Source organism: Rothia sp. HMSC075F09 (assembly GCF_001810515.1).
In the GTDB taxonomy this organism is placed as follows: domain Bacteria; phylum Actinomycetota; class Actinomycetes; order Actinomycetales; family Micrococcaceae; genus Rothia.
In genome coordinates, this window is the sequence record NZ_KV801776.1 from 63044 (window position 1) to 119439 (window position 56396).

Sequence of the window (56396 nt, forward strand, 5' to 3'; positions counted from 1 at the left end):
CCTCAAGGAGCAGACCGGGGGTCTTCTATGCTTATCAGCTGCCTCTCTAGCACCCGCTCTTGTAGCCCTTTGACCTCATCAGCACTTTCGCGGAGCGCTACTTTTCCAAAGTCTCACTAAACGGTACCAATACAAAACATCACGAGAACCTGAACATTGGCAGGTTCTCGTGATGCTAGGTGTTTTAGAACTCCAAGGATGCTTATTTCGGCTGTTGCTTATAGAAAACAAAAGCGTACTGGATACTCATAAGTAGAACTACAACCTGAGCCAAAGGGTCAAGCCAATACACTTGTAAAATTACCACAGCCAACATAAAAAATACGGATTTTATGAAGGATGCCGCAGGTTGTACGTAGTTCTTATTTGCACGATATGCAGAGTACCCAACAAATCCACAAAGAATTAAAATACCGGCAACATTATAAAACATTGAATCATGCGAAGATGTAAAATAATAGAAAGAATAACCTGCGAAACATAATTCAGGTACCGGTATGTATCTAGTGTCGACCACTTTAATCACCTATCGCTACAGTTACAGAAATACAACTTGCAATTGACTTACTAACATTTTTCATTGACTGTCCCTCTCTAGCTGTTGATAATATCTCTAGTTTGATGTGAAACAGAACACTTTTATGATATCAATCAGCAAAATGGGAGTCAAAATTATTTTAGTAATGATTCAATAACAATTTGCGCCACTGCACACTATAGTATTTAGCTGCTAAAGCTCCCAGCCCGTTCTCTCTCCTCAGCAAACTTACATCCTAAGTCGTCTTATTGCGCTTCGGATGCTCCTCTGCCTTACACATTTCTAGGTTCTTATCGCAGATACAGCGGTAAACAGTCTTCACTTCCCCTGCTGCTTTCACCCACCTCTCTTCTTCTTTCCTACGTGCGTATGCTTTTCTTCTCTTACGAGCAGGAGATAACTCTGGTCTTGTCCTCACAACTCTCTCACTTCAGTTCTACGGTCTAGGAACTTTTATTTTACGTCCGCTTAAGCGGACTTCGCTAACGCTCAGGCTCTTTTTCTCTCTGGCTTCTCTCCTTCTGTTCCAAGACTCAACCTCACAGCTCAGGTTGAGAGAGGTGAGGGGAGAGAGAAGCGAATGCCCTTGTACTTTCCAAACAAAATACACAAAGGTATTTGAATGAAAAGCACAAGGGGCATCACAACAAACAACACAGGCCAGTCGGTCGGCTCGGTCGGTCGATTGGCGAAGCATAAGAAGCACAAACGGCTCGCTCTTCGCATAGATGGCGGAAGGCTCTAATCTTCCGCGCGGAGGGCATTCGCCCTGTGATCTGGCGGTGTTGTTGATGTGTAGGTCATAGACATGCCGGTTGCGGTGGCGTCGAACTCCACCGCGAACATTCTGACCCTGAAAATGGAAAGCTACGGTTACGCCCCGCTGGTGCGCACCTGGGTCAGCAGCAACGACGTTCCCACCGGTAAGCCCGCCCCGGATATGTACCTGGAGGCGGCGCAGGGCTAAGCTGCACCCGCCGCCCTCGTAGCAGCATCAAGAAAGACCCGGTACGAGGAAAGACCCCCGGCCCGCTCCTCAAGGAGCAGACCGGGGGTCTTCTATGCTGTATCAGCCGTACCTACAGTACCTACAAGGCCTACAAGGGGCACGAGCTTATCGGCGCATAACCTTCTTCGCCAGGAAGTTACCGAGGAACTGAACCAGCTGAACCAGGACGATAATAATCGCCACAACAGCCCAGGTGATCTCATCGTTGAAGCGCTGGTAGCCGTCCACGATCGCAATCTTACCCAGGCCACCGGCGCCCACATAACCGGCCATTGCAGACATATCCACCACGCCGATGACGAGGAAGGTGTAACCGAGGATCAGCGGGCCAAGCGCCTCCGGAATCATCACGGTGAACAGGATGGTCAGCTTTGAAGCGCCCATCGCACGCGCCGCCTCAATCACGCCCGGGTCAATGGAGACCATGTTCTGCTCCACGATACGGGCAATAGCGAATGCAGCACCGAAGCTCATCGCGAAGACCGCCGCATTCACGCCCAGGCGGGTACCCACCACGGCGCTCGTCAGCGGGCCCAAAGCCGCAATCAAAATAATGAACGGAATCGGGCGAATCACGTTCACCAGAATATTCAGGATCGTGTACACGAAACGGTTCTGGAAGATGTTGCCCTCACGGGTGGTGTACAGCAGAGCACCCACAATCAGACCAACCAGACCGGCGCACACCATGGTGATAGTCACCATGTAGAACGTATCGCCGATAGCCGGGAGCAGCTTCTCGGGCAGGAACTCGGACCAGTCCGTCTTAGACGCAGCCAGCGGAAGAGTAGTAGCAAACATTTAGCGCACCTCCTGCACGCGGGCAACGGTCTTCAGTTCGGCAACGGCGGCATCAATGCTGGTGATTTCGCCGAGAAGTTCCAGGGTGAGGGTACCGTACGCCTTGCCCTGCAGAGTCTCAATACCGCCGCCCACAATGTTGAAGCGGACGTTACGGGCACCCAGGTAGGACAGCACCTTACCGAGCTCCTGGTTACCCTCCACGATTTCAACGTTGATGAGGTAACCCTTGTGGTTTGCGCGCAGTTCAGCCGCTTCCTTACCGGTGGGGGCAAGCTTCACGGTGGTAGCCACGAACAGCTTTGCCACGTCGGTCTGCGGGTTGGAGAAGACGTCGTAGACGTTGCCCTGCTCCACCACGCGGCCGGACTCCATGACTGCCACACGGTCAGCGATGCTGGAGACCACGTCCATCTCGTGGGTAATCACCACGACGGTCACACCCAGTTCACGGTTCACACGCTTAAGGAGCGCAAGAACTTCATGAGTGGTTTCCGGGTCCAGTGCGCTGGTGGACTCATCAGCCAGTAGCAGGGCAGGGTTGGTCGCAAGCGCACGAGCAATACCCACGCGCTGCTTCTGACCACCCGAAAGCTGGTTCGGGTAATGACCTGCACGGTCGGCAAGACCCACGAACTCAAGCATTTCCAGGGCGCGTTCGCGGCGGTCCTTCTTAGACCAGCCGGCAATCTTCAGCGGGAACTCGACGTTACCGAGCACGGTGCGGGAGTTCATCAGGTTGAACTGCTGGAAGATCATACCGATGTTGGTGCGTGCTTCACGCAGTTCAGAGTCGCGCTTACCGGAAATCTGGAAGCCACCGACGGTCAGGGTGCCGCTGGTGGTGGTTTCCAGGCCGTTGATGAGGCGGACCAGGGTAGACTTACCGGCACCGGAGTAGCCGATGATTGCAAAGATTTCACCGCGGTTAATGGTGAGGGAGACGTTGTCGACAGCAACTACTGCCTTGGGGCCGTTGCCGAAGACCTTGGAGACTCCGTCCAGAACCACCATGGGCGAGGTGCTGTCGCCGAAGCTCTGTGCCAGTTCACTCATAAATATGTATCCGTAAATGTCGTGGTTGGGGCGCTAAAGGGCCTTAACGCCGTTACGCAAAGGACGGTAAGCCTTCACCCGCATCGGGTTCTTAGACTTACCGCCTTTGCGTATGCCTAGAAGAGGCGTGTATTCAGAAGATTACTTCTTGGCGCGCAGCTTGGCTTCTTCGTTAGCCAGGGACTGACGCAGCTCGTCGGTGCTCACGTTGACCTCAACAGCGGTGCCGCGGGTCTCTTCCTGAACAACATCCATGACGGGCTTGGTGTGGAAGATTTCAACAATCTTCTTGTAGGTCTCGTCGTCAGCCTTGTCCTTCTGAGCAACGAAGAGGTTCACATACTTGACAGCCGAGGGGTCGGTCTTGGGGTCGTCCTGAGCCAGGGCGTCTGCGGGCTTCAGGCCTGCATCCTTGAGGAAGTCGTTGTTGACGACTGCGCCGTCAGCGGACTCCATGCCAACCACGGTCTGGGTTGCGTCGACGGGGGTGACCTTCACCTTGGAATTAGCGGTGTCCACGTCGTCGATGGTGGGTGCGTCAACATCAGCGTTCTTGAAGGTAACCAGACCGTTGGTCTTCAGCAGCTTCAGAGCGCGGGCTTCGTTCACGGTGTCGTTCGGGATAACGATCTCGCCGCCCTGGGGGATGTCAGCCAACTTGGAGTGCTTCTTGGAGAACAGAGCCATCGGGTAGATGACGGTCGGGCCGACAATCTGCAGGTCCTTCTTAGCGCTCACGTTGTAGTTGGACAGGTACGCGATGTGCTGGAAGCGGTTCATATCGATGTCACCGGCGTCCAGTGCGGGGTTCGGCTCGGTGTAAGCGCTGAACTCCTTGAACTCAATGTCGATACCCTGCTTCTTAGCTTCTTCCTTCAGGGTCTTGTTGAACTTCTCAGAGCCAACCACACCGATGGTGACCTTCTTGGATGCGGAAGAGGAGGAAGAGGAGGAGTTGGTGGAACCGCAGGCTGCCAGGCCAAAGACCATGGGGACAACTGCGAGTGCAGCAGCAAACTTCTTCACGGCTATGAATCTTTCTGTTGAATGATGATGCGTTCCACCGGGTGCTGACGTTGGTATTAGCACGTCCGATGGGAATGATGATGGGACAATTACAGCACGGGCGGGGGCGGGTGTGGAAGTTAAGAGCTATTCATGAGACACAGAACGTCAAGGTCGTCATATTTTGTCATATTTCGTCATGCGGTGATTATTTCCAGGTTATAAAGCGTCATTACCGGTGTATTCAGGCGCACACAAAACGCCGGCAAGGGCACAAAAACCCAAGCCAGCGTCCATCTAACCCACTCATTACGAGCAGGCGGCGAATCAACCAGTACTACTGATCGAACTCGCCCGAAGCAATCAGCTGCTCACGCACCTTACGGCGTAGAACCTTACCCAGCATCGAACGGGGCAGATCATCCACCACCACGATGCGGCGCGGAACCTTATAACGAGTCACCTTCGAGTAGCAGTGCTCGCGCAGAGTATGCTCCTGGACCACTCGGCCCGGGGCGGCAACCACAGCGGCAACGACCATCTCGCCACCGGCGGGCAGCGGAATACCGACGACCGCCGCATCCGCGACCATGTCGTGCTGCTTGAGGGCGACCTCAACCTCCGTCGGGGAGACGTTGAAACCGCCGGTAATAATGACTTCCTTAATACGGTCGACAATCTGAATGAAGTAGTCCTCATCCAGGCGCACAATATCGCCGGTACGCAGCCAACCCTCGGGAGTGATGGTCTTCGCCGTCTCGTCCTCACGCTTCCAGTAACCGGCAAAACGCTGAGGGCCCTTCACCCACAGCTCGCCCTCTTCACCATCGGGCACATCCTCGCCAGTTTCCGGGTCCACCACACGAATATCGGTGGAGGGGAACGGAACACCAATAAAACCGGCACGGCGAGTGTCATTAAGCGGGTTGCAGGACACCAGCGGCGCGCACTCGGTCAGGCCGTAGCCTTCCACCATGAAACCGCCGGACGCTTCCTCCCACTCGGCAACCAGCTCAGGCGGCAGGTTCATCGCGCCAGAGACCGCGTAACGGATACCCTCCAGGGACACACCATGCTTCTTCGCCTCATCCATGAGGCGGCGATACACCGGCGGAACCGCAGGAAGAATGGTCGGGCGGGTCTTCTTCATCGCCTTCAAAATCAGGTCCATGTCCACGGTCGGGAACAGCACCAGGCGGGCACGGCACAGCGACGCAATCGTCACGCCCAGGGTCATACCGTAGGCGTGGAACAGCGGCAGAACCGAGTAAATCACCTCGTCATCGCCCGGGTTAATCCATGCCTCACCCATGCGGCCGTTAGACTCCAGGTTGCGGTGCGTGAGCATCACGCCCTTCGGCAGGCCGGTCGTACCCGAGGTGTACTGCAGCAGCGCAATATCGTGCGCGGTCGGGCGGCGATGCGACGGGTCAATACGCTCGCTCTTCACCAGCTGAGCCCACGACACCGTACCCGGCGCAGGACCGGTCAGCTTCTCACGCGAAGCACGCGCGCTCTTCAACGGCAGCTTCAGCGCGGTACGCATCAGCGCGGGCATCGCCGAAATCATGTTCACCGAATAAATATGGTTCGGGCGGATATCCGCCGGAAGACCCGTAATATGCGAGGCGATCTTATCCCACACAATCGCGACCTTCGCGCCGTGGTCCTCAAACATGTGGCGCAACTCGGCACCCGTGTACAGAGGGTTATGCTCCACCACAATCGCGCCCAGGCGCAAAATCGCGTAGAACGCCGCAATATGCTGAGGACAGTTCGGCAAAATCAGCGCCACACGGTCACCCGGCTGCACACCCGCTACGCGCAGACCCTCCGCAGCACGCTCAATCTGATCCCCCAACTCGGCGTAGGTTGTGGTCGCGCCAAAGAACTCCAGCGCCACCTTGTGGGGTACGGTGCGGACCGCCTCGTCAATGAGGTGGCTCAGCGAGGTTTCGGGCAGCTCAATATCGCGGGCAGTCCACGAAGAATAATTCTTCAACCAGGGTCGATGCGCCAACGGATGCGCACCAGCCGATACGCCAGCGGGGGATGCAGGTGCCGCCGCATCCTGCAGGTTCGTGTTCTTCTGAGCCTCAGTCATGCATTGATTGTGCCTTCCCACACCCTCACGCTTCAACTCAGCAGCGCTTCTTTCCACGCTGAAAATCACACGGTACACCCGCCCCAGATACCGCAATAAACGCCGAAACACTAAGGCAGAACCCAGCAACTCTGGGATACTTAAAGCATGAGTAAACGACAGCAAGACATCACTGACGAGCAGTTCAAGAAGCTCCTCCGCGAAATTTCCAAACGATTCGCTATCGCCGGAGGAGTCGTCATCCTGTTCGGAATGGCCATCATCGCACTTGCTTACCTTCTGGGAGGAGCCCACTAATGCACACCCCGCAGCGCCCCAACGGCGACATCTTCAACCGCATGGTCTCCGGCGCCGCCTACATGCCCGACGCCGAATGCGCCGCGCAGACTAAGCGCATCCACGCTGCAACCGTCCTCGCCGAAGAACACTACGCACGCGGCGAGCAGGCACAGGCAATGCACGTCTACCGTGAACACCTCGGCCACCTGGGCGAGCACTCGCACATCCGCCCCGGTGCACGCTTCGACTACGGCGTGAACACTTATATTGGTGACGGCTCCTTCTTCAACTTTGGCTGCGTCTTCCTGGACGTCTGCCCGATCCGCATCGGCTCCACCGTGCTCGTCGGCAACAACGTACAGTTCCTCACCCCCACCCACCCGCTCAACCCGGTCGACCGCGCCGCATACTGGGAAGGTGGCGAGCCCATCACCGTTGAAGACAACGTCTGGATCGGTGGCGGCGCCATCATCCTGGGCGGTGTGACCATCGGCAAGAACTCCGTGATTGGCGCGGGCACCGTCGTCACCAAGGACGTCCCGGCTAACTCCCTCGTGGTGGGCAACCCCGGCCGCGTCATCCGCACCCTGGACGAGAACGAACGCCCGGCATACCCGCACACCTACTCCGCAGAAGCCCTGGAAGAAGCACGCGCCTTCTACGCTGACCGCAACCGCTAAATCAGCACCCAGGACTAGAATCCAAAGGATTTAATGAACGCACAGAACAACACCCCGCAGCAGCGCCCGGCCGCCGCGGCGTCCTCCCCCACCGAAAGTGACCTGTGGGAGGCGGCATTCTCCTCCGACGACCCCACCGTGATTCTGACCGATGAGGAGCTGAACGCGGCACGCCGCGCCCACGAAAAGGCGCGTGAGGCGGCCTCTTCGGCTCAGTCCTCCGCGCAGTCCTCGCAGGATGCGACCCGCCCCCTCACCGAGGCGGCTACCGCAACCCAGCCGCTCCTCTCCGCAAACAGCGCCGCTCAAAGTGCAGACTCCGGTGCTGACTTGGGCGAACCCGCTACCGACAACCTCAGCTGGCTCGACAAGCCCGCAGCCCCCAGCACGGACAACGTACGCGGCGGCGCAACCCCTGCCCCCGCTACCGCGCCTACCGCTGCGGCAAGCTACGAGGTGCCCGCACCCGGTAACGCCCATGCGGCATCGAACGCCCCGCAGGCTAATCCGGCGGATGATGACCACTTCGTCATCCCCACCCCCGCAGGTGATGCCGCTGGCTCGGAACCCATCCTCACCGCCGCAACCGCACTGTCCATGCAGAAGAGCCGCTACTCCCGCATGCACCTACTGCCCGGCCTGCTCGGCTGGCTAATCACCATCTCCCTCATGGACGGTGGCCTGTGGGCTATCCAGTCGTGGCTGACCCTGACCGGTCAGAGCGAGTCCATCGAATACGCCTCGGTGGTCTCCCGACTCTTCAGCGGCGCGTCGAACGCCGTGCCGGTCGCGGTGGCGTTGAGTGTGCTCATTTTCTTCGCCTACCTGGTGGGCGGTTACGCGGCGGGACGCATGGCACGATTCGCCGGCGCGAAGCAGGGCATTGCCGTGTGGCTCTGGCAGATTATGGCGCTCATCCTCGGATCCCTGGCGACCTTCCTCATGCCTCAGCTGTTCCAGAATAGTGTCGCGTCCCTGTCGTTGCAGAAGCTGATTGCGGGCGATTTCGCGAACGGCCTGCTCGCGGTTCTGCTGGTTCTGGCGTTGAGCTTCCTCGGCGCTATCCTCGGCGGTCTATTGGGACGCCTGTACCACCGCCGCGTGGACAAGTACCCGAGCGACCAGGTGGCACGCGAGGACGCCTAGTCTTCTAAGCACCCGCGCCTCGTTGCGATAGGGATAAAACGTGCAGAAAACCTCCGGTACCTTACGAAAGGTACCGGAGGTTTTCTGTATCTAAGTATCTGTATCCTAAACGGCCTTAGCTACCCAGCAATACGGCGCTGACTAGCCAAAATGTTCCGCTTAGTGGTCCAGCAGCAGTGCAGGCTCCTCAAGAATCGCAGCCACATCAGCCATGAAACGAGCTGACAGGTCGCCGTCCACCACACGGTGATCGAAGGAGCCACCCAGGGTCGTCACCCAGCGAGGAATAACCTCACCATCAACCACCCACGGCTTCTGCTTGATCGTACCGAAGGCAACAATCGCCACCTCACCGGGGTTAATAATCGGGGTACCCGTATCAATACCCAGCGAACCGATGTTCGTAATGGTCAGGGTGCCGTTCGCCATCTCAGCGGGCTGAGTCTTACCCTCACGGGCGCGAGTAGTCAGGTTGTTCAGCGCAATAGCCAGCTCACGCAGGGACAGCTCCTGAGCGTCCTTAATGTTCGGAACCATCAGGCCGCGCGGGGTCGCCGCAGCAATACCCAGGTTCATGAAGTGCTTAATCTGGATTTCGCTATCGGTCCAGGTCGCGTTGACCTGCGGGTTACGCTCAGCAGCCCAAATGACCGCGGCGGCAAGTACCAGCAGCGGGGTGACCTTCACGCCCTCAAAGTGGCGGGACTTCTTCAGGCGCTTCACGAACTCCATGGTGCGGGAGGCGTCAACATCCACGAAGATGGACACGTGCGGGGCGCTAAACGCCGAAGAAACCATCGCCTTCGCGGTAGCCTTACGCACGCCACGCACCGGGATGCGCTCAATGCGGTCACCGGGGGTGGCTGCGGGCTGCCAGAACGGCTGGCGGGCGCCGCTATGCTGCACATCGCTCAGGTGCGCCACATAGTTCATGAGGTCCTGCTTGGTCACCTGGCCGCGCGCACCGGTAGCGGTCACGTTCGCCAGGTCAACACCCAGCTCCTTTGCGGCAAGGCGCACCGGAGGCGGCGCGAGGGTCGGGCGGTGCGGAACCTGCTCGGGAGCCAGAGTCGGCGCGGGAGCTGCTGCGGGCTCGGGTGCCAGGCGCTGCACCATCGAGTTCAGCGGGGTGTTCTCCACAAAACGGGAGGCGCGCTCAGCCAGCTCGCTCAGCAGACCCTGGTTGCGATTCACCGGGTCGGAGGGGGTGTGCGCCACGGGTGCCTGAACAGCCGGTGCGACCGGTGCCGCAACAGCCTGTGCGGGCTGGGCCGCGGAGGCGGGGCGCTTGCGGGCGCGGCGCTTCACAGCGTCCGCCTTGGGGCCGGAGCCGACCAGTGCGGTGCCGGACTCAGCCTCTGCCGCGGCGGGTGCCGCCGGGGTTGCGGGTGCGTTGTCGCCGCCGGAGATGCTGATGATCGGGGTGCCCACCTCAACGGTTTCGCCTTCGGCAACGAGCAGCGCCTCGACGGTGCCGGCGAAGGGCGAGGGTAGTTCCACGACGCTCTTCGCGGTTTCAATTTCGACGAGGACGTCGTTGATGGCGACCTCGGTGCCGACTGCCACCTTCCAGCTGAGGATTTCTGCTTCGGTCAGGCCTTCGCCCACGTCAGGGAGCGGGAAAATCTGGGACATTTTTACCTCTCACTAGGGCATATGCCCTATACGGAATATTCTGTGCGGGCTTGCAACCCGCCATAGCGCAACACGCTGATACGTCAGATCAGGGAATGCCTAGTAGTCAAAAGCGCGGTCAACCGCCTCAAGAATACGGTCAATATCGGGCACGTACTCTTCCTCAACGCGGGAAATCGGGTACGGCATGTAGTAGCCGCCCACACGAATCACCGGCGCCTGCAGGCTGTAGAAGCAACGCTCCGTAATCGCCGCAGCCAACTCACCGCCCATGCCACCGAAGGTCGGCGCCTCGTGCGCAACAATCAGGCGGCCAGTCTTCGCCACCGAAGCGGCAACGGTCGGCACGTCCAGCGGCGAAATCGAGCGCAGGTCAATGACCTCAATCGAGCGGCCATCCTCCACGGCAGCCTCCGCAGCAGCCAGAGCAACCGGCACCAGCGGACCGTACGCAACGATGGTCGCGTCCGTACCCTCACGCACCACCTGGGCGCTAAACGGATTAAAGGAAGTGTCGCTAAAGTCCACTTCACCCTTGAGCCAGTAGCGGCGCTTCGGCTCAAAAATAATGACCGGGTCGGGGCACTCAATCGCCTTGCGGGTCATCCAGTACGCCTCGTGCGGGGTCGAGGGGGTCACAATACGCAGACCCGCAGTGTGGGCGAACAGCGCCTCCGGGGACTCGGAGTGGTGCTCCACCGAACCAATCACGCCACCGTACGGAATGCGGATAGTCACCGGCACCGTGTACTGCTTATCGGTGCGGTTGTGAATCTTCCCCAGCTGGCTCGTGATCTGGTTGTAGGCGGGGAACACGAAGCCGTCGAACTGAATCTCCGGCACGGGACGGTAGCCACGCAGGGCCATACCGATGGAGGTGCCGATAATGCCGGACTCACCCAGGGGCGCATCCATGACGCGACGGTTGCCGAAGCGCGCCTGCAGGCCCTCGGTCACACGGTACACGCCGCCGAGCTTGCCGATATCCTCACCGAGCATGACGACGGTGCGGTCGGCTTCCATGGCGTCTTCCAGGCCGCGGGTAATCGCCTTGGCGAGGGTCAAACGTTCAATTTTCTCGCTCATGCTTACTCCTCTTCAAAGCCTGCAACGTAGTTACGATAGAACTCGCGGTCGTCTTCCACCTGCTGGTGTTCCTGCACGTAGACGCGGTCGAAGAAATACTCAAAGTCGGCAACCTCAGAGTTCAGCACTGCCTCACGCACGCCGTTCGCGACCTGCTGCGCAGATTCTGCAACCTCTTCGAAGAAGGCATCATCGGCGTAGCCCTGCTCGCGCAGGTGCTTCTCAAGGCGCAACATGGGGTCGCGGCGCAGGGGACCTTCTAGGTCGGCATCGGTGCGGTACTTGGTGGGGTCATCCGCGGTGGTGTGCGGGCCGAGGCGGTAGGTCTCGGCCTCAATCAGTACGGGGCCTTCACCGGCACGGATCTTCTCCATGGCGTAGCGGGTTGCGGCGAGCACGGCGAGAACGTCGTTGCCGTCCACGCGAATACCCTCGAAGCCGTAGCCTGCGGCGCGGGTGGACACCGGCACGCGGGACTGCACCTCGAAGGGCACGGAGATAGCCCAGCGGTTGTTCTGCACGAAGAAGAGCACCGGCGCGTTGTAGGAGGCAGCAAAAACCATGGACTCGTGCGCGTCACCCTCGGTGGAGGAGCCGTCACCGAAGTAGACCGCCACGGCAGGCTTCTGGGTGTCCTCGGCAGGGTCGGTTGCCTGGCCCTGACCGGTGCGGCGGATGCCGGTTTCAGCCTCGATGTCGGCGTCGAAGTTCAGACCCATGGCGTAGCCGACTGCATGCAGGGTCTGGGCGGCAAGCACCTTGGTGTAGGTGTGGAAGTTGTGTGCCTTCATGTCCCAGCCGTGGGTGGTGGTGCCACGGAAGATGGTAATCAGGTCGCGGAAATCCACACCGCGCGCCAGGGCAACGGCGTGCTCACGATAGGAGGGGAAGATGTAGTCGTTGGGTGCGTAGGCGAGTGCGGAACCGACCTGCGCGGCCTCCTGGCCTCGGCTAGGAACCCACAGGGCGAGCTGACCCTGGCGCTGCAGGGCGGTCGCCTCATCGTCGAAGCGGCGGGTGGTGTACATGAGGCGGTAGGCCTCGCGCAGGATATCACCATCGACGTCTTTGACGTATCGGCTGAAGGTGGGGTGTTCGTGGACGGTGCCGTTCTCATCCATGAGCTGGATGCGCTCGGGCACTCCCGGGTACTTGTCGTTCTCGTGCATCTAACCTCCACACGTGACGAGGGCTTGGCCCTCAGCGGCTTGGGTTTTAGTCTCAACGTTCACCTGATGGTGCAGGGTTTGAGGTGTTCCGGCAGGCCTGTGAGGGTCTGGGCATATATAGTTACCAGTCTACTCTTTCCGGCTTTATCTCGCGGCAGTTACGCTGATAACACAGCGTATTATGCCCTGTCATTCACTATTTGAACATCATTAAATTAAACCTCCTATATATTCTTTTTCGGGAATATATAGGAGGTTTAATTTAACTATTGAGAGCTTTTTGGGGCCATCATTTTTCCCGCGCGAGAACCATTTGAAAAGCCCAAACAAACCTCGACAAGGGAAAATAGTACATTGTTCAATTAGGGCTCAAACAGGGCAGGGTGGGCACTCCCGCCCCTTCACAAGACGCTCTAGAGCCCCTTCGCGAAGACCTCACATAGCGAGAGGAAACGGTCATTCGCCTCCACCTCGCCAATACTCACGCGCACGCCCTCGGTGCCAAACGCACGCACCGACAGCGCATGCTCAGCCATCAACTGCACGAACTCACCCGTGCGCTCCCCCAGGGGCAGCCACACAAAGTTCGCGTAGGTGCTCGGGAAATCGTAGCCCAGCTCGCGCAGTCGAGCGGTCACGCGCTCACGCTCAGCGACCAGGTGGCTCACACGCTCCATCACCGCATCCTCATGCTCGATGGAGGCGATAGCCGCCGCCTCCGCCAGCGCCGTCACGGCGAACGGGGTCGCCGCCACGCGCAGGTGCTGCGTAATCTGCGGGTGCGAAATCGAATAGCCCACGCGCAGACCCGCCAGGCCCTGCGCCTTGGAGAAGGTGCGCAGAATGATGACGTTCTCGTAGTCGCGGTAGATGTCCATGCCGTTCAGCGGGGCTTCTTCACTGTCCGGCACGGTGGAGGCAGCGCAGAACTCGAAGTACGCCTCATCAATGACCACGGGGATGTGGGCGGGCACCTTCGCCAGGAACGCACGAATCTGGCTCTCGGTGACGGCGGGGCCGGTCGGGTTGTTGGGGGTGCAGACCAGGATCAGGCGGGTGCGATTGGTGATGGCTGCCGCCATGGCGTCCAGGTCGTGTGAGCCGTCGGGCAGGTTCGGCACCTGCACGCTGCGAGCGCCCATAATGCCGACGAGGATCGGGTATGCCTCGAAGGAGCGCCAGGCGTAGATGACTTCGTCCTGCACGCCGTCGGCGTTTACGCCGGCGAAGGTTTTGAGGATTTGGTTGAGCGCACCGAGGCTTCCGGCACCGGTGACGATGTCGTCAGCGTCCACGCCGAGCCGTGCGGAGAGCTTGTGGCGCAGGGCGGTGGAGAGCGGGTCGGGGTAGCGGTGCACGGTCACAAATTCTGCGAGGAGGCGCGCCACCTCGGGTACGGGGCCCAGCGGGTTCTCGTTCGAGGAGAGCTTGTACTGGGTGAGGCCTTCAACGGGTGCGGGCGGCTTGCCTGCCGCGTAGCTGGGCAGGGTGTTGAAGACGGGGCGGACCGGGATGTTGGCGTGTTCAGCTGACTGGCTCATGGTTCCAGTATGTGCCTGCGGGCGGCTCGGAGGCTAACGCTTCTCACCTGGAGAGCAGGTCGCAAGCAAACTGTAGCTGTGCAGGCAGCAGATGCTAGCCGCGAGCGCTGTGCGCAAAGAAGCACACACTGTACGCAAAGGCTGTACGAAAAGATGGAGGGGTGCCGCCGGGGTTGTTCCCGGTGGCGCCCCTCCTTTTCTCTTCTCTACTCTACTCGTCCCCTCCACCCTCCACCGAGCCGTTGAGATAGGGCTTTTAGACCATCAGGGGTTCACGCTCCTCGATGGGAGTCAGGTCCTCGGGAGGGCCTGGGGCGCGGAACCCGGGGTCGATGTTCTCGGGCGGAGTTGATGCGAGGAACCCGGGGTCAATGCTCTTGGGCGGGAGCATGGGTGCAGGCTTCAGATTCGGTAGGGCGGGGATGAGCGACTCGCTACTGTCGTAGTCTCCGCCTTGCCCGACTCCGAAGATTGGAGGATTCTTGAGCGCGGAACCAACTGTAGGGAGCTGTAGCTGATCGATGATTGGCTGAGTAACAGCCTTTTCGATGTGCGTATGCAGATCTGCAGGTTTGGGCAGAATGTCCGGCGGGATCAGACTTGCAGGGGGCAGCTGCCCCTCTGCCTCGATTCGAGCGGGCATCTTGATGGGCGCAGGCTCCGGACGACTCAGGTCCGCGGGCATCTTGATGGCGGGCGGAATATTCTGCGGGTTGTATCCCTGCAGGAGGGGCACCTTGGGCATCGGCGGCACGGGGGTTTCGGGCCATGCAGGCTCCGGGGCCTGAGGCTTCTCCTGCGGAGTCGGCTCGGGGCGAGGGAGGGTCTTTTTGACGCCCTCGATGACGGCGGGGACGGTATCTTCGATACCACGCTTTGCCCGCCCCAGACGCTCGCCTGGCTTCTCATCAGCCAGCTCAGCTATACCCAAGGGGCCAGGCACAGTTCCTGATGCAAGGGCTGCCCCGCCGTAGACCTCGGTACGTTTGATAGTTATACCCACTCGTAGAGCGGGAGGCAGACCGTCCGGCAGGCTTGAGGCTGAGGTTACCTTCTGTTCCCCCAGCGCGTACTCTTTACCCTCCATTGCAGCGCGCATGCCGCCAGGCACCTTGCCACTATGCCCTTCACGTTTTAGTGCTTCGTGGTAATTCTCGCCATGATGTTCAGGGTTATTGACGGTGATTACTGTATCGCGTTCATTAGGACTCCATGTTCCCCCGAAAATTTGGGCAAGAGGATTCACCGCTGAGTCAGGAACCCAGTCACCGTCTCCTTCCACGTAGTCCACAGCAAAATCACGGCGTTTAGCCGGCAGGCCTCGTAGCGGAGCACCTTGGGCATAAACACCCACAATATTGATTTCTTGAGCGACTTCAGTACTATTCGCCATGTTGTAGGCAATCATGGCGCCCTGGCTGAAGCCCTCCATGTACACACGAGCACCCTGATGCGCTCCGGCATCACGTAGAGCCTGCAAAACCATCTGATATGCGGGGTTCTCCATAGTATCTTTGCCCAATGCTTCGCGTTCGGCACCAGGGACATCTATGATGGATCCGCCCCAGGAGTTAAAGTTGGTACCTGGAACGCTCACCACATACAGGGCATGGGCTGGGTCGCCTTCGTGCCCTGCTTCGTACATAACGGTAACGAGCACGGCACTACGTTCAGCGGTCGAGGGGTTCTGGCGGGAACGCTCAAATTCCTGATCCTGTGCCTTAGCCGCTGCCATAAGACGCTCCGAGCTGGTGCCTATGGAGAGCTGGCTTTTCTCGCCGCGGTGCGCAGCGATACCGTATTCGTCGGCAGAAGCGGTCCGAATATTATGAGCCTTAGCGCCAAGAAAGGTATCGATTCCAGATTTGGCGATACTGAATAGGCCACCGTCCAGTGCCTTTCGAGCAAGTCCTCGCGGAATGCCAAACATGCTTGCAAGGCGGTCAAATGCTCGCTGACGGGCAATTTCAGGATTCCATTTGGCATCCATGTAGGCGGTGAAGCCGAAAAGAATACCCGCCACGAGAGGCGAATACGGTAGCGTCCGAGATGCCGAGAAGTACCCAAGCTCGGGAATGGTGAGCTTCAAGAGGTAGGTAGCTTCGCCGGGTTCTCCAGCGATGAGGCCGCGGAAGTGACCTCGGGTGCTGCGTCCGTCGGGTAGCTTGCCGTCCTTTGCGATGCCCATGGATTCGAACCAGCCTGCGACGGTGTTTTCAACCTGCAGGTAGGAGCTGTGGGCGGCTCGGACGGTGGCTGCGGTGACGCCGAACTTTGCGGCACTCATACCGAGGTCTGCAGCAAGGACGGCGCAAATAGCGGCAGCCTGCTGGGCACGTCCGTTAATGCCGAGGAAGAGCCGAGTCTCGGTGGCGATGCCAAGAATCGGCATGGTGCGGTCGGCGCAGGTGCGGCTGACGGCGTCGAGGCCGTCGGCAATGGCGGGCATTTCTTCAAGCTCAACGCTGATGGTGCCTGCGGTGGGCCCTGCGGAGTTGCTGAGGTCACCGATGGGCGCAACGGTGGGTCCGGTAATCATGGTGTCTCCTAGGGTGGGGTTAGTGGGTTCGGATGAGCGAGCTCAGCCCGTCGGGCAGGTTCACGTGCATGAGCGAATCGAGCGTTGACTGGGCTTTTTGCACGCCTGAGCGGGCGATGATTTCGCCGGGGTTGAGCTTTTCGAGTGCGTCCGCAGCGCCGTCGGCAATTTTGCCGAGTAGGTTATCTACGGCGGAGGCGGCGGCTTTGATTGCCTGCGCTTTGCCGGTGAGGTCGTTGGCGAGTTCTTCTCCGGCTGCGGCAATCATGGCGGCGGTGCCTTCGGCTTGTTCGGCCTGGTTGCGGATTTTTTCGCGGTGTTCTTCGAGTTGTCGCCGGTAGGCGCGTCCGGCTTCGGATGCCCAGCGGTCGCCGTTGAGTTCGTTGGCGCGTTGGTGTGCGGTGCGGATTTCTTGGGCTTCGGTGCGCATCCTGTGGGAGAGTTCTGCGCCTTTGGCACGGGCGAGGGCGGCGGCGGCCATGAGCTGTTCGGCGAGGGCGTGGCCGGCGGCGGTGCCGATGCCCATGTGTCCTGCTGCGCGGAGGATATCGGTTGGTTCGATGCGGGGCAGCTGGGGTGCGGGAGGCGGTGCGGTGTCGACGATTGTGTTCATGGGGCGTCCTTTCGGTGGTTGGACTGGTTGTTTGTGCGCCTGTTTCTGTCCTGTGTTTGGGTTTGTTTTAGGCTAAATCTGCCGCGGTGACCGTGCAGGCGGAGTACGCCAACCTGTGGATAACTCAGGCTTGTTTCGAAGAATTCGCACGTTTTTGCCCCTCAAAACCCAAAAAATGCCCCCTCCGCACCCCCTCGTTTTGTCATATTTCTGCAACTAACCCAGCCACCCATCACGTCCATATGCTCTGCCCGCCTCTTTTTTTCGGCGAATTCATGCAAAAATAGAGTTATGTCTCACACCAATAACACCTTCTTGCCTTCTGGCCGTATTGACCTGGGCACCGGCGAACTTGCGCTGGGCCCCCTCGACGGACGCTACGCATCCGTGACCGCCCCCCTGACCAACTACCTTTCTGAGGCGGCGCTGAACCGCGACCGCATCCACGTTGAGGTTGAGTGGTTCATCTACCTGTGCGAGCATTCGATTCTTCCGGGCCTGTCCCCGCTCACCGGTGAGCAGAAGAACGGTCTGCGCGCCATCGTGACCGATTTCAACGCTGATTCTGTGGCGGAGCTGGCTGAGATTGAGGCAGTCACCGTTCACGATGTGAAGGCGGTCGAGTACTACATTGGCCGCCGCCTGGAGGGCCTGGGCCTGGGTCACCTGGTGCCGCTGGTTCACTTCGGCTGCACTTCTGAGGACATTAACAACCTCGCCTACGCGTTGGGCATCAAGGATGCTGTTGAGAACGTGTGGGTTCCGGCTGCTGAGAACCTGATTGAGGTTCTGCTGAAGCTGGCTGAGGAAGGCCGCGACGTGCCGATGCTGTGCCGCACTCACGGTCAGCCTGCAACTCCCTCCACCCTGGGTAAGGAGCTGGGCGTGCTCGCGTACCGCCTGAAGCGCCAGGTGAAGCACGTTGCTGCTGCTGAGTTCTTGGGCAAGATTAATGGTGCAACCGGCACCTACGCTGCTCACTATGCGTCGGTTCCTGACGCTGATTGGCAGGCTGTTTCTCGTGGTTTTGTGGAGCACCTGGGCCTGACCTGGAACCCGCTGACCACCCAGATTGAGTCGCACGACTGGCAGGCCGAGCTGTACTCGGATATCGCGCACTTCAACCGTGTGCTGCACAACCTCTGCACCGATGTGTGGAGCTACATTTCGATTGGTTTCTTCCGTCAGATTCCGGTGGCTGGTGCGACCGGTTCGTCGACTATGCCGCACAAGGTGAACCCGATTCGCTTTGAGAATGCGGAGGCTAACCTGGAGCTGTCCAACGCTCTGCTGGATTCGCTGGGTTCGACCCTGGTGACTTCTCGTTGGCAGCGTGACCTGACTGACTCGTCGGCGCAGCGCAATATCGGTGTGGCGTTTGGTCACTCGGTGCTGGCTATCTCCAATGTGGTGAAGGGTCTGCAGCGTCTGGATATTGCGACCGACGTTATTTCTGCTGATCTGGATTCCAACTGGGAGGTTCTGGCTGAGGCGATCCAGATGGTGATGCGTGCTGAGGCTATCGCAGGTGTTCCCGGCATGGAGAACCCGTATGAGCGTCTGAAGGAGCTGACTCGCGGTCACCGCGTGGATGCTGCTCGTCTGAAGGAGTTTGTGGCTACTCTGGGCCTCTCCCCCAAGGCTGAGGCGCGTCTGTCGGCTCTGACTCCGCACACCTATAACGGTATTGCGGCTCAGCTGCTGGACCATGCGAAGAACGCTTAGTCCGTAGCAAAGATATAAACAAAAGACCCCGGGTCCCTGCATTCAGGGATTCGGGGTCTTTAGCGTGTTGGGTCTTTGCTATGTTCTGTTAGCTGGCGAGGATTTTAGCGGCCGAGCATGCGGCGGTGGCCGGTTTCGGTGTCGTTGCCCTTGTCGCGGGTGAAGACCTTGCCTACAGCCTTACCTGCGTCCTTGACGCCCTTGAGCAGGGAGCCAGCCACGCCGGAGGAGCCGTCCGAACCTTCGCCGCCCTGTACGCGCGGTGCACGCGGGGTAATCATGAGCTCTGCGGGGAAGTAGGCGGGCGCGTCGCCGAAGGCTCGGCGGGTGTTGCGCACGACGTCCTTGCCGAGGGTCAGGTTCGCGCCACCGCCAACGACTGCGCCCACGCCGAAGGGCAGGGCACGGCCGAGCAGTGCACCGGTCTGGCGGGTGAGGAAGCGGCGGATGAACATGTTTCGGATGGTACGTTCGACGCTGAACATCTTGCCGCTGGAGGAGTTGCCGAGCAGCATGCCCCACTTGTTGGAGACACCGCCTGCCTTGCCGGTCTGCAGCAGCACGGTGTTCATGAGCTGGGAGCCTTCTTCGCCGAGCATGATTGCCATGACCATGGAGCGGGCGGTTTCGGGGTCGTGTACGTGCACGCCGTGCAGTTCTGCGACTGCCTGGGCGTAGAGTGCGGTGCGTTCGAGGTAGCCGCCGACTGCGAGCGCGGACAGGCTCATGGAGGTGACGGTGCCGACGCCGGGCACGAATGCGGATGCGCCGGTGACGCCGCCGATGGCGGTGATGTCACGCAGGTAGGTGCGGTCGAGGCGCTTGTGGATTTGTTCGGGGGTTTCGTCGGGGTGTGCTTCACGCAGTTTTTTGACGATGGACAGCGCGAGCGGTCGTTGCATGCGCAGTACGTTGTCGAGGGTGGTGGTCAGTGCGGGACGGGGGTTGCCGTCTTCATCGAATAGAGACTTCTTCGGGTCAAGCATGCTCTCAGTAAATCACGGCTTGGTGAATTTTTCCTGAATATGGGGCCTGTGGTGGGGTTTGGGGGGTGAAATTTCACCGAGGGCGTGGAGGTTTTTGATCGCTTGTTAGGGTGTTTTGGTCTTTATTTGCGCCCAATTTTAAAGCGCGTAAAATTGTCGTAGATTACACACTATTCATTGTTTGCATAGTGCGTGACCTGCTTCACGGAGATTCGGGTTGCGCCTGATGACAGATAGCGGCTAATACCTCTTCTGAATCCTAAGGAATACTATGACTTCTTCCACCCATACGCCCAATGCTGCGCGTTCTCCCCTGGCGACTCAGGGGCTGGGTGTTGCGTACGCGACCGGCGCGATTATTTCGGCGCAGTTCGGTGCGGCTCTTGCCAAGCAGCTCATGGGCGATTTGGGCCCCTGGGGCGTGGTCGCTCTGCGCCTGCTGACATCTTCTATCCTGCTGTGGGTGTTCTTCCGCCCGCAGATTCGTTCGTGGACCCGTCAGCAGTGGATGGCGGTCATTGTCCTCGGTGTCGCCCTGACCGGTGCGAATGCCTTCTTCTATGTGGCTATTGAGCAGGTTCCGCTAGCAATTGCGGTGGCTATTGAGTTTATGGGTCCGCTGGTGCTGGCGACGGTTATGTCGCGCCGTAAGCTGGACCTGGTGTGGATTGCTCTGTCATTTACGGGCATGGCGATTCTGACTGCTGAGTCCCAGGCGAAGCCTGAAGATTTCGCGTTGATGGGTGTGGTTTTCGCAATCCTGACCGCTATTTCTCGTGCCGCCTATATTCTGGCGACTGAGAAGGTTGGCGCTCTGATTCCGGGTATGGGCGGCATGGTCGTGGGTAACGTTGTCTCTACCCTGCTGGTTCTGCCGTTCCCGTTCCTGATAAGCGGCAATAACCTGTTGAAGGTCACCCAGGATGTGCACCTGCTGGCTATTGGCTGCCTGATGGGTCTGCTGGCTTCTGCCCTGCCGGCGCTGGGTGAGGTTTCTTCGCTGCGTCTGCTGCCCGCGCACATTTATAGCGTGGTGCTGTCCCTGGAGCCTGCGATTGCGGCGGCTGTGGGTATTGTGATGCTTGGTGAGGCTACCGGCCTGGTTCGTTGGGTTGCTATTGCTCTGCTGGTGGCGGCGAGTATCGGTATTTCGATTTCTCACGCTCGTGCGCAGAAGAAGGCGCAGGAGGACGGCACGCTGGAGGATGCGGACCATTACCTGCCGGGTGCGGTGGATGCGCACGCGGTGGATATTGCGCAGATGGCGACTAACTCTATTACGATTCCGTCGGCTGAACAGATTAAGGCTGACCGTGAGGCGAAGGGCCTCTAATCTACTGAACTGTAGCCGTGTCAACGGCTTCTAGCCCCCCCCCGGGTAACGAGTAGGATAGTATCTCGTGTTGCCCGGGGGGGGCGCGCTCTTTAAACGGCGCTATTGGAGCGTTCGTTCTGCCCCGTAGCGGCACAGCATGCACACGTGGAGAAGTACCGCCTTGTGAGGCGCAGGAAGGAGAATCATGCCGCATACTTCATCTCAACGCCCCGCACTGGGCATTATGTTTGTGCTGATGTCCTGCTCATCGCTGCAGTTCGGTGCCGCGTTCGCGGTGACGCTCTTCCCGCTGTTTGGCGCTCTGGCTATTAGTGTCAGCCGCCTGGCGATTGCTTCCATTGTGGTGGGTAGCGCCGTGTGGTTGGCGGCGCGTTGGCGTACCCGTCGCAGGGGCACGATGCCGCCGGGGGCGCTGTCTTGGTCGAAGGAGCAGTGGCGTGCCGTCATCATTTTCGGTATGACTTTCGGTCTGATGAACGGCTTCTTCTATTGCGCGATTGACCGCATCCCGATTGGTTTGGCGGTTGCGGTGGAGTTCTTGGGCCCGCTGGCGTTGGCGTCCATGCTGACGCGCAGGCTCCGCGACGCGGTGTGGGTGCTCTGCGCCCTGGCGGGCATGCTGGTGCTCGGCTACGAGGCGGCGGTCGGCAAGGATACCGACTATCTGGGTCTGACGTTCGCGCTGATTGCTGGCGTGTTCTGGGCGCTGTATATTCGCTCGAGCGCGAAGGTGGGTGCCCTGGTTCCGGGTGCGAGCGGTCTGGCGGTTGCGATGCTTGTTGGTGCCGCATTCATTGCCCCGGTGGCAGCGGTTGTTCCGGCTCCTCAGCCGATGTGGAATGCGGCGCAGGATCCGATGCTGCTCCTCATGATTTTTGGTACCGCGATGTTCGCTTCGGTGATTCCCTATAGCGCGGAGCTGATGGCTCTGCGCAACCTGCCGCAGCAGGTGTTTAGCGTGCTGATGAGCATGGAACCGGCGATTGCGGCGATTGCCGGTTGGGCGTTGCTGGATCAGGAGACCGGCCCGATTCGTTGGGTGGCGATTTTCCTGCTGATGACTGCAAGTGTGGGCATTACGCTGACCACCACCAAGGGTAATTCCCACAAGCAGAAGGATGACGGCAAGGATCCCGTCCCCATGCCGCTACCCGAGTAAAGCCAAAGTCCCGAGTAAAACCAAAGTCCTGAGTAAAAATCCAAATTCTGCCGGCGTACGGCGTGCGGCGTACAGAAAGCCCTATAGAAAACTCATAGAAAAAACCGTTGAGGCGGGTACCGGCTAGGTACCCGCCTCAACGGTTTTGCATGTCAGGTTTAGCTCTCCGCCAGCTCGTCCAGCAGGTCGCGCAGCTCATCGGTGGTGAGCACCTCCGCCGGATGCGGGCCCAGGGCGTACAGCCAGTCCTGGGTGTCCTCGTCCAGCTCACGAGCGGTACCAACCAGCACGAGGTTGCCTTCGTTCTGCCCGCTGAGCATGGAGCTTTCGCACAGGCACCACACGTGGTCGAAGACTTCCAGCATGGCGGTTGCCTGCAGCTGGAAGAAGGGCAGACCCGCATCGTCACCCACGTTGATGGCAACCATGCCGCGCTCGCTCAGGGCGTCCTTGAGTTCGCGGTAGAAGTCGCGGTTCGCCAGGTGGGCGGGTGCGTCCATGCCGGTGAAGATGTCGAGAATGATCGCATCAAAACCGGGCACGCCCAGCAGTTCGGGCAGGTTCGCCAGCTGCTCGCGGGCATCCCCCACCACAAGCTGGCAGTCGGTGCCTGCGGGTAGCGGCAGGCGGTCCGTCACGAAGCCCATGAGCTCGGGCTCAATATCCACGGCAACCTGGCGGGAGCCGGGGCGGGTCGCCTGAATATAGCGCACGAGGGTGAGCGCACCGGCGCCCAGGTGCGCGGCGGTGATGGGTTCGCCGGCGGGTGCGAGCGCATCCACAGCGTTTGCGATGCGGCGCAGGTACTCGTAGAACACGTAGTCGGGGTTCTGCACGTCCACGTGGGACTGCTCGGCACCACCGATTTCGAGGACGTGGCCGTGGTCGCTGAACCCGTCGGGGTGAATTTCGGCGCGCTGACCACCGGAGAGCTGAATGTGCGCCACTACTTCACGCCAGCTTCACGCTTGAAGGTGCTGACCAGGTCGTCCACCGAGGAGGAGGAATCCAGACCCTCAACGACCTTGTCGTTCACGGCGAAGGTGGGGGTGCCCTTCACACCAATCTTGACGGCGTGCTCGTAGTCGCGCTGGATGGGCTTGACGGTGTCTGAGGCTAGTAGGACCTTGTCGAATTCTTCGGTATTCAGGCCCAGTTCCTTGGCGTAGTCATTGAAGAGGGTGCGCAGCTTATCGCGTTCTTTGATGTTCTTCCAGTCGTTCTGGGTGGCGAAGAGCTTGTTCGCCATTTCAACGTGCTTACCCTGAGCTGCTGCGGCTTCTACGGCGAGCGCGGCGGGTACGGCGTTGGCGTGCATGTTCAGCGGCATGTGGCGCACGGTCACGTTCATGATGCCGTCAAGCTTCTTGGCGGCTTCTTCAAACTTAGGTTCTGCCTTAGCGCAGTAGGGGCACTGGTAGTCGGTGTACAGGGTTGCGGTGCCTGCACCGGGTACTTCGCGGTTGAGGCGGTAACCGACGTAGCCGTCATCGGCGGTTGCCGAAGCAGTACCCGAAGGGTCAGCGGATGCCGAAGCGCTCGCGGATGCACTTGCCGAGGTAGCGGCGGTGCTTGCAGATGCGCTCGCCGAACCGCTCGCAGACGCCGATGCGGAAGGCTGGGAGGAGCTGGAACCGCATGCGCTCAGCCCCAGGGCGGCGGCGGGCACTACGCCCAGTAGCAGGGTGCGGCGGTTGAGGGGTGAAGTCATGGTGGTTCCTCTCTCTACGGGTGGCGGGCTGGCCTGTTTGCTACATCTGTGGTTGATTAATCTGTGGTTGATGTGCACTCTGAGGTGCTGTCAGCCGCCGTGGGTATAGGGTTTATTGTATGCCTCTGCCCTGAACTTTCCCTATCTTCGGGCGGGTTTGCGGGGTGAATGCAGTGCACACCATAGCCGCCCTGTCGCCTGCTCCCAGCTGCGGGGCCGGTGTTGAAAGTAATTAGCCTCTCCCCCGCCTTTTTGGTACTATTGCGGGGTATGCACTGTTCACCGGTTGCTTTCGGGCAGTTGAGAACGGCAGCATATGCGCCTCTATAGCTCAGGGGTAGAGCATTTCCCTCGTAAAGAAAAGGTCGTGGGTTCGAATCCCACTGGGGGCTCCACATCCGCCGTAACGCGTGCCGGTTTCCGGTGTGTTGCGGCGGTTTTTAGCATCTGAGAGTTGTCGTTTTCTCGAAGATGTCACCGTCGAACTTTAGGAGATTCTCATGTCTTCTCGATCCGCATCCGCTAAGCGCCAGAGTGGCCGTGCGCAGGCAGGTCGCGCCGCTGCGGGCTCTGCACGCCCGATGAGCCCCACGATGCGTTTTGCTCTGGTGTACGTGCTGGCGCTGGTGGTTTCCCTGGCGGTGTGGTTCTTCTACCGTTCCGTGTATGAGGATGACACCTCGTTCCTGGTGCCGATTGTGATTTCTTTGGTGACTTCGTACGTGTGTGCTCATGCATTGACGGGCGGCAAGTCGCCCCGCAACTAGACCGCCGACCAGCAGCCCGCCAGGCTGTAGCCTCGTGAGGTTTCAGGCAGACAAAAGCCGCGCATCCGGTTCCCCGCTCGGGGGTCGGATGCGCGGCTTTTTACGTGTGTACTTTAGACCAGCGCCTTACTTGGATGCGCGCTGGAAGTCGCTGTCGGTCTTGCCCCACAGGCCGTAGACCTTGGCGAGTTCCTTGACCTTCTTTGCACGCAGGTAGCGCGGCAGGTAGGAGCCGTCGCGGGGGCCGTCGAGGGGCACGTCGAGCATCTGGTGTGCTTCTTCGATTTCGAGCTCGCTCGGGGAGAATGCCGCGTTGATGGTCTCAGCCTGGCGAATGTCGAGGGTGATCTTACCGGTCATGCCGTGGTCGTTCGCGTAGCCGCATGCCTTGGAGAGGTCAGCGCCGTATGCGCCGAGGGTCGGGCCGTCGATGGGGCCGGGCAGACCGCCCAGGGTGGAGGCAATCACCAGTTGCGAACGCACGTAGGCGAGCGCCATGGGGGTTGCGGAGGAGCCGGTATCGCGGCGGTAGTCGCCTGCGCCGAATGCGAGGCGGAAAGTGCCGATGGCGCGCGCAATTTCGATGGAGTGGTGCACGCCGAGTGCGGACTCGATCAGCGCGATGATGGGGGTTCCGGGGGGCAGCTCGGCTGCGGTGCGGTCAATGTCGGTGGCGTGCTCTGCGGTGGCGAGCATGACGCCTCGCAGGCCCTTCACGTTCTTGAGGGCCTTGACGTCCTTCCACCAGTGTTCGGTGGTGATGGCGTTGATTCGCACCCATGCGACGACGCCGGAGTTGAGCATACGGACGACCTGTTCGCGGGCGGCGTCCTTCTCTTCGGGGGGGCAGCCGTCTTCGAGGTCGATGATGATGGAGTCAGCCTCGGATTCGAAGGCCTCTTCAAAAACTTCTTCGGAGGAGTTGGCGCGCACGAGGAGCCAGGAGCGTGAGAGGCTGGGGCGCAGCTGACGCGCACGCTCATTGCGGTGGAATTCAAACATGGTGTGTGACTTCTTCCGTGAATTGTATATGCAGTGGGTTGTGCCGTAGAGGGGCAGGAAAAAGTCTGCGGTTCTTCCGCGCGTACCATCGCTTCGTGTCGTCACCTCCATTGTGACGGAACCGCATAAGAAGTGTCCTACACCTCTTCTTTAAGCGTATCGCCTGTTGAGGTGCACATCAAACTAGCTCGCCTGTTAGTCACCGTTCGACTTTGCCCTGCTCACGTGGCGGACGCATGTCAGGATGCGGGTTGGGTTGCATTGTCAACGAACCTGCCCGCAGCATCCGGTGCGGATACTGCGGGCAGTTCAGAAGTTTACGATTAGGCTTCCACCAGTTGGGTGCGACCCACCGGAATACCGTCGTCGAAGGTCAGCTCGCCGGCGGCTTCCTTCTGGGCGCGCTGAATCAGACGTTCGGCATCCTCAATGTGCTGGATGACGGTTTCCACGCGACGGTGCACGCTCACCTGGCGGTCGCATCCGGTGGCACAGTTGCCGAAGCAGCGTGCCATGGCGAGCGCTTCGGCGCAGAGTGCCACGGCGTTACCCGCTTTGGAGAGGGCGCGGTTCAGGTCGGAGTAGGTGCCGAACGGGGAGGCGGGAATATCGCCGTCGCTGGGGGCGAGGCGGTGCGCTTCCATAGCGACTGCGCGCACGCGCGGAATCAAGTCGGCAAGCGCGTTTGCGTCCGGCACGATGAGCTCAATCATGGGGGCGGACGAGTCGGTTGCCGCCAGGCGTTCGAGGACCTGGTGGAAGCGGTCAATGCCGCGGATGAACCGGTCGTGGGATCGGCGCCAGATGCCTTTGCCAAGTTCGGCGTCGTCGCGGCGCGATTGCAGGTAGCTTTTGAGCCCCATGTGCCCTCCTTTGCGTGGTGTGTGTGCCGTGTTTGTTGGTCGGTGGAGGTTGCCGGTGTTGGGCTCTGCGGCGACCCGCAAACCTCCCTATACTTAGGTTACCCTAAATCTCTTTTAGTGACGAGATGTCAGCAGATAGTTCAGCATATATTGCGTATAGCGGCCACCCCGCGCACCGTTCCAGCGCAGTAACGCGGGGGTACCACCCCTACAGCATGCGCAGCACAATCTTGCCGCGATGCTGACCCGAGTCAAAGTACTCGTGGGCGGCAGCCGCCTCCTCCATGTCGAAGACACGATCCAGGCCCACACCAATTCTGCCGGATTCAATCAGCGGCAGCACGTGCTCGCGCACACCGCTTAGGATCTCAGCCTTCTGTCGGTCGGAGCGGGTGCGTAGGCTCGTGGCGTGCACCGACAGGCGGCGAGAGAGCATGTACCCCAGGTTCACTTCTGCCTTGGCACCGCCCATCAGACCGATAATGCACAGGTGGCCGCCGTCGGCGAGGGTGTGCAGGTTGTCATCCAGGTATTTTCCGCCCACGACGTCGAGAATGTAGTCGGCGCCGCGTCCGCCAGTTTCAGCCAGCAGAACTTCACGGAACGAATGTTCGATATAAATAATGGGTTCCGCACCTAGTGAGCGCACATATTCTGCTTTTTCCTCGGTGCCCACGGTTGCAAACACGCGGGTACCTACGGCGAGCGCCAGCTGGATGGCGTGCACACCGATACCGCCGGTACCACCGTGAATGAGCACCACCGCGGGTTCGCCGTCTTCCTTGAGGTTTTCGGCGGGGTTCATGCTCATACCACAGGTGAGCACCAGGTTCGAGTAGACGGTTGCCGCGACTTCGGGAATGCTGGCGGCTTCGGCGAAGCTCAGCTGTTCGGGTACGGGTAGCACGTGGTCGACCGGTACGGTCACGTAGTCTGCGTAGCCGCCTCCAGGCAGGAGCGCCATGACGGGGGTGCCGCGGTTCTCCACGGAGGCACCTTCACCGACCGCTTCGATAACGCCGGCTACTTCGAGGCCGTAGATGGCGCTCGCGCCGGCGGGCGGCGGGTAGAATCCGCGGCGCTGCAGGGCGTCGGCGCGGTTGATTCCGGCAGCGTGAACACGGATGAGAACTTCGTGGGATCGGGGTACGGGGGCGGGGACTTCGCTGATTGTCAGAGCCTCAGGTCCACCGTGACTGTTCTCAATAATTGCTCTCATGAGTCCTCCTCATTGCCGGAAGCACCATCGTTGGTGCGCGATTTACAGAAAGCTTATCGCATGAGATAATCTCGTAGTGCCCTGCGGCACGGTATTGCCATAAAATGCCGGTCTCTGGTGCGTATGGATGGTTGTCCGAGCGGCCGAAGGAGCTGGTCTTGAAAACCAGTAGGCGGTAACCCCGTCTCAAGGGTTCAAATCCCTTACCATCCGCGTTTTAGCTTCTGCTCCACGTGTGGAGCGCAAAGAGCCCCGCTCCTCAACGCGAGGAACGGGGCTCTTCACATATGCCGTTTCGAGTTACCGGGGGCGTCGTTAGTGTATGCCTGACAAGGCGTTTAGAAGCGACGTGACGAGGACTACGATACCGATGAAGATGCATAGCTCCAGCCCGTTAAGAATCAGACCACCGATGGCACGCGTACCACGCCGCCTTGCCGCGAACCCCAGCCAGATACCCAGGACATTCAGCACCGGCGCAACGAACACTACCCGCAGACCGCTTTCTCCAAGATCATGGAAAATCAACCAGCACCCTAGAAAGAACGTCAGCGGGCCGAGAGCGCCGAAAAGCAGGGAGAAGGTCGCTACCCTTTTACCGTCTTGTGCCCCTTGCACGTCAGGAGGTTGCTCGCTCGCATGTTGCTCCCAGTCGTCCGTATCGTCAGCACTGGGTTGCACGCTGTTGTTCGCCTGGTAGAGCTTGGCGTACTCGGGGTTGTTATCAAAATCTTCGTTATTTTGGGGTAGCTGCGACATCGCATCCACAACCTTTCAATACCGGGTGTTAAGTGTCTAGCAACTCGAGAGAGCATCTGGGCTCACTATCGAGCCGGCGTCGTTAGTTGATGCCTGACAAGGCGTTCACAATCAGCATGACGAGGGCGGCGATACCGATGAAAATGCATAGCCCCAGCCCGTTGAGGATCAGGCCACCGCTGGCACGCGTACCGCGCCGCCTCGCCGCGAACCCCTGCCAGATACCCAGGATGTTCAGGATTGGGGCAAGGATAGCTACCTGCAGAGCACTTTCTTCAAGACCTTGGACAAGACACCAGAACCCTAGAAAGAAAGACAGCGGGCTGAGGAAGCCAAAAAGTAGGGAGAGGTTCGCTGCTCTTTTACCCGCCGCTTGATCTGAGAACTCATCCAGAGACTCATTTGCGGGCAGTAGCTGCTCGTCAGATGTATCCGGGCTAGGCAGCTCGTTGTTATCTTCCTGGTAGAGCTTGGCGTATTCGGGGTTGTAATCGAAGGCTTCAATGTTTTGGGGTAGCTGCGACATTGCATCCACAACCTTTCAGAATCTACACGCGTTAGTTGAATACCTCAGCCTGGTGCTTCGCAAAAACCTATTCGGCATTGAACCACGCCCACACAATCAGTACGTACCCAAGGACAAGCACAGCGATAGCTATCCAGCTCAGGATTCGACCCGCAAGAGAAACTACGCCGTAACTATCCGCTTCCTTAGCTTTCTGTAGACCAAGGACACTCAAGATGACAGTGGGGATACCGAAAAACCACGAACCCAACACCAAGATGTTGATGAGGCTGAGCACACCAAAAGTGAGTGAAAGTTGGGAGGCTCGCTCCCCTAGATTAGTCGCTGTTTTCCCACCGCCCTGCATCATAGGGGGCTCTTCAATATCAGCACCCTGTTTGTGGCGATGAGGTTTCGAGCGCAGACCAGCTGCTGGGTCGGAATACGGGCCTAGGATTGGATCCTGCATCGTTGCATCATAACCTTTCAATACCGGGTGTTAAGCCCACCCTATGCTTTCCCCGCCGAGGGAACAAGCATGTCGAGCCGATTCCACAAAACATACGGCATACACACAGCAAAGCCCCGCTCCTCGAATTGAGGAACAGGGCTCTTTACATATCACATACGAAAGACCATGAATTCGACTCTCGGCTATCCAAACTTCCTAAGCCGGTTACGACACTATCCTTTCAAGGTGAAAACAAGCATTAACAGGGCAATAGCCGCCAGGACTGATAGGGCGATGGGCAGAATCACACCAATCCAGCTGAGGATATGCCCCGCCTTTGCCGGTACGCCGTGACATTCCGCGTCTCGTGCAGACAAGATTCCCAGGATGCCCAGAATAAAAGATCCGAGGAGGGTGTAGGGCAGCAAGAACGTCAAGAGGATAAGCACCACGCTGATGATGCCAAAGGTCAATGACCGTTGAGCCAACTTACGCCCTTCATCCAGGACGCCCACAGGTCCGACAATATTCCTCGGGTAGCTCGGGTAAAACTGACGTGTAGGTAGTGGTTGGTTACCCGGGGCGGATTGCCCATTGTTATTTCCCGGGTGGAGCTTGGCGTATTCGGGATTGCCATCAAAAACTTCATTATTTTGGGGTAGCTGCGACATCGCATCCACAACCTTTCACGTACCGACACAGATGCTAAACCCACCCTAGACCTTCCCCCGCGCGGGAACAAGCATGTCAGGACCAATCCACGAGATATACGGCATATACACAGCAAAGCCCCGTTCCTCGTATGAACTGCCTCCCGTTTCTTGGACAACGAAAATAAAGTCCAAGAAACAGGAGGCTTTTCATGTCTATAAATCTGGGAATGAGACACGATCGTTTGCTTCGGAAACAGGCAGCGCAAATGTTTGAGAGAGGATGTGGCTATCGTTTGACCGCCAGGAAGCTTGGTGTGTCCGCCGCGACTGTGAGAGAGTGGCAGAAAATGTACCGCGTAATCGGGAGGAGCGGGTTTCTTGCCATGGGAGTAAAGCAGGCCAGATACGACTATGAGACCAAGGTCGCCGCAGCGAAGGCTGTGGTTGATGGTGGGATGAGTAAGCCTGAAGCGATGATGCGCTTCGGTATTGCAAGCGCGACACCGTTGAAGCAGTGGTGCAGGCTATACCGCCAGGGCGGCGCGCAAGCGCTTAAGCCTAAGCCCAAAGGCAGGCCGAAGGGGTCAGTGCGGGCGGTGCCACCAACGCGTGAGGAGGAACTTGCCGAGCGCGTGCGCAAGCTTGAGGCGCAGGTGGCGTACCTAAAAAAATCGATTGCCCTGAAGGCGCACAGACGCTCCCAAACCGGGACAAAGCCCTAGTGGTCGCTGAGCTTTCAGGGCGCGGGCACAAGCTGTACGACCTCCTTGAGGTGGCAGGCCTTGCCAGGTCGAGCTACTACTACGCACTGGCTCACCCCCAGCAGCCAACCAGAGTACAGCTACGTCCCAAGGTCGCCCAGATCTTTTCGCGGACCCCCAACGGGTGCGGTCACAGGCAGATAGCCATGTGCCTGCGCGCTGAGGAAGGGGTGCACATTGCCGATAAGACGGTCTTGAAGATGATGCGTCAGATGGGGCTGCGCTGCGGTATACGCCGTGAGAGGGCTTACCGCAGGTACAACTCTTACAAGGGGGACGTGGGGCAAAGGTTCGCCAACATCATCGGTCGCAACTTCACGGCGACTGGTCCCTGGCAGAAGTTGGGTACCGACGTCACCGAGTTCAAGCTCTCCTTCGGTAAGGCCTACCTCGCTCCGGTTTATGACTTTGCCAGCAAGGAGATTGTCGCCCATTCTATCTCGATGTTCCCTAATCTTGCCCAGCAGCAAGAGATGCTTCAGGTACTCATGGATGCCAAACCCGAGGGAGCTAAGCCGATTTTGCACTCGGATATGGGGTGGCAGTATCAGCACGAGACCTACATCAGTATGCTCGCTGAGAACGGTTTTATCCAGAGTATGTCACGCAAAGGCAACTGCATCGACAATGGCGCCACTGAGCAGGTCTTTGGACATCTTAAGGACGAGTTCTTCCGCGGGCAGGACTGGCCAACCTTCGAGAGTTTCAAAGCCGACCTCGATGCGTACATTACGCACTGGAATACAACAAGACGCCAGGTAAAGCTTAAGGGCCTGACCCCGGTAGAGTACCGGGATCAGGCCCTGCAGGAAGCCGCGTAGCGGCTAGTATTTAATGCGTCCAAGTTTCGGGGCGCAGTTCAGTATTGAGGAGCGGGGCTTTTGCGTACCCTCCAATGAGGGTGAAAGTGTTTAGAAGAATGCCAGTATCTGCACAGTCTCCACGAGACTAGAATTTGCGGCAGAATCAGAAAGAGCCAGCATAATCGCCAGCAGAAGACCTCCGCCGAAAAGCACCAGGAACATGCCACCAATGGCTACGCTAATCCAGTTCAAGATACGACCAGCTGAAGCAGCCACACCATAACGCTCTGCCTCATTAGCCTTGAGAATACCGATAACACCCAGAATCAGGGAAGGCAGACCAAACAGCCACCAGCTGAGAGTCACTATACACGCCAAGCTGATAATACCCAGCACCGTGGAAGTCTGAGCTGCCTTCTCACCGGCAAGCTGCTCGGGGGTCTTCTGCAAAAAGCCCACAGGAACCATCATGGGCTGACCGTACTGGTCGGGCTGCTGGTACTGCTGACCGTACGGGTCATACTGATTCTGACCATACGAGTCTTGACCGTACGAATTCTGACCGTACTGGTCATAAGAATACTGATCGTAGGAGCTCTGCCCGTACTGGCCATACTGACCGTACTGAGTGTTCTGCCCGTACTGAGTGTTCTGGTTGTACTGCTCGTTCAGACGGTTGTAGTCCGGGTTGTAGTCGTAGGGGTCTGAACCCCGAGGATTCTGAGACACGGCATCTCACTTTCGTACGGCTGGTGTGCGTTAAACCTAATTCACCCTAACCCATGAATGGAACGGGTACAACTACATCCGCTATCCAAGCCCCCACAATGCACCGCAATGCATTAGCTAGCCGCTCTAACGGATATGCAAAAGCCCGCGGACACACAGGGCGCTCGCGGGCTTTCTGTAGCCAATCTCCATGGAGGATGCTGGCTAAAACGCTATAAGGTCCTAGCCCAGGTTCTTGAGAGCACCCAGCGCGACAACAATAATGCTCAGGACCAGAGCAGTACCACCGATAATGGAACCAGTCAGTGCCAGACCACGGGACTGCAGCTCAGGGACACGCAGAGACGCCAAACCAAAAGCCAGGCCCAGTGCGCTGAAAAGCGGGCTTAGAAGGACCAGACCAATAGCGCCAAATACAATAGCGAGAATCGACAGAATCTTCGCCCTCTTCATCTGAGCCTGCTGCTCGGGGGTCGGGACCGGCTGACCGTACGGAGCCTGCTGACCATACTGGGGTGCCTGCTGGCTGAACTGGGGGTCCTGGTTGAACTGGGGCTGGGGGTTGTTGGGGTTTTCAGACATGATTTCTCGCTTTGCTGAGTGATGAGGTGCCTCTGATGTGCTGTATCGGAAGATAAAACGTTAGAGATGCCCTCTATTTATCGGTTGGGACTCATGCAGTGTACCGAACATGCTTATGAACCTCAAAGCCCCTAGCCCATAGTCCACGACGAAAAACCCGCGTCAGGTGACCATAAAAACTGCTACAGCTAAGCAGGCGGACACGCAAAAGCCCGCGGACACACGGGGCGCTCGCGGACTTTCTCTGACCAGTAGCTATGAACGATATTGTCTAAACATGCATCATGACCAGAATCAATAGCAGCATCTCGAAAGGCACAGTCAGGATACCAAGCAACATATTCATAACTCCCAACGCAACACCAGCCACACGCATATGACCGCGGTGGCGTGAAGCAATCGCTAGAACCCAGCCCGTAAGACCCAGAAGAAGGGAAGCGCCTCCGCCCGTCAAATAATTCAGCACAAAAACACTAATCAGCCCAAGAACACCGATAATGACCGAGGCCATCGCAATAATCCAGCCCTGAGTGTGTGTGTTCTCCTGTTCGGGAAGAACATACACCGGCTGCGCAAACTGCGCAGGATGCACCGCAGACTGCGCAACCTGCTGACTATTGAAAGCCGGGTTATTCACAGAGGAGGGAGCACCCTGAGGAGGCTGAGTCTTCTGAGGAACCTGGGGCAACTGAGGAACGGTGGTCGTCACGGGAGGGAGCCTTTCTATCTGGACCGCAATGTCGCTTCTACCCTCAAAACTACATCACCTAAATACCTCAAACACATAAATTCAGGGTATTTAAAGATTAAACGGCTCTATTCACACGTTTCTCGCAGGTAAAGAAATCACGATCGCGAAGAAACTAACACCACCCCACCCGCATATATCTCTCGCGCCTCACAGGTCGAATTGACCAAGTGCAAAACAGCCTATATTCTTATAGGGATGCGCTCACGAGCGCACCGTGGAGACGTGCCAGAGCGGCCGAATGGACTTCACTGCTAATGAAGGGTCGGGGTTAAACTCGACCGGGGGTTCAAATCCCCCCGTCTCCGCCACAAAAAGCCCCGTACCGGTTGGTACGGGGCTTTTGCTTTACCCATTTCATTCAGGCACAAAGCCTAGAAACTCCTGGTTTAGAAACTTCTGGTCTAGAAGCTCTTGAAGTCCACGAGGCGCGCATCCGCACCATCCAGCAGAGCCCACTCCCCCAGCACCTCAAACACCGCAATGGAAGAGGGCGGGAAACCGTAGTACACATCCATGGACGCGTTCGGGTCAGAATCCGGGCTCATCAGGCGCTGCGCGGCATCCTGCACGCCGGGCAGATGCGACACCACCATCAGAGAATGAACATTCTCCGAAACACTGTTGATGCGCGCAATAATGCGGGACGCAGACACCTCATACAGCCCCTCGTCCAGATGAGCGGTAGGCGCCTTCGCCCCCAAACCATCCGAAACCCAAGTCGTCGTCTGACGAGTACGCAAAGCCGATGACGACATAATCTGCTCCGGAATATAACCGCGAGCCGCCAGCCAAGCGCCAGCAGCGGCAGCCTGCTCATGACCACGCTTCGTCAGCGGACGATCAAAATCATTCAGACCCCAATCAGCCTCCGCATGGCGCATAATAATCAGACGCTTGACCCCGCTGCGGTACGAGCCAGATGCAGTGTTGGAAGAATTTTCAGCCATACACCCATTCTATCTAGAGGGCGCCGGAACATGCCGCACACCGCCACAGCACGCACACTAACACCCCCAGGCGGGCACAAGTAAACCCCGGCGCACCGGCATCACGCCAGCACACCGGGGTGCACTCTACAGAAGCTAAATTCTGTACACGCTAAATCGAGTATTCCGGAGCAGCCCAGACAACAACCTCGGGGTGCTCAAAGAAGCGGTAACCCTGACCGCGCACCGTACGCACGGTACCCGACAGGCGGCCCAGCTTCGAACGCAGACGACGAATATGCACGTCAATCGTACGCTCATGCGGATGCTCGTCACCGGAGCTCCACAGCGCCTTCAGCAGCTCCTCACGACCCACGGTGCGGGAAGAATTCTCCACCAGGTGTGCCAGCAGCTCGAATTCCTTGAAGGTCAGCATGAGCGGCTCACCGTCCAGGAACACCTCGCGGCGTGCCAAATCAATCAGCACACCCGAAGAGTGGCTATTCGTGGTCTCTGCTTCGCGGGCGACATGCGCCTCCGGGTGCATATACATTGCGGTCGGATCGCCGAGTGCATTACGTACTACCTCAAGGTCGCTACCCTCAGCGTTCACCGGAGCCAACGCCACAGCGGCGTACGACTCCGACTCGGGAGCCAGGTGGTGTGCATAAGTGCGCAGATCCTGAACGATACGCACCAGGGAGGTACCGTTCACTGCAGCAAGTTCCTCATTCAAACCCACATAGAGCACAAAGCCGCGTGCCTCATTTTCCTGAGCCTGTTTATGGGCAGGGTCACCGGCTGAGAAAGTCATCGGACGCAACGTTGCGGCCTGCGCAACGGGACGCTGAGGCTGCACGACCTGGCGCTTAGCGGCGCGGCCGCGCTGGGAGATGTGGACATATCCAGGTACAGCGCCTGACATGGTTCAACCTTCTCTCAAAGTCTGTGTACGGGATCCCTGTCGTACGTAGTGTGGGGTGCGCCGGAAGTGACGCCGAGTCAAACAGTCCCCAATACCTGTTCGAGCTTCAATCCTCTTACTTAATATTTCTCCTATTTGACGGATAAATCAAGCGGATTCGGCATAGTGGATTCATCTTTATGGGCGAGAGGAGTACAATACCCCCTCTCGCGTTTTGGGGTTTCAGGGACTACCTGAAGCTTTCAGTATTTTTTCTCTTATAAATATTCATAGCTTCTTTTATTTACTGGTTTCACCCTGTATTTTCATGTGAAGCTGTGAATATGCTCAATATATTTTGAGCCCCTCAAAGCACTATAGTGTTCCTCATCACATATTATCAAGGGTGTTTCATAAACCCACACAAGCGCCCAACAACACCATAAACACCCAAGACAGCAGACCGTTAGACACACATCCCCCAACACCACACCATATGACCTGCACACGGCCTCCAGCAGACACAACAAAGCGCCCCCGCACATGCTTAAACATATGCAGAGGCGCCCCACTCACATCACGTGAATAACGCTGAAAACTACTCAGCCAGACCGTACAGGCGGTCACCAGCATCGCCCAGACCCGGAATAATGTACGCCTTCTCGTTCAGACGCTCATCACGAGCAGCCAGGAACAGGTCAACATTCTCCATACCCTCAATGCCCTTCTCCAGAGCAGCAATGCCCTCAGGAGCAGCAATCAGGCACACGCAAGTCACAGACTCAGCACCACGCTCACGCAGGAACTTAATGGCCTCAATCAGGGTGCCACCGGTAGCCAGCATCGGATCCAGCAGGTACACCTGACGACCAGTCAGATCCTCCGGCAGACGCTCAGCATACGTCACAATATCCAGGGTCTCCTCATTACGAGCCATACCCAGGAAGCCCACCTCAGCGGTCGGAACCAGACGAGTCATGCCCTCCAGCATGCCCAGACCAGCACGCAGAATCGGAACAACCAGCGGCTTAGGATCAGCAATACGAACACCGGTAGTAGTCGCCACCGGAGTCACAACCTCAACCTCTTCCACACGAATCTCGCGAGTCGCCTCATAGGCAAGAAGGGTCACCAGCTCATCAACCAGCTGACGGAAAATCGGGGACGGGGTGTTCTTATCACGCAGAACACTAATCTTGTGAGAGACCAGCGGGTGGTCAAGAATCTTAATACGCATAATACGATTTTACCCACCCCCAAATCAGCAAGCACCGGCAAAGCCCCGGAAGTGGCACACACCCTATAAACGAGGCGAAGTACCCCCGCACAAACACCCACTAACGCACCCGCCAGCACACCCGCCAGCACCACCCCAGAACAATCCGGGCATGCAAAAACCCGCCGAGACGAATCTCGACGGGTTTTCGTTGGTGCGGTGGTGGAGGGATTTGAACCCCCGTTGGCTTTTACACCAAACATCATTTCGAGTGATGCACCTTCGGCCGCTCGGACACACCACCAACAGTGGAAAACTATAGCACACCCCCAACAGGAGAGCAAGAAAAACCACGTGCGGCAGCCGGGTGTCGCCCTCTTCACGGCCCCTTTTCACCGTGCCCTTTTCGACACCCGACACCGAAGTCCCGGCTACGTCTACAGACCCCAACAGGTCCGCCTAATGACGGATATACCCATCTACAACCAGCATGACAGCACGCGTTGCATCCTCAGCATTGCGCTCCGCCTGATGCACTTCACGATCCATAGCAAACATGTAAATCGCGCCGAACATAGAGATCGCAATCGCACGAGGATTCTGAGCGGTATCAACCGTATAGCGGCGAGCCACAGCCTCCGTCATCTCCTCCAAAAAATCCAGAAGATTCAGACGGTTATCGCTCATCGCCTCAGTCCAACCATCCGCACCCTTCCACGCCTCCGAAAGCCACATCCGAGTAAAACCCGGACGGTCCTCAAGATACTGGAACGCGGCGCGAACAGCACTCCGCAACGCCTCACGCGGATCAGAATGAACCGACGCCGCGCGACGCGCATCGCTCAGCAGCAACTGCGTGCCGTACTGAACCAGCTGATCCACCATGGTCTTCTTAGAACCGAAGTTGTAATACACGGTTCCCTTAGAAACACCCGCCCGGGCAGCCACCTCTTCAACAGTGGCGTACTCAAGCCCCTTTTCGGTCATGATTTCCATAGCAGCGTTGAACAACTTCAACTGAGTTCTACCTGTACGGCCGGGACGACGACTTGAAGCTTCAGCGACTGGGCGCTGCAACATCAGCAGTCCTCCCTCCCTTTTTGCAGATATATCTCTATTTTATTAGACAGTTTTCCCCCGGTGCGACCAAACAGGGTTTGTTACACCGTAATCTCCGGAGCCAGCTTCTTCAGCGACCACGTACGATCACGACGCGTGCCAATGTAACCCAACATCAGACCAGCCAGACCCCACAGAGTCAAAACCAGCATGATGCCCCACAGGCTCGACTCATTAATGCCATACGCCAAACGACGCGTACCCGCCACCGCATAACCCATCGGGAAGAAATCATGCATCCAACGAATCGACTCAGGCAAAGTCTCATACGGCATCGTGCCGCCCGCAGTAATCAGCTGCAGAATCAGAATGACCAAAGCAACAAGCTTGCCCGGCGCACCCAAAATCACCGTCAGACCGTGAATGAAGCCGGTAAAGACCAAAGCCACATAGCAGAGGAACAGCCACACCAGCCACGGATGAGCCATCTCAAAGCCCAAACCAAACTTAATCGCGGCAAACATCAAAGTCGCCTGAGCAATACCCACCAGGCCGAACGGCATCCAGCTACCGAGCATCACACGAATCGACGGAGCATGCGAAGCCAACGCACGGTTATTCATCACGCGCAACGTCTGAACCAGCATCAAGCCGCCAATCCACAACGCCAAGCACATGAAGAACGGGCCCATGCCCTCACCATAGTTACGGCCCGACGCCAAGGAATCATGCGACAAAGTCACCGGGTTCGACATCGTATCCGCAACCTTCGCCTGATCAGTCGGAGCAAGGCTCGGAACCTGCTTAACACCAGAAGCCAGGCCGCTCTCCAGCGACGAAGTACCATCCTTCAACTCGGAAGCACCATCATTCAGCTGAGTAGAACCATCAGACAGCTTCGCCGTACCGTCAGAAAGCTGCGACGCACCATCCTTCAGCTCATTCGCACCATCAGCCAACTTCTGCTGACCCTCAACCGCAGACTGCTCTTTCTCCGCCAGAGTACCGCTACCATCCTTCAGCTCGGCAGTACCGCTCTTCAAAGAATCGGTACCCTCCTTCAGCTCAGAAGCACCACCCGACAGAGTCGCAGAACCACTCGCAAGGCTCGAAGCACCCGAAGCAATCTTAGAATTACCATCAGCCAGGCTCGCCGAACCTGACGCCAACGAGGACGCGCCAGCATCCACACGAGCGGCGCCATCAGCTACCGACGAAGCGCCCTTGGCAAGCGAAGACGCACCGGAATCCAGCGAATCCACGCCAGCAACCAAAGTCTGAATCTTCACCGCAGTCGACGACGAACCATCAGAAATACAATGGCTCGACTTCAATGCGCTCAGCTTCGACAGGGCATCAGCAGCGGCAGCATCACGAGTAGCCAGGTGCGACTGCAGAGCCTTCTGATTCAGCTCAGCAACCTCATTCTTCGTCTCCTCAGAATCAACAGCAGCCACCAGCTGATCAGCCTGCTCCTGAGTCAACGTACCCGCTTCAACCAGCGGAGTCACCTGAGCACGCACCTTCTGCGCACTCGCAGACACCACAGTATTCGACAAGTCACGACCAAAATCACCACTACCAGCAGACGTATCCGTCTCATGCAAGCGCATGCACATCGCATTCAGCTCAGCCGGCAACTCACGAATACCCGCCTGATCCATGCCAGTACGCATCTGATGAATACCCGACGCCAAATCATTAGCGCCCTTCGCCACCGACGCAGAGCCATCCTTCAAGCTCGCAGTACCCTCAGCCAGAGTCGCCGAACCATCCTTCAGCTTCGACGCACCATCAGAAGCAGAAGCAGCCGCCGAAGCCAACGTCGACGAACCATCCTTCAAACCCGACGCACCATCGGCAAGCTTCGCCGCGCCAGAATCCAGCTTCGCCGCGCCAGAATCCAAAGTCGACACACCATCAGCAAGCTTCGCGGCACCCTCTGCCAACTGCTTCTGACCATCCAACAACTGGGACTGACCATCAGCCAGAGAAGAAGTACCATCCTTCAGCTTCACAGCACCATCATTCACCGTGGCGGTGCCATCCTTCAGCTGAGTGATAGCATCCGCCAGCTTCACCGTGCCGCTATTCACCTTCGACGCACCATCAGCAGCCTCACCCATCTTCGAATGAATAGTCGTGAAGCTAGCCAACAGCGAATTCGCCGTAGAATTACCGACCTTCTCAGCCACCGAATCACGCACCGCAGTGCCCGCCTTCGTGACAATATTCGTCAGCACATAGTTGTTCGCGTCATTCGTAATGACCTCAATACCCGCCGAACGCGCATCAATAGTGCCCGTCTTACCGTCAGCATCAGGCTTGAACGAACCGGCACTCTGCAAATTACGGGAGAAGTCCTTCGGAATCACCATCGCAAAGTCATAGGTGCCGTTCTCCACGCCCTCAACAGCCTCAGTGCGAGTCTGCACCTGACGCCAATCAAACGTGCCAGCGTCTAGAAGGTTCTTCTTCACGTCCGCACCGGTATTCACCTGCTGACCCTCAGAATCCGTCGCGCCTTCATCCTCAACCACCAGGGCACCCACAATGCCATTCACATGGCCGTAAGCATCCCAGTTGCCGTACAGGTACAGGGCGCCGTACAGCAGCGGAATACAGGACATCGCGATGAGCACCAGAACCGGCAAAACACCGCTGGTCAGGCGCTTAAGCTCAACAAGAGCCACACGCAGAACAGTCATTCTTACTCCTTCTCAGCGTTTTCGCCATGTTCGGGGGAATCATTGGAGGGTTCAATCTCGCCCTCAACAGGAGCCGGCACGTTTTCCTCAGAGGCTTGTTCCTCAGGGGCACGACCGACCACAGCACGCGCACCATGCCAAGACTCAGAAATATGAGGCACAATCGCCACCACCGTGCGCGGGTGGTCCTCATCGGCGGCAAGCTCCTCCAGGTACGGAAGCCACATGTACGTATGGTTCAGGTGGCGGGAAGGAGTATCAAAAACCAGCAAGTCAGAGGGGCTATGCTGCGCCAAAGCAGCCATCAGCTCAATGTTCATCTCGCCGCTAATCTCGTCCATCCACAAGCCGTCCAGGTCCTCAAGACCGCGCTCGGCCAGCCAGCGGCTCGCGCGGGAACGACCAAAAATCGGCAGGTTATAGGAGAGCATCTCCGACACGTAATCGTGCACGCGCATATGCTGCTCAGGAGCGGTCACATCAGGAGAGTCCACCACGCTGCTGAGAGCACGCAGACGCTTCATCGAAATAGGGCGAGGCTCATCATCGCCTTCGCTCCAGCTAATCGTGCCGCCGGACAGGGGAAGGCGACCAGTCAGCGCCAACGCGAGAGAGGTACGCTCCAACTGGCTATCCGCCTGAACAATAATGACTTCACCCTCACCCACTGAGAAGGTGGTGCGGTCAAAAAGCGGAGTGTGGCGCCCTTTCGCCCAAATATTGTCAACGCTTAACACGGTTAGATCCCCTCAGAGAATGGATGGTTCGGGTGAGTTTCTGGGAGTCATCCGCGGGCACCACGCGGGGTGTAGAACGTCAGGCGCAGGCAGGCGGAGGCTCCAATGCCTATATATGGTAGACCCGGTTATGTGTGATGTGGTGGGCTTTTCATGAAAAAATATGGGCCATTTTTGAAATTTCTGAAGTATTTTTCAAATAAATGGGGTTTTTCGTACAAATAACGCGAAAAGCCACGCAATCTCTGCGCGGCTTTTCGCGTTATACAAACTATCTTTTAGAGGTGAGGCCTAGGGGCGGCGTTCTTTAAAGAAGTCCACCATCAGCTGCGCACACTCATCAGCACGCACCCCCGCATACACCTCGGGAACCGGAGCAACCCTGCCGTCACGCAGTACATCGTAACGACTGCCAGCAGCCCCCGTCTTCTCCTCCCAGGCACCAAAAACCACCGTCGAAACGCGCGACGCCAGGATCGTGCCAGCACACATCAGGCACGGCTCAACCGTCACCACGAGCGTGCACCCGTCCAGGCGCCACTGACCACGATGCGCCGCCGCCTGACGAATCGCGTTCACCTCCGCATGGGCACTGGGGTCATGCTCCCGCTCGCGGGTATTGCCTGCCGAACCAATAATGACACCCTGCTCATCCACCACCACAGCACCAATAGGGATCTCGCCACGCTCACCAGCGGCGGCACCCTCGGCGAGGGCGCGGACCATCCACTCGCCGTGTTCGGGGCGAGCGGGAATATCGCTGAGCACAGCGGAAGAACCGTCTGTGACCGTCAATTTTGAATATTCCGAATATGACATACAACCTCGTCAGGGGAATAAATAAACACTAATGGGCGCAACTAGTGGGTGGCAGCCAAAGAGAAAGGATACACCGCAGAAGCACCTGCCAGCCGCAGCTCACGCGCCACAACCGTAAACGCCCACCGCGAATCCACCACATCAGAAACCAGCAGAACAGGGCACCGATGCTCACGCACATAGTCCAGAACCTCTGCAGGCACCCGGTACGAGCGCAGCACATCCGCACAACGGAACGCGCTATTACCGCCAAAGAAACGCGGCTCCCCCACCAGAGACACCCAGCCCAAATCCACCAGACGACCCACCGACGCCAATCCCCTACCCAGGGACTGAGCCAAACGAGGACGCACCGGCGAAGGCAGAGTCAACACCGCCACCGGACGACCCGCCTCAGACCACTCCCAAGCAGCAAGCACCTTCACGCAAGCGCGACCCAGCTCGGCAGGAACCTCAGAATCAACCGGCTCGCCCAGCTCATTCGTCGCCAGAAGCTCACGCAGACGAGTACCGTACCCCATGTCGCTCAGACGCGCCAAAGCGTAACCGGATTCAGCCTGCTCGTCCTTAGACAAACGACCGCGCGGCGCATCCGCACCCATCAGCTGATCCAGCCCGCTCGGCCACATGCGGCGCGGCTGCAGGGGCACGCCCACCGTATTGAAGCTACTCTGTGCCGCCTGTTGCGCCTCAGCGGGAACTTCAACCGGGTACCAGGGGCCCGCGCACACATCGCAACGACCGCAAGCAGTCGCGGAAGCATCATCAAGCTGCTGAGCCAGGAAAAGCATACGGCACTGGCTAGTGCGTTCATACTCGAGCATGGCGTTCTGCTCCACCACACGCGCCTGCGCCACCGCCGCGTAACGGGCACTATCGTACTGCCACGGCAAAGAGGTTCGACGCCAATAGTTGCCTTCCTTCACGGCGGCACCCTCAACGTCCAGCACCTTCAGCAGAAGCTCCAGGGTGGAGCGGCGCAGCTGAACGCGCGCCTCCAACGCGGTAATACTCAACCCCTCCGGGGACTGGGCGAGGACATCCAGCACCGCCAGCGCCTGTTCCTCGTTAGGCATGGAGGCGGTCGCAAAATACTCCCAAATGGCGCGGTCTTCACGACCGGGCAGGAGCAGAACATCAGCATTGACGGCACCTCGTCCGGCGCGGCCAATCTGCTGGTAGTAGCTCACCGCAGACGACGGCGCACCCAGGTGCACAACAAAACCCAAATCAGGCTTATCAAAACCCATACCGAGGGCACTCGTCGCCACAAGAGCCTTCACCCTGTTTTCCTTGAGTGCCTGCTCTGCAACCAGCCGCTCATCCGGATCAGTTTTGCCGGTGTAGGCGAGCACTTCGTAGCCGCTGGCACGCAGAGCATTTGCGGTATCTTCTGCCGCAGAGACAGTCAACGTGTAGATAATGCCCGAACCGGGCAGGCTGTTCAGGTGCGTAAGCAGCCAACCGATGCGTTGCGCCTCATCAGGCAGGGTCAGAACACCCAGGCGCAGGGACTCGCGGGACAGCGGACCGCGTAGCACATGCACGGGTGCGGTGGTATCAGTGCTGAGCTGTTCAGCGATATCGCGGCTAACGCGGTCATTCGCGGTCGCGGTAGTCGCCAGCACCGGCACACCCACCGGCAGAGACTTAATGAGCGAACCAATACGGCGGTAATCGGGGCGGAAATCATGGCCCCAGTCAGAAATACAGTGCGCCTCATCAATAACGAGCAGGCCCAGGCGCGGCAGCAGGTACGGTAGCCACTGCTCGCGGAACGCCGGGTTATTGAGGCGTTCGGGGCCCACCAGGAGCACGTCGAGCTCGTTAGCTTCAAGGTGGGTGCGGATTTCATCCCATTCGGTGACGTTCGCGGAGTTCACCATGGCGGCGCGCACCCCCGCGCGGGATGCTGCCTCAACCTGATCACGCATCAGGGAGAGCAGTGGGGAGACAATAAGCGCCGGGCCCATACCGCGGGCACGCAACAGCAGGGAGGAGATGAAGTAGACGGCGGACTTACCCCAGCCGGTACGCTGCACCACCACAGTGCGGGCTCGGTCGGCGACGAGGGCGCGAATCGCCTCGTACTGGCCATCGTGGAACTCAGCATCAGCGACACCGGTGAGGCGGCGCAACACTTCGCGGGCTTCAGCGTGCAGAGGGTCAGCCTGCAGGGAATCGGTGCGCAGGGAGTCCGCGGGGCTGGAAGCTGACTGCTGGGGGTTCATGGTTCTCTCCAACGGTGGGTGGTTGGGTCAATCGCTACGCCGCGACGCGCCGTGCTCTCTTTCCATCATGTCACACCCGGTATCGCCCGGCTCTGCGGATGGTCATTTCTTGGGGAGGCACGCGAGCGCCGCGTCACCTCAGGTTGTTTCGCCATGCGGGCGAGGAGATTTACGCCTCGCTCACCCGTGCGTCCGGCGTAAATGCCGGTAGAATTGTGCCAGTAATACACAGCCTCCGCATAGTTTTGCACAATGTTCACCATAGGTACGCTTTCTATGCTGGTGTTACTCCGCCGCCGATCCGTGTGTGCGGTCCACTCACAGTTCAGGATTTTTCATGACTTTTCTTGCCACCGCTTTGGCGCATCTTCCGGTTGCGCTCTTGGGCCTCGACCTTGAGCAGTTCCTGCTCGATACCGGCCCCTGGGTTCTGGTTGTTTCGGCAATTATCGTATTTATTGAGTCCGGTGTTCTTTTCCCTGTTCTGCCGGGTGACTCCCTGATTTTTGCTCTGGGTATGCTACATGAGCAGATGGGCCTGTCCCTGTGGGTTGCGTTCCCGGTCCTGGTGCTGGTTGCTATTGCTGGCGCTGAGGTTGGCTACCAGATTGGTGCCCGTTACGGCCGTAAGATCTTCAAGGATGACGCGAAGATTCTGAGCACCAAGAACCTGCACACTACTGAGGAGTTCTTCCAGAAGCGCGGTAGTTTGGCTCTGGTTCTGGGTCGTTTCGTGCCGATTGTTCGTACTTTTGTGTCTCTTGCGGCTGGTATTTCTTCGTACGACCGTAAGAAGTTCCACCTGTGGAATGTTGTTGGTGCGGTTGCGTGGATTGGTTCGATTGGTCTGGCGGGTGTGCTGCTGGGCGGTATCCCGTTCGTGCACAACAACATTGAGTACATTGCTGTGATTATTGTGGCGGTTTCTGTGGTGCCGGTTATTATCGAGTACCTGCGTGGCCGTTCGAAGGCGAAGCAGGAATCTGCTGAGTAATACGTGAGTCCTTCTCGGCTGCTGAGCCGGGGATGAGAAAGGGTGGGGATACCGTTTGGTATCCCCACCCTTTTCACGCTCTGAGCCTTTTGGTGATAGTGGCGCCGTTTGAGGCAAACATCCTAGTTGAGGCGGTTCCCGCCTTCATTGAAGTTCGTGTTAGGTGCCTGTGGATTCTGATCAACCACCTGACTATGCGACGTTCTGCCGGTAGCCGTGTACGCCCACACAGATGGACGGGTCAGCAACACAATATTCCGGATGTAGAGGACAGTAATGAAGACACCAATCGCAGTATCTATGAGAAGAGTGACCGCAAAATCTGCAGAGTCGCGGGACTGCAACTCGTCCATCAACAAGGCGAGATAGCTGGAGTCTATGAGGAAATCTTCCACATACACAAACATGCGGCTCAAGACCTCGTAGGCGCTGTACATGAGGGTAAGTATGTGCGCCCATCTGTGTCCTTTCCAGGTCATCCAGAAGAGGAAAATCTGGATAAGAACAAAGATGAGAGGGTACCCCAGCATACGCACGATAAGCTCAGGTAGCGTCACCACACCGGCGATTGGTTTACCGTAGAGCAGGAAGAATTGGATAGTACTGAAAAGCGACAGAATAATAATCGCGGCGGTGCACCACTTAGCACTGTGCAGAGCCTTCGGGCGTACCCGCCCCGCATGTTCGGAGGCGGCAACGTAACCGGCGGTCGCGTCCCGGTAGCCGGTAGTGGCATGCTCGGGAGCGCCGTTGCTGGGTGCGTTATCCTCTGCCGCGTTATTGTCTACCGCACCGGTGGGGGCGGCGTTGTTGGTGGCGGTGTTGTTGGATGTGCCGTCACCCTCTACCGTGCTACTTTCAGGCTCATTGGACGGTAGCAAAACACTGTACTCGGGAACCGTGTACTCCGGATTATTCAAGGGCTGCTTCGGGGTACGTTCTGACATCGTCGTTCCTTTCTCCCCTGGCACCCACCCCGCGCTACAGTGCACGGAGCGGGCGTTAAAGAGTCTTACCCCAAGGATATAAGGAGGCGCGCCTCGCCCCAGGAAGGCGGTACCCTTTCTCAGCGTATTCAGAGGTATCCGAGTAACCACGTGCACCATTCCGAGGGCTAGCCTCGGAACTCCTGACGTTGTTGCGCCTTTCTACGTTCCCCATCCCGCACTACGGTGCGGGGGTCGAGGGGTGTTTCCCCCTGATGAGGTGCGTTCGTCATCCTCATCATCAGCGAAAATCTCTCGAAGTTCCGCCGGCACCTGACCGGCAGCCTGTCTCGTCTCAGACATCATCTGCTGGCGTTCTAGCGCACGTGCCCCGCTAACGATTTGTGTGTACACCCTAATAGGAGCACGAGTCAGCAGCACAATCATCAGGAGGTAAAGAACAAGAGTAAAAATGCCGCTCGCGACACGCCCCAGGCTGGACGCCGCAGCCGCTCTAGAGCTTAACTCCGAGAAATTATCCGCAAGAATAAGCACACCGCTAGCAGCCGCGAGAGCGCAGTAGATGATGGTAAGTACGCGCGCCCACTCGCGGCCATCCCAGATCTTCCAGAGAATAAAAATCGGGATGGCGGAGAGGATGAGGGTAACCACCAGGGCAGAGAAGAGAACACTCACCACTGTCTCAAAATCGATATATGACCAGCTTAGAATCGGCAGCAGAAAATTACTCAGGGGCCCCAGCACGATAATGGCGGCAGCGCACCACATGACGCTACGCATAGCCTTCGGGCGCTCCGGAATTACCTGCTCGGAAGCGGCAGTGTAGCCGGCGGTCGCCTTCCGGTAGCCAGTAGTGGTTTGCTCGGGGGTGCTGGCGTGCTCGGAGGTGCTGCCGCCGGGCGCGTTATCCTCCGCCGCGCTAGTGTCTGCGACATTACCGGAAATTACGTTGCTGGAGACGGCATCGCCCTCTGCCGTGCTATTTTCTGCCTCGTTAGAGGGCAGTAGCACGCTGTACTCGGGAACCGTGTACTCCGGGTCGTTGAGCGGTTGCTTTGGGGTACGTTCTGACATCATTGTTCCTTTCTTCTCTTCGCACCCCGCCCCGCGCGCCGTAGCACGGGGCAGGGGGCAGAAGAGTCTTTCAAAGAGTAAGCAACCGCCCTAGTTGAGGCGGTAACCTTCCTCGGTGTACACGGAAGTATCCTTGTAGCCGCGCTGTTCGTTGCGGGAGTTCTTCCGCGCATTCGTACGGCGGGTCCTCTTGTACTGCTGAGCGACTGCTTCTTCAGCCCGTCGGTTAGCTTCCTTCTCTTCCCAACGCGTCTGTTCTTCTTCTAGGTGAGCACGCGTTTCTGCGTCCTGATGCACAACAATCCAACCGTCATCGGCGTTCACCTGTTCGCGTGCATTCAGACGCGCCAACCGCGCAGTAGCCACGTACATCCTGGTGGAACGGCTCAGGAGCAACACAACAATCACCAGATAGAAAGCCGTGAGAAAAGCTCCCATAATGTCACTCACCACAATGGAAACTACGTAGTCTCTGGGCCGTGACGTTAACGATTCATCCGCCAGCCTGGAGAAATAATCAGCCGAGATGAAAGATTGCAAACTCAGCGCCCCAACAAAAACTGCAAAAGCGCTACCGAAGAGGGTGAGGAAGTACGCCCCTCTACGGCCCTTCAACAGTCGGCGGAGGACGAAAATCGGTACGAGAGAGAAGATGAAGGTAGCGAATATGCCTGAAATGATGATGCCCGGCATATTTTCCATAACGCGATCTGGCACCTCGTTATGGATAGATACATAGATACGTTGGATTGCGGACAGAATAATAATGGCTGTAGCGAGCCACATGACGCCGCGCAGCGTCTTCGGGCGGGGCGGGAGCACCACCTCAGGCGCGGCAGGCGCGGTGGAGGCGGCGGTCGCCTCCGCACCCTCGTGCGCTTCCTGTTGGGGCTTAGCCGACCCGCCAGACGTGCCTCCGAAGTTAGGCTTTACACCCGTCTTCTGGGCGCGCTGAATCTGCTGTATCTCAGCCAGCAGGCGGTTCTTCTCCACCGGATCATTCGAGAGCGCATAATCGGCAGAAAGCTCACGCAACAGCTGCTCGGTAGAGTCCTTGACCGGGCCTTCTTCCTTCTCAAGCTGACGAAGAACATCCTCACGGGTCGGCTCTTCCTCATCATCCGCCATGCTGTCCTTGATGATCTGCATCTGCTCCCGAATCGCCGCGGGGCTCGGGACCACGCCCACAGCCGGGCGAGTCAGCAAAAACAGGAGAACGGCGCTACCCGCCGTAATCACCCCGACCAGAGCCTGCGACACCATAGACGAAGCAGCGGCAGGATGCGACACCGGATCCAGTGCGGTAAACGCGGGGAAAAGCACCTGAGCCAGACCAAAGACACCCGCAAAAGAGAGCACACCGCTCAAGGAACACAGCAGAAGGTACAGCATCAGCAGGCGGCGCGGATTAACGTACCCTGACTTGGTATAGTCCAGAACGAACCAGAGGAACGGCACCACCAAGACAGCGTCAGACAGAACCTTCGGCAGGGCATAGCTAAGGAACGAGCCGATGTTCACACTCCGGCCCGCGGTAACGATAATCTGGTACGCATCCAGGAGGAAATACACCAGAATGAGCATCATCGCGATGGAATAGGCTTTACCAAGAAGCTCCAGTCCCCGGTTAAATTCCTGTTCCCTATCGCCAACTATGCCAAGGTTTCTTTTCGCCTCTTCAAACGCCGCCCGCTCATCATATGTGCGCTTGGCGGCGCCGGGGCTAGTCTGCGATGAGGATTCGTGCGCAGGTTCGGAAGTAGGGTGCACGAGTCATCCTAACTGTGGTTGGGTGAATAAAATTATCGGTGAGCCGCTGACCTGTGTCTCACAGTGCCCGCGGCCAGAAATGAGGCTAAATCAGGTAGTCCTCGCTGCGGCGCAGGCGCCAATCACGGCGCGCTTCCATGTACGAACGCGACTGACGCGACCACACCAACGCCAACGCGACCACACACACCAGCATGTACGGTGCAGCAATATATACCGGCGTGTACAGCGGGGAGGCGCTACTGAGCAGCAGCTCAACATCCTGGCTCGGCGCACCATTCAACGTACCCAGAAGAGCCGCGACTGCCAGCATAATCAGCAGGGATGCCAACACACCCAGCGCCAACGCCACCGACAGCACCAGCGCCGCCCAACGGTAACCACGCAGGTACGCCACAGTGCAGAAACCGTGCAGGGTCACGTTACCGAACGCGCTGACCATCAGGAAAAGCACCGGATAGTACGCCTGCGCCTCCACCAGCGACTGGGCGCGCCAAGTCGAAAAATGCGACAGCTGCGTCGTCGCATACGTGACACCCGTGTACCCGATCAGCACCAGCCAGCCCACGGCAATAGCGAGCAGAACCCAACCCGCCACCGACACGAGAGTCGGAGTGGCAGGCTTCGTAGGATGCGTGGTGTTCGGAGTGGATGGCGGAGAGGACTCGACGGCGGACATAGCGGAATCTTTCGGATGTCGGCTGATAGTGTGCGGAAGATGTATGAGCGAGTGTGTGGTGTGTGGGTGGCGGCGCAGCGTTTGTCTGCCGCGCCGCCTCAAAACTTTAGGCAGAAGTGGACGGGTCAACCGTCGCGGAAATACTGTCAGGTAGCAACGGAGAATCTGCCTGATTCGCCATCGCAATCCGCAAGTTATTGAAGCGGTAAATGGTCAGCAACGATAAACCGACCTCGCTCAACCAGACCAAGCCCAAGACAACAAGTATCAGCAGGGGGTCAAGCCCCATCGAAACTCCAGCCCAGTCGAGCATCAGCAGCAGGAACGTAATCGGTGAAAGCACCAGCCCCACGGCAACATACCCGATCAGGGAGCAGATAGCCCAAACGCTATATACGGAGGCATCCGCCGAGTCTTTGGGCGGGCGCATCAGCGGCCACATCTGAACCACCAGGTAAAGCGCCGCCACAAAACCAAAGCAAATCGCCAACGGCTGCGTGTACTGGGAGATAATGAGGCCTTCAACCAGAGTCAAAATACACAGGATAACCGCGCGGACCAGCAGGTTCTTCTTGAGCTTCTGCTTGCGCTCCTTCACCTCATCAGCGGTATAGGTGCGCAGAAAAGCGGGAACCTGACCCTGCCCCGGGAACGGCGGTAGAGGACCCGTCGGGTGTGTACGCACCACAATCGGAGGGTTCGTACCATCCTGAATGATGACGGTAGAAGTCGCCGAAATAACCGGATGCGAACCAGTCACCACCGGCGGCACGTTCAGCGGAACGGACACCTCCGGCGTAGCAGGAGTCACGTGACGGATAGGCGCCTGAAAGCGGGTCTGCATACTGATATCTTCATCCGGGTGTTCTGCGGATGAAGCGGCATCTGTGTTCAGGTGTGTAGCGCCCATGAGTGGCCTCCTGGCAGGTGCGGGTCGTGTTTCTGTCTCTACCGTATCACGCGTACTTTAAGGGAATCTGAGCAGTGGCTGGGCATCGTTGAGAGCGTGTCACACCGCCACTTATCACCCCATCAACACCCCTCAGGCATCACCCGGCAGAGGCGCGGATGCGCGGGGATTCGCCCGCCCGTCGGTGTGCGTTAGCTCTGCTCCGCTACACGCGAAGCCTCCGCGTTCGGGTCCTCTGCATGCTGCTGTTCTGCGTTCCGCTGTTCTTCCTCTTGCTTCTTCTGCGTCAGACGCAAGCTCCTACGAACCGCCAAACTATAGAACAGCGAGAACAGAACCTCCAACGCGAACGACGCCATGACCGTCAGCAGGCTCACCGTATAGAACACGCCCACACGGTCCAGCAGCGTCTGCGGGCCCTGCACCGTCACAAGCGCATAGGCAAAGAACGCCGTCATAATGGCCGCCGCGACCCCGGATGCCGCATTCGCCAGCAACACCAACTTCACCGAACGGTTCGCCCGGTAAATCATGGCAACCCACATGTGCATCACCAGGTAAACCAGCGGCACCGCACCAATCGGGAAAAGCGTGACGCGGATGAAGTAATAAACAGTAATCAGCGAGGGTACGACCAGCAGCAGCACACGCACCAGGTACAGGTTCTTAGCCGGCAGCGGGTAATCACTGGTGACATTCCAGAACTCGTCAGCCTGCTGCTCCAGCTCCTCCATCGCCTGCAACTGCATCAGCTGCGCTTGTGACATATGCCCCTGGGACATATGCTCCTGCGGCACAAGATCCGAGGAGCCCTCCACCGGCGCAAGCTCGGCGGCAGAAACCGGTTCACCCCGCAGCATACAAGCAGAAGAATCAGCCATCTTAGCCCTCAAAAATGCCGCGGGAACGGTCCTTACGCACGCTCTCAGCAGGGAAAATACGACCGCTCATGCTGATGTACACGCCCGGCTCCAGCAGGTTCAGGGCGGCAATAGCGGCACCCAGGTTGAAACCGGCATCCGAACGAGCCATCACGGCGGGCTGCATCGCACCGGTCAGCACCACAACCTTATCGCCCAGGTCGGCGTGCTCCACCAGGTAGCGGGCAGTCTCCGGCATGGTGTCAGTACCGTGAGTGATGAGCACCTGGTCGTTAGTGACAGCGTTCAGCGCCTCGGTCAGCTCGGCACGATCCTCATCGGTCATGTCCAGGCTGTCCTTGCCAATCAGCGGGCGAATATCAAAACGGATATCGGTAATCACGCGGTCCAGCAGGTCCTTAGCGGCAGGCTCACCAATATCCATGGTGCCCGCCACCGAATAGAACTTATCAATCGTGCCGCCAGTGGCAAGAATCGTGATCTCTTCGGGGTTCTTAATGGTGACGCTCACGGGTTTCCTCATCTTTTCGGGTCAACGTACACAAATCAAAACTGCCAGGCGAACCCGGCAGGACACGCCCCACCACACGGGATAGGCACGAGGTAAGACCACGCGCATGAGGGTGAAGACGCAAAAACCCGCCGACCCCCGCAATGCGGGAGGCGACGGGTCGGCTAGTGCGCCCTGTGGGGCTCGAACCCACGACCTGCGGATTAAAAGTCCGTAGCTCTACCGACTGAGCTAAAGGCGCTCCTATCCACACAAAACTGAAAGTGTGCAGATAGAAATACTATACACTACCGGCTCCCAGCCAATGAACGGTACACTAGGAAATCCTATGTCTACACCCGCAGCATCAACCGGCGCCTCCGGGCGCACCCGACACCGCACCCACCACCGCCCCGTCCTTTACTCCGCCGAAAAATTTGAACGCCACGAAGGCGGCATGGACCCCGCCGCACGCGAAGAGGCGGCACACGCCTCCGCACGCATCCTGCTGATGCGCGGACGCGGCACCGACGAGCAGACAACCGAGCGACTTGTCAGCTTCACCGACGACTACGGTATTGAAATGCTCGCCGAACTCTGGTCGCACGCAAGCGCCCACTCCCTGCCGGGTGCGCTGTGGCGTATGTACTGGCTGCGGGACGTGGTGCATCGTTCACCACGCGGGGTGAGCCGTGCTTTTGAGCTGGGCATGGCGGAGGATTACCGTTCGCACGTGGTGGCGGGTGTTCCCGACCTGCCGAGTGCCGAGGAGGTGGTCCGCACGATTGATAAGATTCTGGCAGGCCTGTACACCGGCGATACGGATATTGCGATGGAACGTTGCGCGGCGTTTGCGCACGTGGTGGCGTTGGGTATTCGCACCGATTATGCGCGCTCTGCCGGGCAGGATGGTGCGGTTCCGGGTAGCCACGAGGTGAAGCGTGAGGCGGTGGAGCGTCGTGCTCGTCTGCCGCGTCAGGCTCAGCAGATGGAGCAGATTGCGCACGATTTGGAGGCGGTCGCCGCCCAGCTGCGCGCCGTTGAGGCTAGTCAGCAGGTTAATGGGGGCTCGGGGGCTGGTTCTGTGCAGGAAAAATCGCAGACCAGCCTCGAAGCATTTTAGTCTTCTGCAACGTTTGGGCGCCTAAAAATACGGGTTCGTGCCGCGAATTGGCACAGGTTCCACATTGGGCCGCAAAGGCGTGAAAAGCCTGTTTCTAATTGACTCTGCGCCGGGTGCGGGTGGATAATAATTACAAGATGTCGGGTTGCTAATAGGTAGCCCCGGGCTCCAAATCTTTAGCCGCTTCGAGCGGCCTTCCGCCGAGAGGCGCTCCCAACCCGACATCCCTAAACGTTCCGGTGGGGGTCGAGAAATCGACCCCCACCGTTTTTTGCTTAAAACCCCGTCTAGAAGCCGCCGCCAGCCCGACGCAGTTGTGTCTGAAGCTCGAGCGCTCATGAGATATGCACGGGCTGTGCGCACCCGCACCACCCAATACTGGTTAGACTGGGAACTATGCTGCACCGACTTTTCCCCCACGCCAACGAATCCCTCGCCTCCCTCGCTGAAATTTCAGCGCAGGTCGGTGAGGCTGCCGCGTTGCTCTCAGAAATGGTCGGCTCCCCCGTTGCGGAGTACCCCGAACTCTTCGAACGCATGCTCACCCACGAGGCGGACTCCACGAACCTGCTGTTCCGCACCCTCACCGAGGTGCGCAGCTCCTTCTCCCCGCCGATTCCGCGTGAAGACCTGTACACGCTGGCACGCAAGCTCACCAACGCCGTTGAGAAGCTCACCAGCGCCGCGCACGTGCTGTCCCTGCACAGCATTGACGGCTTCGCCACGCACATCACCTCAATCCTGGACATTATTCAGCGTCAGGCGGTGCTGACCGCCGCCGTCATCCCCAAACTCGCCGATATTCGCGGCCTCGACAACTACTGGATGGACATGCTGCGCATCTCCCGCCAGGCGCTACGCACCGCCGAAGAGTACGACGCGTACATTGCCGAACGCTACACCCCCGAACGGTACCGTCGCTACGCCACCTTCCTGGCGCAGCTGACCGCCGCCTCCAACGCTATGCGTGATGTGTCTGCCGAGATCGGCCGCATTATCGTTCAGGAATCCTAATGTTCCTGGGTCTTCTAGCCTGCTGCGCCTTCATTGCTGCGGTATACGTTACCGGTGTGCACGACGCCTCAAACGCCGTCGCTGTTCCGGTGCGTACCCGCGCCCTCGGCGAGCGCTCCGCCCTGTACCTTGCCGCGCTCTTCAACGTGCTCGGTGTGGTTGGTGCATTCCTGCTACTCGGTGAGTATTCCGCCTCGTGGGTGAGTGCCCCGGAGGGTACCACCGGCCTGAACGGCATTGTTGCGGCGCTGCTCGTCTGCGCTATTTGGGGTGTGCTCACCTGGTTCCTGCGGTTGCCGTCCTCCTCAACTCACGCGCTGGTCGGTGCCCTCGCCGGTGTGAGCTGGTGGACCCAGACGAGGAGTGACAGCGTCGCTGAAGGCTTCGGTTCCCTCGCGTTCCTGCCGCATATTTTTGGTGCGACCCTGCTGCCGCTCTTCTACCTACCGCCGCTCATTTTTCTGCTGTCCTGGCTGATGGTGGTGCCGTTCTACCGCCTCGTGGTGGGGCATAACCCGCGCCTGGTGAATCAGCGCGCCCGCGAGGTGCTGGCGGTGTCTGCCTCCGCGATTTCGCTGCTACACGGCCTGCAGACCGGTTACCTGTACCTGCTGCTGTGGGCGCTGCTGAGCGAACGCATCATGGATCCGGCGCTGATTCAATCCCTCACCTGGGGCGGGATGCTGCTGGGCACCCTCATTATTGCCCTCAGCCTGGGTGCCGGTACGCTGACCGGTGGCCGCCGCATCGGCTACACCTTCGCCTACAAGATGGTCCGCCTAGACCCGTTCCGTGGCGCGGTCGCTCAGGGCACGACCGCGGTGGTTCAGGTGCTCGGCTACTTCCTGCTGCAGGTGCCGTTCTCCTCCTCGCACCTGGCGACTGCATCGGCGCTCGGCGCGGGCGTAAACCAGCGTTTTAACGCGTTGAAGTCCAGGATTGTTCTGCAGATTCTTCTGGTGTGGCTGGTCACCATTCCGGCGTGTTTTGTGCTCGGTGTGCTGGCGATGGTGGCACTACAGTCCATCAGCTAGTTTTTAGGGGCGGCTCGTGCCCCTGTGTGCACGCTGTTGCGGGTTAGCCGGGCGGTGGGTTGAGTCTGAACAGTGCACACCTTCATAATGGGTTGAGTTCCTGGGCTGGCACGGGCCCATTCACCCTCGACTGATTGTGGTTATGTCTTCCCCTACCGTAGCTATTCTGGTCCGCACGAAGGGCCGCCCCCGCTTCTTGAGCCGCGCGCTGGAGAACATTGCGCAGCAGACCTTCACCGACTACACGGTCTGCGTGATTAACGACGGAGGCGACGAACAGGCAACCCGCGCCGTCATTGAGGCTTCTCCGCTGAGTTCTAACGCGCAGGATTCCAGCCGTGTGCAGCTACTGACCACCGCCGGCGACAACATGGAGGCGGCATCCAACGCCGGTTTGGCGGCAACCACCTCCGAGTACGTGGCGATTCACGATGACGACGACCTGTGGGCACCCGAGTTCCTGGAACGCACCGTCGCGGCGCTGGAAGAGAGCGGCGCGTTCATGTGCACCACCCGCGTTGTGGAGCGGTACGAACGTGAGAACGCCGACGGCGAGTTCGAGGTGTACGAGGAACGTATTTTCCACGACGGCTTGCCCGGCATGGGTTTGCAGTTCCTCTTCCGCACGAACCGTGCCGTGCCGATCGGTATTCTCTACCGCCGCAGCCTGCACGAGCTGGTCGGTTTCTACGACGAGTCCCTGCCGGTGGTCGGCGACTGGGAGTTCAACATGCGTGCCGCCTCTGTGGCGGATATTCTGCTGGTGGATGAGCCGCTGGCGTACTGGTCGCTACGCCCCGACGCAGAAGGTGCCGAGGCGAATAGCGTGAAGCGTCAGGCTGATCATGCCCGCTTCGATTCGCTGGTGCGTGCCCGCGCTATCCGCGAGGATTTGCAGGCGGGCGCCCGACCGGGTG

The 56396-nt window shown here is 58.6% G+C and carries 51 protein-coding genes, 5 tRNA genes and 1 pseudogene (1 of these 57 cut by a window edge); 18 read left to right on the forward strand and 39 right to left on the reverse strand.

Annotated features, from left to right (window positions below):
* Nucleotides 1-1346: 1346 nt before the first annotated feature.
* A pseudogene (locus HMPREF2749_RS09195) lies at nt 1347-1499 on the forward strand (HAD family phosphatase); the annotation flags it as partial.
* Nucleotides 1500-1652: 153 nt separating this feature from the next.
* Here the strand turns inward: HMPREF2749_RS09195 and HMPREF2749_RS01505 are convergent.
* The 4 genes from HMPREF2749_RS01505 to HMPREF2749_RS01520 form a co-directional block, all read right to left on the reverse strand.
* Nucleotides 1653-2348, reverse strand: a complete 696-nt coding sequence (locus HMPREF2749_RS01505; protein ID WP_049349935.1) for a methionine ABC transporter permease — start codon at nt 2346-2348, stop codon at nt 1653-1655.
* Nucleotides 2349-3404, reverse strand: coding sequence for a methionine ABC transporter ATP-binding protein (locus HMPREF2749_RS01510; RefSeq protein ID WP_049349934.1), 1056 nt, complete (start codon nt 3402-3404; stop codon nt 2349-2351).
* A gap of 141 nt (nt 3405-3545) precedes the next feature.
* Nucleotides 3546-4430, reverse strand: coding sequence for a MetQ/NlpA family ABC transporter substrate-binding protein (locus HMPREF2749_RS01515; protein WP_049338396.1), 885 nt, complete (start codon nt 4428-4430; stop codon nt 3546-3548).
* A gap of 316 nt (nt 4431-4746) precedes the next feature.
* On the reverse strand, nt 4747-6513 hold the full coding sequence (locus HMPREF2749_RS01520) for a long-chain-fatty-acid--CoA ligase (RefSeq protein WP_070593170.1): 1767 nt from the start codon (nt 6511-6513) through the stop codon (nt 4747-4749).
* 147 nt (nt 6514-6660) lie between these two features.
* Here HMPREF2749_RS01520 and HMPREF2749_RS09280 point away from each other — a divergent pair, with 147 nt between their 5' ends.
* The 3 genes from HMPREF2749_RS09280 to HMPREF2749_RS01530 are packed head-to-tail and all read left to right on the forward strand — an operon-like array spanning nt 6661 to nt 8618.
* On the forward strand, nt 6661-6810 hold the full coding sequence (locus HMPREF2749_RS09280; RefSeq protein WP_005504480.1) for a hypothetical protein: 150 nt from the start codon (nt 6661-6663) through the stop codon (nt 6808-6810).
* Nucleotides 6810-7472 (forward strand): sugar O-acetyltransferase, encoded by a 663-nt coding sequence (locus HMPREF2749_RS01525; protein WP_049357338.1) that lies wholly within the window; start codon nt 6810-6812, stop codon nt 7470-7472. The genes HMPREF2749_RS09280 and HMPREF2749_RS01525 overlap by 1 nt, the downstream gene beginning before the upstream one ends.
* Nucleotides 7473-7505: 33 nt before the next feature.
* Complete coding sequence (locus HMPREF2749_RS01530) at nt 7506-8618, forward strand: hypothetical protein (RefSeq protein ID WP_070593172.1); 1113 nt, start codon at nt 7506-7508, stop codon at nt 8616-8618.
* A 159-nt stretch (nt 8619-8777) separates the two neighbouring features.
* On the opposite strand, the gene HMPREF2749_RS01535 is transcribed toward HMPREF2749_RS01530, so the two are convergent.
* From HMPREF2749_RS01535 to HMPREF2749_RS01560, 6 genes are all read right to left on the reverse strand, one after another.
* Complete coding sequence (locus HMPREF2749_RS01535) at nt 8778-10253, reverse strand: dihydrolipoamide acetyltransferase family protein (protein WP_070593174.1); 1476 nt, start codon at nt 10251-10253, stop codon at nt 8778-8780.
* 99 nt (nt 10254-10352) lie between these two features.
* On the reverse strand, nt 10353-11339 hold the full coding sequence (locus HMPREF2749_RS01540) for an alpha-ketoacid dehydrogenase subunit beta (RefSeq protein ID WP_070593176.1): 987 nt from the start codon (nt 11337-11339) through the stop codon (nt 10353-10355).
* Between the two features lie 2 nt (nt 11340-11341).
* Nucleotides 11342-12508 (reverse strand): thiamine pyrophosphate-dependent enzyme, encoded by a 1167-nt coding sequence (locus HMPREF2749_RS01545; protein WP_049349929.1) that lies wholly within the window; start codon nt 12506-12508, stop codon nt 11342-11344.
* Between the two features lie 413 nt (nt 12509-12921).
* Complete coding sequence (locus HMPREF2749_RS01550) at nt 12922-14049, reverse strand: histidinol-phosphate transaminase (RefSeq protein ID WP_049349928.1); 1128 nt, start codon at nt 14047-14049, stop codon at nt 12922-12924.
* Between the two features lie 256 nt (nt 14050-14305).
* Nucleotides 14306-16588, reverse strand: coding sequence for an extensin (locus HMPREF2749_RS01555; protein ID WP_070593178.1), 2283 nt, complete (start codon nt 16586-16588; stop codon nt 14306-14308).
* Nucleotides 16589-16607: 19 nt separating this feature from the next.
* A complete protein-coding gene (locus HMPREF2749_RS01560; RefSeq protein ID WP_049349926.1) occupies nt 16608-17201 on the reverse strand; it encodes a hypothetical protein in 594 nt (197 codons plus the stop codon).
* Between the two features lie 291 nt (nt 17202-17492).
* Here HMPREF2749_RS01560 and purB point away from each other — a divergent pair, with 291 nt between their 5' ends.
* The gene (gene purB / locus HMPREF2749_RS01565; protein ID WP_070593180.1) at nt 17493-18926 is read left to right on the forward strand and encodes an adenylosuccinate lyase; all 1434 of its coding nucleotides are present in this window, start codon (nt 17493-17495) and stop codon (nt 18924-18926) included.
* A gap of 104 nt (nt 18927-19030) precedes the next feature.
* On the opposite strand, the gene HMPREF2749_RS01570 is transcribed toward purB, so the two are convergent.
* Nucleotides 19031-19912 (reverse strand): hypothetical protein, encoded by an 882-nt coding sequence (locus HMPREF2749_RS01570; RefSeq protein WP_012902818.1) that lies wholly within the window; start codon nt 19910-19912, stop codon nt 19031-19033.
* A 271-nt stretch (nt 19913-20183) separates the two neighbouring features.
* Between HMPREF2749_RS01570 and HMPREF2749_RS01575 the strand changes: the two genes are divergently transcribed.
* Nucleotides 20184-21245, forward strand: a complete 1062-nt coding sequence (locus HMPREF2749_RS01575; protein WP_012902817.1) for an EamA family transporter — start codon at nt 20184-20186, stop codon at nt 21243-21245.
* A 187-nt stretch (nt 21246-21432) separates the two neighbouring features.
* Nucleotides 21433-22407: an EamA family transporter gene (locus HMPREF2749_RS01580; RefSeq protein ID WP_070593182.1), complete on the forward strand. Its 975-nt coding sequence runs from the start codon at nt 21433-21435 to the stop codon at nt 22405-22407.
* Between the two features lie 158 nt (nt 22408-22565).
* Here HMPREF2749_RS01580 and HMPREF2749_RS01585 read toward each other — a convergent pair whose 3' ends face one another.
* Complete coding sequence (locus HMPREF2749_RS01585; RefSeq protein ID WP_005504449.1) at nt 22566-23354, reverse strand: spermidine synthase; 789 nt, start codon at nt 23352-23354, stop codon at nt 22566-22568.
* Nucleotides 23354-24118 (reverse strand): DsbA family protein, encoded by a 765-nt coding sequence (locus tag HMPREF2749_RS01590; protein WP_049353203.1) that lies wholly within the window; start codon nt 24116-24118, stop codon nt 23354-23356. The genes HMPREF2749_RS01585 and HMPREF2749_RS01590 overlap by 1 nt, the downstream gene beginning before the upstream one ends.
* A 320-nt stretch (nt 24119-24438) precedes the next feature.
* On the opposite strand from HMPREF2749_RS01590, the gene HMPREF2749_RS01595 reads away from it, so the two are divergent.
* Both HMPREF2749_RS01595 and HMPREF2749_RS01600 read left to right on the forward strand, forming a co-directional pair.
* A tRNA-Thr gene (locus tag HMPREF2749_RS01595) sits at nt 24439-24513 on the forward strand.
* Nucleotides 24514-24618: 105 nt separating this feature from the next.
* A complete protein-coding gene (locus HMPREF2749_RS01600) occupies nt 24619-24885 on the forward strand; it encodes a hypothetical protein (RefSeq protein WP_005504446.1) in 267 nt (88 codons plus the stop codon).
* Between the two features lie 126 nt (nt 24886-25011).
* Here HMPREF2749_RS01600 and HMPREF2749_RS01605 read toward each other — a convergent pair whose 3' ends face one another.
* From HMPREF2749_RS01605 to HMPREF2749_RS01615, 3 genes are all read right to left on the reverse strand, one after another.
* Nucleotides 25012-25887: an HpcH/HpaI aldolase/citrate lyase family protein gene (locus HMPREF2749_RS01605; protein WP_070593184.1), complete on the reverse strand. Its 876-nt coding sequence runs from the start codon at nt 25885-25887 to the stop codon at nt 25012-25014.
* A gap of 323 nt (nt 25888-26210) precedes the next feature.
* On the reverse strand, nt 26211-26750 hold the full coding sequence (locus tag HMPREF2749_RS01610) for a dehydrogenase (protein WP_070593187.1): 540 nt from the start codon (nt 26748-26750) through the stop codon (nt 26211-26213).
* A gap of 208 nt (nt 26751-26958) precedes the next feature.
* A complete protein-coding gene (locus tag HMPREF2749_RS01615; protein WP_070593189.1) occupies nt 26959-27969 on the reverse strand; it encodes an NAD(P)H-quinone oxidoreductase in 1011 nt (336 codons plus the stop codon).
* Between the two features lie 125 nt (nt 27970-28094).
* Here HMPREF2749_RS01615 and HMPREF2749_RS01620 point away from each other — a divergent pair.
* Nucleotides 28095-28182, forward strand: a tRNA-Ser gene (locus HMPREF2749_RS01620).
* Between the two features lie 102 nt (nt 28183-28284).
* Here HMPREF2749_RS01620 and HMPREF2749_RS01625 read toward each other — a convergent pair.
* The 3 genes from HMPREF2749_RS01625 to HMPREF2749_RS09200 form a co-directional block, all read right to left on the reverse strand.
* Nucleotides 28285-28728 (reverse strand): hypothetical protein, encoded by a 444-nt coding sequence (locus tag HMPREF2749_RS01625; protein WP_044141753.1) that lies wholly within the window; start codon nt 28726-28728, stop codon nt 28285-28287.
* 82 nt (nt 28729-28810) lie between these two features.
* Nucleotides 28811-29254, reverse strand: coding sequence for a hypothetical protein (locus HMPREF2749_RS01630; RefSeq protein ID WP_070593192.1), 444 nt, complete (start codon nt 29252-29254; stop codon nt 28811-28813).
* 663 nt (nt 29255-29917) lie between these two features.
* On the reverse strand, nt 29918-30355 hold the full coding sequence (locus tag HMPREF2749_RS09200) for a hypothetical protein (RefSeq protein ID WP_141747350.1): 438 nt from the start codon (nt 30353-30355) through the stop codon (nt 29918-29920).
* 296 nt (nt 30356-30651) lie between these two features.
* On the opposite strand from HMPREF2749_RS09200, the gene HMPREF2749_RS01645 reads away from it, so the two are divergent.
* Together HMPREF2749_RS01645 and HMPREF2749_RS01650 are read left to right on the forward strand one after the other, a co-directional pair.
* Nucleotides 30652-31059, forward strand: coding sequence for a helix-turn-helix domain-containing protein (locus tag HMPREF2749_RS01645; RefSeq protein ID WP_246823477.1), 408 nt, complete (start codon nt 30652-30654; stop codon nt 31057-31059).
* Nucleotides 31059-31919: an IS3 family transposase gene (locus tag HMPREF2749_RS01650; protein ID WP_070593198.1), complete on the forward strand. Its 861-nt coding sequence runs from the start codon at nt 31059-31061 to the stop codon at nt 31917-31919. Before HMPREF2749_RS01645 ends, HMPREF2749_RS01650 begins: the two co-directional genes overlap by 1 nt.
* Nucleotides 31920-32009: 90 nt before the next feature.
* On the opposite strand, the gene HMPREF2749_RS01655 is transcribed toward HMPREF2749_RS01650, so the two are convergent.
* From HMPREF2749_RS01655 to HMPREF2749_RS01665, 3 genes are all read right to left on the reverse strand, one after another.
* Nucleotides 32010-32630, reverse strand: coding sequence for a DUF4190 domain-containing protein (locus tag HMPREF2749_RS01655; RefSeq protein ID WP_005507579.1), 621 nt, complete (start codon nt 32628-32630; stop codon nt 32010-32012).
* Between the two features lie 222 nt (nt 32631-32852).
* A complete protein-coding gene (locus HMPREF2749_RS01660; protein ID WP_070593200.1) occupies nt 32853-33212 on the reverse strand; it encodes a DUF4190 domain-containing protein in 360 nt (119 codons plus the stop codon).
* Between the two features lie 271 nt (nt 33213-33483).
* Nucleotides 33484-33921, reverse strand: a complete 438-nt coding sequence (locus HMPREF2749_RS01665) for a hypothetical protein (RefSeq protein ID WP_070593201.1) — start codon at nt 33919-33921, stop codon at nt 33484-33486.
* 258 nt (nt 33922-34179) lie between these two features.
* Here HMPREF2749_RS01665 and HMPREF2749_RS01670 point away from each other — a divergent pair.
* A tRNA-Ser gene (locus HMPREF2749_RS01670) sits at nt 34180-34271 on the forward strand.
* A 93-nt stretch (nt 34272-34364) separates the two neighbouring features.
* On the opposite strand, the gene HMPREF2749_RS01675 is transcribed toward HMPREF2749_RS01670, so the two are convergent.
* The 9 genes from HMPREF2749_RS01675 to HMPREF2749_RS01715 form a co-directional block, all read right to left on the reverse strand.
* Complete coding sequence (locus HMPREF2749_RS01675; protein WP_070593202.1) at nt 34365-34910, reverse strand: SixA phosphatase family protein; 546 nt, start codon at nt 34908-34910, stop codon at nt 34365-34367.
* A 151-nt stretch (nt 34911-35061) separates the two neighbouring features.
* Nucleotides 35062-35814, reverse strand: coding sequence for a winged helix-turn-helix domain-containing protein (locus tag HMPREF2749_RS01680; RefSeq protein WP_070593204.1), 753 nt, complete (start codon nt 35812-35814; stop codon nt 35062-35064).
* A 577-nt stretch (nt 35815-36391) separates the two neighbouring features.
* Entirely contained in the window at nt 36392-37030 is a 639-nt protein-coding gene (gene upp / locus HMPREF2749_RS01685) for a uracil phosphoribosyltransferase (protein WP_005507583.1), read from the reverse strand.
* A 196-nt stretch (nt 37031-37226) separates the two neighbouring features.
* Nucleotides 37227-37313: transfer RNA gene (locus HMPREF2749_RS01690), tRNA-Ser, on the reverse strand.
* A 155-nt stretch (nt 37314-37468) separates the two neighbouring features.
* Nucleotides 37469-38089 carry a TetR/AcrR family transcriptional regulator gene (locus HMPREF2749_RS01695; RefSeq protein ID WP_005504416.1) on the reverse strand — a complete coding sequence of 207 codons (621 nt, stop codon included), beginning with the start codon at nt 38087-38089 and terminating at the stop codon, nt 37469-37471.
* An 80-nt stretch (nt 38090-38169) separates the two neighbouring features.
* The gene (locus HMPREF2749_RS01700; protein ID WP_070593205.1) at nt 38170-40776 is read right to left on the reverse strand and encodes a YhgE/Pip domain-containing protein; all 2607 of its coding nucleotides are present in this window, start codon (nt 40774-40776) and stop codon (nt 38170-38172) included.
* 2 nt (nt 40777-40778) lie between these two features.
* Complete coding sequence (locus HMPREF2749_RS01705; protein WP_070593206.1) at nt 40779-41513, reverse strand: ABC transporter ATP-binding protein; 735 nt, start codon at nt 41511-41513, stop codon at nt 40779-40781.
* 291 nt (nt 41514-41804) lie between these two features.
* Nucleotides 41805-42332, reverse strand: coding sequence for a nucleoside deaminase (locus tag HMPREF2749_RS01710; protein WP_070593208.1), 528 nt, complete (start codon nt 42330-42332; stop codon nt 41805-41807).
* A gap of 41 nt (nt 42333-42373) precedes the next feature.
* Nucleotides 42374-44563, reverse strand: coding sequence for a RecQ family ATP-dependent DNA helicase (locus HMPREF2749_RS01715; protein ID WP_070593210.1), 2190 nt, complete (start codon nt 44561-44563; stop codon nt 42374-42376).
* A gap of 337 nt (nt 44564-44900) precedes the next feature.
* Here HMPREF2749_RS01715 and HMPREF2749_RS01720 point away from each other — a divergent pair, with 337 nt between their 5' ends.
* Nucleotides 44901-45557, forward strand: a complete 657-nt coding sequence (locus HMPREF2749_RS01720) for a DedA family protein (protein WP_070507274.1) — start codon at nt 44901-44903, stop codon at nt 45555-45557.
* Between the two features lie 122 nt (nt 45558-45679).
* On the opposite strand, the gene HMPREF2749_RS01725 is transcribed toward HMPREF2749_RS01720, so the two are convergent.
* The 8 genes from HMPREF2749_RS01725 to HMPREF2749_RS01760 all read right to left on the reverse strand — a co-directional run bounded on the left by HMPREF2749_RS01725 (nt 45680) and on the right by HMPREF2749_RS01760 (nt 52570).
* A complete protein-coding gene (locus HMPREF2749_RS01725; protein ID WP_044150056.1) occupies nt 45680-46504 on the reverse strand; it encodes a hypothetical protein in 825 nt (274 codons plus the stop codon).
* Nucleotides 46505-46705: 201 nt separating this feature from the next.
* Nucleotides 46706-47581, reverse strand: coding sequence for a multidrug ABC transporter permease (locus HMPREF2749_RS01730; protein ID WP_239663322.1), 876 nt, complete (start codon nt 47579-47581; stop codon nt 46706-46708).
* Between the two features lie 87 nt (nt 47582-47668).
* Nucleotides 47669-49165, reverse strand: coding sequence for an ABC transporter permease (locus HMPREF2749_RS01735; RefSeq protein WP_239662196.1), 1497 nt, complete (start codon nt 49163-49165; stop codon nt 47669-47671).
* Nucleotides 49166-49433: 268 nt separating this feature from the next.
* On the reverse strand, nt 49434-50027 hold the full coding sequence (locus HMPREF2749_RS01740) for a flagellar type III secretion system protein FlhB (RefSeq protein WP_070593216.1): 594 nt from the start codon (nt 50025-50027) through the stop codon (nt 49434-49436).
* A 106-nt stretch (nt 50028-50133) separates the two neighbouring features.
* Nucleotides 50134-50871, reverse strand: a complete 738-nt coding sequence (locus tag HMPREF2749_RS01745) for an organic solvent tolerance protein OstA (protein WP_246823478.1) — start codon at nt 50869-50871, stop codon at nt 50134-50136.
* Nucleotides 50872-51128: 257 nt separating this feature from the next.
* Nucleotides 51129-51818 carry an amino acid transporter gene (locus HMPREF2749_RS01750; RefSeq protein WP_070507286.1) on the reverse strand — a complete coding sequence of 230 codons (690 nt, stop codon included), beginning with the start codon at nt 51816-51818 and terminating at the stop codon, nt 51129-51131.
* 1 nt (nt 51819) lies between these two features.
* Nucleotides 51820-52329, reverse strand: coding sequence for an asparaginase domain-containing protein (locus HMPREF2749_RS01755; protein WP_070832225.1), 510 nt, complete (start codon nt 52327-52329; stop codon nt 51820-51822).
* A 168-nt stretch (nt 52330-52497) separates the two neighbouring features.
* A tRNA-Lys gene (locus HMPREF2749_RS01760) sits at nt 52498-52570 on the reverse strand.
* Nucleotides 52571-52657: 87 nt separating this feature from the next.
* Here HMPREF2749_RS01760 and HMPREF2749_RS01765 point away from each other — a divergent pair.
* The 4 genes from HMPREF2749_RS01765 to HMPREF2749_RS01780 form a co-directional block, all read left to right on the forward strand.
* Nucleotides 52658-53431, forward strand: coding sequence for a histone acetyltransferase (locus HMPREF2749_RS01765; protein ID WP_083301076.1), 774 nt, complete (start codon nt 52658-52660; stop codon nt 53429-53431).
* Nucleotides 53432-53827: 396 nt separating this feature from the next.
* A complete protein-coding gene (locus HMPREF2749_RS01770; protein ID WP_005504391.1) occupies nt 53828-54445 on the forward strand; it encodes a hypothetical protein in 618 nt (205 codons plus the stop codon).
* On the forward strand, nt 54445-55479 hold the full coding sequence (locus HMPREF2749_RS01775; RefSeq protein WP_070507292.1) for an inorganic phosphate transporter: 1035 nt from the start codon (nt 54445-54447) through the stop codon (nt 55477-55479). The genes HMPREF2749_RS01770 and HMPREF2749_RS01775 overlap by 1 nt, the downstream gene beginning before the upstream one ends.
* Before the next feature lie 142 nt (nt 55480-55621).
* Nucleotides 55622-56396: the 5' portion of a glycosyltransferase family 2 protein gene (locus tag HMPREF2749_RS01780; protein WP_070593222.1), read on the forward strand. 299 nt of this gene lie beyond the right edge of the window; 775 of the gene's 1074 nt are visible here — the first part of the coding sequence; its start codon is at nt 55622-55624; its stop codon lies off the right edge, out of view.

What these genes read in the sequence shown, in the direction of transcription:
- upp (WP_005507583.1), bottom strand. Translation starts at nt 37,030, where the DNA reads ATGCGTATTAAGATTCTTGACCACCCGCTGGTCTCTCACAAGATTAGT.
- HMPREF2749_RS01575 (WP_012902817.1), top strand. Translation starts at nt 20,184, where the DNA reads ATGACTTCTTCCACCCATACGCCCAATGCTGCGCGTTCTCCCCTGGCG.
- HMPREF2749_RS01695 (WP_005504416.1), bottom strand. Translation starts at nt 38,089, where the DNA reads ATGTTGCAGCGCCCAGTCGCTGAAGCTTCAAGTCGTCGTCCCGGCCGT.
- HMPREF2749_RS01765 (WP_083301076.1), top strand. Translation starts at nt 52,658, where the DNA reads ATGTCTACACCCGCAGCATCAACCGGCGCCTCCGGGCGCACCCGACAC.
- HMPREF2749_RS01555 (WP_070593178.1), bottom strand. Translation starts at nt 16,588, where the DNA reads ATGATTACCGGACCCACCGTTGCGCCCATCGGTGACCTCAGCAACTCC.
- HMPREF2749_RS01710 (WP_070593208.1), bottom strand. Translation starts at nt 42,332, where the DNA reads ATGTCATATTCGGAATATTCAAAATTGACGGTCACAGACGGTTCTTCC.
- HMPREF2749_RS01680 (WP_070593204.1), bottom strand. Translation starts at nt 35,814, where the DNA reads ATGTCAGGCGCTGTACCTGGATATGTCCACATCTCCCAGCGCGGCCGC.
- HMPREF2749_RS01550 (WP_049349928.1), bottom strand. Translation starts at nt 14,049, where the DNA reads ATGAGCCAGTCAGCTGAACACGCCAACATCCCGGTCCGCCCCGTCTTC.
- HMPREF2749_RS01570 (WP_012902818.1), bottom strand. Translation starts at nt 19,912, where the DNA reads ATGCTTGACCCGAAGAAGTCTCTATTCGATGAAGACGGCAACCCCCGT.
- HMPREF2749_RS01580 (WP_070593182.1), top strand. Translation starts at nt 21,433, where the DNA reads ATGCCGCATACTTCATCTCAACGCCCCGCACTGGGCATTATGTTTGTG.
- HMPREF2749_RS01725 (WP_044150056.1), bottom strand. Translation starts at nt 46,504, where the DNA reads ATGTCAGAACGTACCCCGAAGCAGCCCTTGAATAATCCGGAGTACACG.
- HMPREF2749_RS01545 (WP_049349929.1), bottom strand. Translation starts at nt 12,508, where the DNA reads ATGCACGAGAACGACAAGTACCCGGGAGTGCCCGAGCGCATCCAGCTC.
- HMPREF2749_RS01590 (WP_049353203.1), bottom strand. Translation starts at nt 24,118, where the DNA reads ATGACTTCACCCCTCAACCGCCGCACCCTGCTACTGGGCGTAGTGCCC.
- HMPREF2749_RS01520 (WP_070593170.1), bottom strand. Translation starts at nt 6,513, where the DNA reads ATGACTGAGGCTCAGAAGAACACGAACCTGCAGGATGCGGCGGCACCT.
- HMPREF2749_RS01730 (WP_239663322.1), bottom strand. Translation starts at nt 47,581, where the DNA reads ATGATGTCAGAACGTACCCCAAAGCAACCGCTCAACGACCCGGAGTAC.
- HMPREF2749_RS09280 (WP_005504480.1), top strand. Translation starts at nt 6,661, where the DNA reads ATGAGTAAACGACAGCAAGACATCACTGACGAGCAGTTCAAGAAGCTC.
- HMPREF2749_RS01770 (WP_005504391.1), top strand. Translation starts at nt 53,828, where the DNA reads ATGCTGCACCGACTTTTCCCCCACGCCAACGAATCCCTCGCCTCCCTC.
- HMPREF2749_RS01675 (WP_070593202.1), bottom strand. Translation starts at nt 34,910, where the DNA reads ATGGCTGAAAATTCTTCCAACACTGCATCTGGCTCGTACCGCAGCGGG.
- HMPREF2749_RS01775 (WP_070507292.1), top strand. Translation starts at nt 54,445, where the DNA reads ATGTTCCTGGGTCTTCTAGCCTGCTGCGCCTTCATTGCTGCGGTATAC.
- HMPREF2749_RS01700 (WP_070593205.1), bottom strand. Translation starts at nt 40,776, where the DNA reads ATGACTGTTCTGCGTGTGGCTCTTGTTGAGCTTAAGCGCCTGACCAGC.
- HMPREF2749_RS01750 (WP_070507286.1), bottom strand. Translation starts at nt 51,818, where the DNA reads ATGGCTGATTCTTCTGCTTGTATGCTGCGGGGTGAACCGGTTTCTGCC.
- HMPREF2749_RS09200 (WP_141747350.1), bottom strand. Translation starts at nt 30,355, where the DNA reads ATGTCGCAGCTACCCCAAAATAATGAAGTTTTTGATGGCAATCCCGAA.
- HMPREF2749_RS01525 (WP_049357338.1), top strand. Translation starts at nt 6,810, where the DNA reads ATGCACACCCCGCAGCGCCCCAACGGCGACATCTTCAACCGCATGGTC.
- HMPREF2749_RS01560 (WP_049349926.1), bottom strand. Translation starts at nt 17,201, where the DNA reads ATGAACACAATCGTCGACACCGCACCGCCTCCCGCACCCCAGCTGCCC.
- HMPREF2749_RS01535 (WP_070593174.1), bottom strand. Translation starts at nt 10,253, where the DNA reads ATGTCCCAGATTTTCCCGCTCCCTGACGTGGGCGAAGGCCTGACCGAA.
- purB (WP_070593180.1), top strand. Translation starts at nt 17,493, where the DNA reads ATGTCTCACACCAATAACACCTTCTTGCCTTCTGGCCGTATTGACCTG.
- HMPREF2749_RS01505 (WP_049349935.1), bottom strand. Translation starts at nt 2,348, where the DNA reads ATGTTTGCTACTACTCTTCCGCTGGCTGCGTCTAAGACGGACTGGTCC.
- HMPREF2749_RS01715 (WP_070593210.1), bottom strand. Translation starts at nt 44,563, where the DNA reads ATGAACCCCCAGCAGTCAGCTTCCAGCCCCGCGGACTCCCTGCGCACC.
- HMPREF2749_RS01630 (WP_070593192.1), bottom strand. Translation starts at nt 29,254, where the DNA reads ATGTCGCAGCTACCCCAAAACATTGAAGCCTTCGATTACAACCCCGAA.
- HMPREF2749_RS01540 (WP_070593176.1), bottom strand. Translation starts at nt 11,339, where the DNA reads ATGAGCGAGAAAATTGAACGTTTGACCCTCGCCAAGGCGATTACCCGC.
- HMPREF2749_RS01745 (WP_246823478.1), bottom strand. Translation starts at nt 50,871, where the DNA reads ATGCAGACCCGCTTTCAGGCGCCTATCCGTCACGTGACTCCTGCTACG.
- HMPREF2749_RS01740 (WP_070593216.1), bottom strand. Translation starts at nt 50,027, where the DNA reads ATGTCCGCCGTCGAGTCCTCTCCGCCATCCACTCCGAACACCACGCAT.
- HMPREF2749_RS01605 (WP_070593184.1), bottom strand. Translation starts at nt 25,887, where the DNA reads ATGTTTGAATTCCACCGCAATGAGCGTGCGCGTCAGCTGCGCCCCAGC.
- HMPREF2749_RS01600 (WP_005504446.1), top strand. Translation starts at nt 24,619, where the DNA reads ATGTCTTCTCGATCCGCATCCGCTAAGCGCCAGAGTGGCCGTGCGCAG.
- HMPREF2749_RS01610 (WP_070593187.1), bottom strand. Translation starts at nt 26,750, where the DNA reads ATGGGGCTCAAAAGCTACCTGCAATCGCGCCGCGACGACGCCGAACTT.
- HMPREF2749_RS01720 (WP_070507274.1), top strand. Translation starts at nt 44,901, where the DNA reads ATGACTTTTCTTGCCACCGCTTTGGCGCATCTTCCGGTTGCGCTCTTG.
- HMPREF2749_RS01530 (WP_070593172.1), top strand. Translation starts at nt 7,506, where the DNA reads ATGAACGCACAGAACAACACCCCGCAGCAGCGCCCGGCCGCCGCGGCG.
- HMPREF2749_RS01615 (WP_070593189.1), bottom strand. Translation starts at nt 27,969, where the DNA reads ATGAGAGCAATTATTGAGAACAGTCACGGTGGACCTGAGGCTCTGACA.
- HMPREF2749_RS01625 (WP_044141753.1), bottom strand. Translation starts at nt 28,728, where the DNA reads ATGTCGCAGCTACCCCAAAATAACGAAGATTTTGATAACAACCCCGAG.
- HMPREF2749_RS01660 (WP_070593200.1), bottom strand. Translation starts at nt 33,212, where the DNA reads ATGTCTGAAAACCCCAACAACCCCCAGCCCCAGTTCAACCAGGACCCC.
- HMPREF2749_RS01735 (WP_239662196.1), bottom strand. Translation starts at nt 49,165, where the DNA reads ATGATGCTCATTCTGGTGTATTTCCTCCTGGATGCGTACCAGATTATC.
- HMPREF2749_RS01510 (WP_049349934.1), bottom strand. Translation starts at nt 3,404, where the DNA reads ATGAGTGAACTGGCACAGAGCTTCGGCGACAGCACCTCGCCCATGGTG.